The organism is Streptomyces humidus (assembly GCF_014649655.1).
In the GTDB taxonomy this organism is placed as follows: Bacteria; Actinomycetota; Actinomycetes; order Streptomycetales; family Streptomycetaceae; genus Streptomyces; species Streptomyces humidus.
Map to the genome: position 1 here is coordinate 1 of NZ_BMTL01000046.1, position 57,671 is coordinate 57,671.

Consider the following 57,671-nt stretch of genomic DNA (forward strand, 5'->3'; position numbering starts at 1 on the left):
GGAAACGCCCGGTTACATTCCGAACCCGGAAGCTAAGCCTTACAGCGCCGATGGTACTGCAGGGGGGACCCTGTGGGAGAGTAGGACACCGCCGAACTCCTTTTAGAGCTCTGGCTCTTGGGCACTCAGCCCGAGAGCCAGAGCTTTTTTGCGTTGGGGTAGGGTCAGGGGGCATCGTTGGCTCATTTCCTACTGGAGGCCCCCGGGTGGAGGTCCAGGAGACCCGCGTTCAGACAGACCGGGTGCTCACCATCCCGAACATCCTCAGCATGGCGCGTCTCGTCGGCGTGCCCCTCTTTCTGTGGCTGATCCTCCGGCCCGAGTTCGGAGGCCCGCAGAGCGACGGCTGGGCCCTCCTCGTGCTGGCTCTCAGCGGGGTCAGCGACTATCTGGACGGCAAGCTCGCGCGACGCTGGAACCAGGTCAGCAGTCTCGGCCGGCTCCTCGACCCGGCAGCCGACCGGCTGTACATTCTCTCGACCCTGGTCGGCCTCACCTGGCGCGGGATTCTTCCCTTGTGGTTGACGTCGGTACTTCTTGCGCGTGAGCTGGTTCTCCTGGTGATGGTGGGCATCCTCAGGCGGCACGGCTATCCGCCGCCGCAGGTGAACTTCCTGGGCAAGGCCGCGACCTTCAACCTGATGTACGCCTTCCCGCTGCTCCTGCTCAGTGACGGAAGTGGGTGGTTGGCGTCACTGGCTGCTATTTTCGGATGGGCGTTCGCAGGATGGGGTACAACCCTGTACTGGTGGGCAGGAGTCTTGTATGTGGTACAGGTCCGCCGCCTCGTTCGTGCGGACGCTGTGGCCGACTGACCTCGCCGATTGGCAGCAGCAGTGGCTCGATGGCCTGCGGCGTGAATCTGCGGGACAATCTGGACGGGTGAAGTCGGCTAGACCGTCGTCTCTTTAGGAGGACGCTTCCGACATGAAGGCCGTCGTGATGGCCGGAGGCGAAGGCACGCGCCTTCGCCCTATGACCTCGAGCATGCCCAAGCCGCTCCTGCCGGTGGCCAACCGGCCGATCATGGAGCACGTTCTGAGGCTGCTCAAAAGGCATGGGCTCAATGAGACCGTGGTAACCGTTCAGTTCCTGGCATCGCTCGTCAAGAACTATTTCGGTGACGGCGAAGAGCTCGGAATGGAGCTCAGCTATGCCAACGAGGAGAAGCCACTCGGTACCGCCGGAAGCGTCAAGAACGCAGAGGAGGCGCTGAAAGACGACGCCTTCCTCGTCATCTCCGGTGACGCCCTGACCGACTTCGACCTCACCGAGCTCATCAACTTCCACAAGGAAAAGGGGGCGCTCGTCACCGTCTGTCTGACGCGCGTCCCGAATCCGCTGGAATTCGGTATCACGATCGTCGACGAAGAGGGCAAGGTCGAGCGCTTCCTGGAGAAGCCGACCTGGGGGCAGGTCTTCTCGGACACGGTGAACACCGGCATCTACGTCATGGAGCCCGAGGTCTTCGACTATGTCGAGGCCGACGTTCCCGTCGACTGGTCCGGTGACGTCTTCCCGCAGCTGATGAAGGAGGGCAAGCCGGTCTACGGCTTCGTCGCCGAGGGCTACTGGGAGGACGTGGGCACGCACGAAAGCTACGTGAAGGCCCAGGCGGACGTCCTGGAAGGCAAGGTCGACGTCGAGATCGACGGCTTCGAGATCTCTCCGGGCGTGTGGGTCGCCGAAGGGGCCGAAGTACACCCCGACGCCGATCTCCGCGGCCCGCTCTACATCGGCGACTATGCGAAGGTCGAAGCGGGCGCGGAGATCCGCGAACACTCGGTCATCGGATCCAATGTCGTGGTGAAAAGCGGTGCCTTCCTGCACAAGGCTGTCGTGCACGACAACGTGTACGTCGGTCAGCACAGCAATCTGCGCGGCTGCGTCGTCGGCAAGAACACCGACATCATGCGGGCCGCCCGGATCGAGGACGGCGCCGTCATCGGCGACGAGTGCCTGATCGGTGAAGAATCGATCGTGCAAGGCAATGTGCGGGTCTATCCCTTCAAGACAATCGAAGCCGGTGCGTTCGTCAACACCTCGGTGATCTGGGAGTCCCGTGGGCAGGCCCACCTCTTCGGCGCGCGCGGGGTGTCCGGCATCCTGAACGTGGAGATCACGCCGGAACTGGCCGTGCGTCTCGCCGGCGCGTACGCCACGACGCTGAAGAAGGGGTCCACCGTCACCACGGCGCGCGACCACTCGCGCGGTGCCCGTGCGCTCAAGCGGGCTGTCATCTCGGCCCTCCAGGCCAGCGCCATCGACGTACGGGACCTGGAGAACGTCCCGCTGCCCGTCGCGCGGCAGCAGACCGCGCGCGGGAGTGCGGGCGGGATCATGATCCGGACCTCGCCCGGCGTGCCGGACTCCGTCGACATCATGTTCTTCGACGGCCAGGGCGCCGACCTGTCACAGGGCAGCCAGCGGAAGCTGGACCGGGTGTTCGCGCGGCAGGAGTACCGGCGGGCGTTTCCGGGAGAGATCGGGGATCTGTATTTCCCGGCCAGCGTCTTCGACTCGTACACGGGCTCGCTGCTGCGGAACGTGGACACGACCGGAATCGCGGAGTCCGGGTTGAAGGTCGTCGTGGACGCCTCGAACGGCAGTGCCGGACTGGTGCTCCCGAGCCTCCTCGGCAAGCTCGGCGTGGACTCGCTGACGATCAATCCCGGTCTGAACGAGGCACGGCCGACGGAGACCGGCGACCAGCGCCGCTCCGGGCTGGTGCGGCTCGGGGAGATCGTGGCCTCCTCGCGTGCCGCGTTCGGCGTGCGCTTCGACCCGGTGGGTGAGCGGCTCTCTCTCGTCGACGAGAAGGGGCGGATCATCGAGGACGACCGCGCGCTGCTCGTGCTGCTCGACCTGGTGGCCGCGGAGCGGCGCAGCGGTCGTGTCGCCCTGCCGGTGACGACGACGCGGATCGCCGAGCAGGTCGCGGCCTATCACGGAACCCAGGTCGAGTGGACGACGACCTCGCCCGACGATCTCACCCGGGTCGGACAGGACGAGACCACCATCTTCGGCGGTGACGGCAAGGGCGGGTTCATCGTCCCGGAGTTCAGCAGTGTCTTCGACGGCACGGCGGCCTTCGTGCGGCTGATCGGGCTCGTGGCCCGGACACAGCTCACCCTCAGCCAGATCGACGCGCGTATCCCGCGGGCACACGTCCTGAAGCGGGATCTGGCGACCCCGTGGGCCGTCAAGGGGCTCGTGATGCGCAGGGTCGTCGAAGCGGCCGGAGATCGCTTCGTGGACACCACGGACGGGGTACGGGTGGTGGAGACCGACGGGCGCTGGGTGATGGTACTGCCCGACCCGGCCGAGGCAGTCACCCATCTGTGGGCCGAAGGGCCGGACGACGCGTCCGCGCAGGCCCTGCTGGACGAGTGGGCGGCGGTGGTGGACAGCGCCGGTCGCTGATCTGCTGTACACGTGTGTGCCGGACAAGGGTCCCCGAGGGGCACTGCCCGGCACGCGCGTGGGGCCGTTCGGCGGCACTCGACGCGACGTGCGACGATGTGCGGCATGCCGCAGCCACCCCCCGTTCGGAGCACACCCGCGCGCGTGGCGCGCCCGGACGCGTCCATGTCGCTGCTCACGAACGTCATGGATCACAGCCTCGACGACGGTTATGCCGAGGCGGCCGCCCGTAAGAGGACCGAAGGCACCGGGGGCATGCCGCGGACGGCGCGGGCGAAGCTCCTTCTGGCCGCGGGCCTGGTGCTCGCGGCCCTGGTGGTCACCGTCGGTGCGGTGCAGGCGCGGGTCGCGGCTCCGGTCGTCGCCAAGGAGCGCGAGGAGCTGATCGACCGCATCGACCGCGAGACCGAGGCGGCCGACAGGCTGGAGAGCACGGTCGACAAGCTGCGCGACGACGTGAGCACCCGGCAGCAGGAGGCGCTCAGGCAGAGCGGCGGCGGCCGGCGGGCGGACCTGGTGGGGATCCTGGCCGGCGCGGTCGAGGTGCACGGGCCTGGCGTGAAACTGGTGGTGAACGACGCCAAGGAGGCCACCTCGGGCGACGGCGGCGGTCCGCGTGAGACCGCGGGTTTCTCCGACACCGGCCGGGTTCGGGACCGCGACATGCAGCGGGTGGTCAACGGCCTGTGGGCGTCGGGCGCGGAGGCCGTCTCGATCAACGGCCAGCGGCTGACGGCGCTGTCGGCGATCAGGGCCGCGGGTGAGGCGATACTGGTCGACAACAAGCCGCTGGTGCCGCCGTACACGGTCCTGGCGGTGGGGGAGGGGAAGAACCTGAGCACGAGGTTCCAGGACAGCGCTGACGGGCTGTATCTGAACGCGCTTCAGGAGAACTACGGCATCCGGACGGCCATCTCGGTGGTGGACGACGTCCGGCTGCCCGCGGCACCGAGTGTGATCGTACGCACAGCACAGCCGAGAACTGAGAAGGACGCATCGTGATCGCCGTACTGGGCCTCGTCGTGGGAGTCGTGGCCGGACTATTGGTCCAGCCCGAGGTGCCGGCAGCCGTCGTACCGTATCTGCCGATCGCCGTGGTGGCGGCGTTGGACGCCGTGTTCGGCGGCTTGCGGGCCATGCTCGACGGCATCTTCGACGACAAGGTGTTCGTCGTGTCGTTCCTGTCGAACGTGGTGGTGGCCGCATTGATCGTCTTCCTGGGCGACGAGTTGGGCGTGGGGTCGCAGCTGTCCACCGGTGTGGTGGTCGTCCTCGGAATCCGGATCTTCTCCAATGCCGCGGCCATCCGTCGGCACGTGTTCCGGGCGTGACGGCCATGAGCAACCAGGACGCGAACGACGAGACGCCCGGCTACCGTCTGCGCAGGGAGTTGCCCGACGAGGTCCCTGCGGCCGGGCCCGCGGACGACGCTGCCGCAAAGCCGGCCGAGCCCGCGTCGACCGGTCGGCAGCGGCTGGTCCAGGGACTCTGGCCGCCGCGGGTCACCCGGGCCCAACTCATCGTCGCCCTGCTGCTGTTCGGTCTCGGCTTCGGGCTGGCCGTACAGGTCGCGTCCAACAGCGACAGCGGGAACGCCCTGCGTGGCGCGCGTCAGGAAGATCTTGTTCGCATCCTCGATGAACTCGGCGACCGCAGTCAGCGTCTTGAAGACGAGAAGCAGGGTCTCGAGAAGCAGCAGCAGGAGTTGGAGAACAGCTCCGACCAGGCGGAAGAGGCTCGCAAGCAGACCGTCGAGAAGGAGAGGCAACTCGGCATTCTGGCGGGCACGGTCGCCGCGCAGGGACCGGGCATCACGATGACCATCGAGGACACGAAGGGGACGGTCGAGGCGGACATGTTGCTCGACGCGATCCAGGAGCTGCGCGCGGCCGGGGCCGAGGCGATCCAGGTGAACGGCGTGCGGGTCGTTGCCGGGACCTTTCTGACGGAATCCGGCAAGAGCGTGAGCGTCGACGGGAACAAGATCCACACGCCCTATCGTTTCCAGGTCATCGGCAATCCACAGGATCTCGAGCCGGCGCTGAACATCCCGGGAGGCGTGGTGCAGACTCTGGAGAAGGAGCAGGCCACCGTGACCGTCGAGCGGTCCGACAAGATCGTCGTGGACGCCTTGCGAGCAGCGAAGCGGCCTGACTACGCTCGGTCGTCGGAGCAGTGAACAGGGAGTGCTTGGGGGGCGTCCGGCAGGGGCATGAGGTTGCGGGGGGTCGACGCACCGATCGGGTGGTGCGTGGTGGAAACTGTCTGGTGGGCACGGACGTTGTGAAGGTGTCCGGGTCGACCGGTGTAATCAGTCAGGGTTCGTCCTGCCCCACGGGCGGGTCTGTTTCGGTCAAGGGGAATCGCCCGTGAAGTTGTTTGCGAAGTTGTTCGGCAAGAGCGCGCGAGAGGGCGGCGAGAACGCGACCGCTCGTCATCGCGCACAGCCCGACGCGGAAGGTCAGCGGCCGCTGTTCAGGGACCAGGTGGGTGGTCCGGGCGGTGATATTTCCGGTGGTCAGGGCGCGGCGTCTGTTGACCCTGCACAGTCTGGCGGCATAGGTTTCGGCCAACCGTCAACCTCAAGTGCGGGTGGAGGGTTTTCCCCTATGACAGCCCTGGTGTGTACGAGGTGCGGTAACCGCAACGCGGAGAACAGCCGCTTCTGCTCCAACTGCGGCGCGCCGCTGCGTCCCGGGCTGACGCCCGAGCGGGCGTCGGAGACGACGTCCACGATCTCCATCTCCGGTCTCGAGGCCTACGACGCTGAGGTCACCGGTCAGACGCAGTTGCCGGCCCTGTCTCCCGAGGCGCAGGCCGCGGTGGACGCGCTGCCGCTGGGTTCGGCGCTGCTGGTCGTGCGACGTGGCCCGAACTCGGGCAGCCGGTTCCTGCTGGACGGCGACCTGACCACGGCCGGCCGCCACCCGCAGAGCGACATCTTCCTGGACGACGTCACCGTCTCGCGTCGGCACGTGGAGTTCCGGCGCAACCCCGACGGCACGTTCAGGGTGGCGGACGTCGGCAGTCTGAACGGCACCTATGTCAACCGGGAGCGGATCGACGAGGTCGCTCTGTCGAACGGCGACGAGGTGCAGATCGGAAAGTACCGGCTGGTCTTCTACGCGAGCCAGCAGGGCTACTGACCCGCCCCCGGGCTCTGCCCGGGGGATTCCCCAGGGAAGGTCCATGCTGCGAACACCGAGGGGCGGTGCCGGACACGGCGCCGCCGCCGCGGACGGTGGTCCGATGAGCATCGGCGCGGTGCTGAACGCGTTGCGCGACGAGTTTCCCGAAGTCACCATCTCCAAGATCCGTTTTCTGGAGTCGGAAGGGCTCGTCGAGCCGCAGCGGACCCCGTCGGGGTATCGCAAGTTCAGCGCGCGGGACGTCGAACGACTCGGCCACGTGCTGAGGATGCAGCGGGACCACTATCTGCCGCTCAAGGTCATCCGGGAGCATCTGGACGCCATGGAGCGCGGCGAGGCCGCGCCGCTGCCCACTGTGGGCCGGCAGCGGGACGGCGAGGCCCTTGTGGAGCTCTCGGACGGACCCACCGTCGCCCGGATCGGTCGCGCTGAGCTGCTGGCGGCCGCCGGGATCGGCGAGCGGGAGCTGGAGGAGTGGGAGTCGTACGGTCTCGTCGTCCCGCTGGAGGGCGGGGTCTACGACGCCGAGGCCGCCACGGTGGCCGCCCTCGTCGCCGAGCTGGGCCGGTTCGGGATCGAGCCGAGGCATCTGCGGGCGATGAAGGCCGCCGCCGACCGCGAGGCCGGACTCGTGGACCAGGTGGTGGCCCCTCTCAAACTCCACCGCAATCCGCAGACCCGGGCCCACGCGGAGGCTCGCAGCAAGGAGATCGCGGGGCTCACGGTGCGGCTGCACGCCGCATTGGTGCAGACCGCGCTCGGGGTGCGGCTGCCCTGAGCGGGTGGCTTCGCCGACGGCGGATCGGTCACCCGTTCCCGGCCCGACTACCCAAACGTCCCGGGCACGGCCTAGGGTTGCTGTGTGAACGAGCTCGATGTCGTAGGTGTCCGGGTCGAGATGCCCTCCAACCAACCGATCGTGCTGCTGCGCGAAGTGGGAGGCGACCGTTACCTTCCCATCTGGATCGGACCGGGCGAGGCGACGGCGATCGCCTTCGCCCAGCAGGGCATGGCTCCGGCGCGGCCGCTGACCCATGATCTGTTCAAGGACGTGCTGGAGGCCGTCGGCCAGGAGCTCACCGAAGTGCGCATCACGGATCTGCGGGAGGGCGTCTTCTACGCGGAGCTGGTCTTCGCCAGCGGGGTCGAGGTGAGTGCGCGGCCGTCCGACGCCATAGCGCTGGCGCTGCGCACCGGAACGCCGATCTACGGCAGCGACACGGTGCTCGACGACGCGGGGATCGCCATCCCGGACGAGCAGGAGGACGAGGTCGAGAAGTTCCGCGAGTTCCTGGACCAGATCTCGCCCGAGGACTTCGGCACCAGCAACCAGTAGGCGCCGCGGGGCGCGACCGGGGGCGCGGGGTGACCGCTCCTGTTTCCGGCAAATGCCGGGGGCCACTGAGAGCGTCCTACGACTGGTCCTCAGCGCATTCGGCTAGCCTTTCCCCGCGGTGGGGTGCGGGAAACCACTCTTAGGGTGATTATCACTCGGCGTGCCGAGTGTGGCGATCGTTGACGCACCCCTGGTGACTGCCTACCGTCGAGAAGGCAGTTCAAGGACGGAGGTCGGCGTGAGAAGCAGCGGCGACGGTACGGCTGGGGGTGCCCCCGGACTCGGCGTCGGGGGAAGCGGTCCGTACCCTCCCCCGAGCTCTCGGTTGCGTCCGGGTGGGGGATACCCCCACCAGGGCGGCGCGGCCGATCACGCCCCGCATCGACCGGCAGCCGTGCCGAGCAGCGGAGGGGCGACGTCCATGGCGTCCGAGCAGATCGGCTATCGCGGTCCGACGGCCTGTGCGGCCGCGGGCATCACCTACCGGCAGCTGGACTACTGGGCTCGCACCGGGCTCGTCGAGCCGAGCGTGCGGCCCGCGCACGGCTCCGGCACCCAGCGGTTGTACAGCTTCCGGGACGTCGTCGTCCTGAAGATCGTCAAGCGGTTCCTCGACACCGGGGTGTCGCTGCAGAACATCCGGGGCGCCGTCCAGCATCTGCGTGAGCGCGGGTTCAGCGACCTGGAGCGCATGACGCTGATGAGCGACGGCGCCACGGTGTACGAGTGCACCTCGCCTGACGAGGTCCACGCCCTGCTCCAGGGCGGGCAGGGCGTCTTCGGAATCGCCGTGGGCGTGGTGTGGCGGGACGTGGAGAGCGCGCTGTCGCAGTTGCACGGGGAGCGCGTGGACACTGGGGAGACGCTGGTGGGTCACAACCCTGCGGACGAGCTGGCGCGTCGGCGCAACCGGGCGGTCTGAGGCCCTTCAGGGGCGCCGGCGGCGGGGAACGCCGTTGTCAGTGGTGTGGTGCACCATCGGACGTGTGAGAAACGCGCCCACGATCCTGCATCTCGACATGGATGCCTTCTTCGCCCAGGCGGAGCAGGCGTCCAAGCCGAGTCTGCGCGGGAAAGCCGTGGTCGTGGGCGGTCTGGGGCCGCGCGGGGTGGTGGCGACCGCCTCCTACGAGGCGCGTGTCTTCGGGGTGCACTCGGCGATGCCCATGGCCCAGGCGCGCCGTCTGGCCCCCCATGCCGCCTACCTCGTTCCGCGCTTCGCGTTCTACCGCTCGATCAGCGAGCAGGTGATGGGGCTGCTGCGTGCGCTTTCACCGTTGGTCGAGCCCCTGAGCCTGGACGAGGCATTCGTGGACCTGGAGGCCGGAGAGGCGGCCTGGGACAGCGAGTCGGCGCGTCTGGCCGGTATTCGGCTGCGCGGGGACATACGCAGGGTGACCGGTCTGACGGGCTCGGTGGGGCTGGCCTCCTGCAAGATGCTCGCAAAGATCGCATCGGAGCAGGCGAAGCCCGACGGTCTGGTGCTCATCGAACCGGGCACCGAGCGGGCGATGCTCGGGCCGATGTCGGTGCGCACGCTGCCGGGAGTCGGCCCGGCCACGGGGGACCATTTGCGGCGCGCCGGGGTCACCACGGTCGACGAGATCGCGGAGGCCGGTGAGGACGAGCTGGTGCGGCTGCTGGGCAAGGCCCACGGGCATGCCCTGTACGCGATGGCGCTCGCGAGGGACGACCGTCCGGTGGTGGCGGAGCGGGAGACGAAGTCCGTGTCGGTCGAGGACACCTATGACGTGGACATCCACGACCGGGTACGGGTCGAGCTGGAGGTGCAACGGCTCGCGGACCGGTGTGTGCGCAGGCTGCGGGAGGCCGGTCTGTCCGGGCGGACCATCGTGCTGAAGGTGCGGCGCTACGACTTCTCCACGCTCACCCGGTCCGAGACGCTGCGCGGGCCGACCGACGATCTCGCGGTGGTCCGGGAAGCGGCTGCCAGGCTGCTGGACGCCGTGGACACGACCGGTGGGGTGCGGCTCCTGGGCGTCGGCGTCAGCGGTCTGGCGGACTTCACCCAGGAGGACCTGTTCGCTCAGGCCGCGGAGAGGCGTTCGGACGAGCCTGCGGAGGAGCCGGCGGGCGAGGCCGTCGCCGAGGTCCCCGCGCCGGCCGAGCACCGGTGGCGGCCCGGACATGATGTGCGCCATGCCGAGCTGGGGCACGGGTGGGTGCAGGGAAGTGGCCTCGGCCGGGTGACGGTGCGCTTCGAGACGCCCGAGTCGGAGCCGGGGCGGGTGCGGACGTTCCGGACCGACGACCCCGGGCTGGAGCCGGCGGATCCGCTGCCGCTGGTGCGGCCAGGATCCGACGAGGGCGACGGGCCGGCGGCGGAGGTGACCGATCCGCACGTCGGGCGCACGGAGTGGGAAGCCGGGAACTCTCCACAAGGCCGATCAGTTACACAGGGTGAGGCGACTTGAGCGGTGCGTAGAGCATACGAGCCGCGGCGGAGTGGCGGCGACGCCGGGAAGGGCGCTGCCGACGGCGGAGGGGAGGGAGCTGGATGGACATGCGAGGGGACCGGTCCGTGGAGCGGGCCGGAGTGTCGCCCCGGCGGGCGGCCGAGATGAGTTCGGTGACGGACCGGGTGGCCCGTTGGTGCGCCGAACGGAGCGACGTGGCGGGGTTGCTGCTCGTCGGGTCCTGCGCCCGTGGAGCGGCGCGGGCCGATTCGGACGTCGACCTCCTGTTGTTGTCGACGGCTCCGGACCGGTATGCGGAGGGTGACGCATGGCTGCCGGAGTTGTCCCTGGGGGAGGTGGTGCGCGTCCGTGCCTGGGGACCGCTCACCGAATGGCGGCAGGTCACCGCGTCCGGTCTGGAGGTGGAGATGTGCGTCGGACCCACCGCTTGGGCCAGGACCGATCCGGTCGACGCCGGTACCCGAAGAGTCGTCACGGACGGAGCACGGCCGCTGTACGACCCGGCCGGGATCCTGGGGGCGCTGATACGAGCCTGCGCCTGAGGGCTCAGCCGTCGTCCGTGCCCGCCAGCCGGCCGAAGTCGTGGTCGGGGAGCGGGGGAGGGGAGCCCAGGTCGAGACCGTAGTGGTGATAGAGCTGGAGTTCCTGCTCCGGGGAGAGGTGGCGGCCCACGCCGAAGTCCGGGGCGTCCTTGATCAGCGCGCGGTCGAAGGGGACGCGCAGGGCGCCCTCGACCAGCTCGCTGGGCTCCAGCGGGACGAAGGCGTCGCGGGAGAACAGGCCTGTCCGTATGGCCGCCCACTCCGGAACGCCGGTCGCGTCGTCGAGGTAGACCTCGTCGACGGTGCCGATCTTGGCGCCGTTGCGGTCGAACGCCTTGCGGCCGATCAGGTTGCGCGGATCGATGTCGGTCTGCACGGGCCCTCCACTTGGTCGCAACTCATCCGTCAGCACCACAAAAGGGCACAATGGGATCGGCGGCCACTCGAGAGGGTGATGTTGACCTCGCTGGTAGTCTGACAATGGCTGTTGACCCCGTGCGGGAGAGTCCTCCGAACGACATTCGGAGGCGCCGAAGGAGCAAATCCTCCCCGGAATCTCTCAGGCTCACGTACCGCACGGACGAGGTCACTCTGGAAAGCAGGGCGGGTGCCGACGGCGTCGACGGTGTCCGCTCTCACCGACGGTGAAAGCCGGGCGTCCTTACGGGCGGCCGGTGAAGCTCTCAGGTTGAGATGACAGAGGGGGAGGCCGTCCGGGTACCCGCGCCGTGGTGACCCACGAAGGTCGTGTCAGACCAGGAGGCCTCCGTAATGACCGCCCATCGCATTCCACTCTCCGAGCTCGAGCAGGGAATCCCCTTCGAGCAGCGCCATGTCGGGCCCGATCACGAGGCGCAGGCCAAGATGCTCGCGCATGTCGGCTACGGCTCGCTCGACGAGCTCACCGCCGCCGCGGTCCCGGACGTGATCAAGAACGCCGACGCGCTGGACCTGCCGGGCGCGCGCACCGAAGCCGAGGTGCTGGCCGAGCTGCGGTCGCTGGCCGGGCGCAACCAGGTCCTCGACTCGATGATCGGGCTCGGCTACTACGGCACGTTCACGCCGCCCGTCGTCCTGCGCAACGTCATGGAGAACCCCGCCTGGTACACGGCCTACACGCCGTACCAGCCGGAGATCTCGCAGGGCCGGCTGGAGGCGCTGCTGAACTTCCAGACCATGGTCGCCGACCTGACGGGTCTGCCGACGTCCGGTGCGTCGCTGCTGGACGAGGGCACGGCCGCCGCCGAGGCGATGGCGCTCTCGCGGCGGATGGGGAAGAACAAGAAGGGGCTCTTCCTGATCGACGCGGACGCGCTGCCGCAGACCATCGCCGTGATCGAGACCCGCGCCGAGCCGACCGGCGTGGAGGTCGTCGTCGCCGACCTGAGCGACGGCATCCCGGCGGAGATCGCCGAGCGTGAGATCAACGGCGTGCTCGTGCAGTACCCCGGGGCCTCGGGCGCCGTGCGTGATCTCAAGGCGCTCGTCGAGCAGGCGCACGGGCTCGGCGCGCTCGTCACGGTAGCCGCCGACCTGCTCGCGCTGACGCTGCTGAAGTCGCCGGGCGAGCTGGGGGCCGACATCGCCGTCGGCACCACCCAGCGGTTCGGGGTGCCGATGGGCTTCGGCGGACCGCACGCCGGCTACATGGCCGTCCACGAGAAGTTCGCGCGCAGCCTGCCCGGGCGGCTCGTGGGCGTGTCCGTCGACGCGGACGGGCACAAGGCCTACCGGCTCGCGCTGCAGACGCGCGAGCAGCACATCCGGCGGGAGAAGGCCACCAGCAACATCTGCACGGCGCAGGTGCTGCTGGCGGTGATGGCCGGGATGTACGCCGTGTACCACGGGCCCGACGGGCTGCGGGCGATCGCCCGGCGCACGCACCGGTACGCCACCGTCCTGGCCGCCGGGCTCCGGGCCGGCGGGGCCGAGGTCGTGCACGGCTCCTACTTCGACACGCTGACCGTGCGGGTGCCGGCGAAGGCCGCGGAGATCGTCGCCGGCGCGCGAGAGCGCGGGGTGAACCTGCACCTCGTCGACGCCGACCATGTGTCGGTCTCCTGCGACGAGACGACCGGGCGGGCCCAGGTGGCCGCGGTGTGGGCCGCGTTCGGCGTGGACGGCGACGTCGAGGCGCTCGACGCGGCCACCGAGGACGCCCTGCCCGCCGGCCTGCTGCGGTCCGACGCGATCCTGACGCATCCCGTCTTCCACCAGTACCGCTCCGAGACCGCGATGCTGCGCTACCTGCGCCGTCTCGCCGACCGGGACTACGCCCTCGACCGGGGCATGATCCCGCTGGGCTCGTGCACCATGAAGCTCAACGCGACCACCGAGATGGAGCCGGTCACCTGGCCCGAGTTCGGGCAGATGCACCCGTTCGCGCCCGCCGAGCAGGCGCAGGGCTATCTGACGCTCATCCGTGAGCTTGAGGAGCAGCTCGCCGAGGTCACCGGGTACGACAAGGTCTCGCTGCAGCCGAACGCCGGGTCGCAGGGCGAGCTGGCCGGGCTGCTCGCCGTTCGCGGATACCACCGGGGCAACGGGGACGAGCAGCGGACCGTGTGCCTGATCCCGTCCTCCGCGCACGGGACCAACGCGGCCAGTGCCGTGATGGCGGGCATGAAGGTCGTCGTCGTGAAGACCGCAGAGGACGGCGAGATCGACGTCGAGGACCTTCGCGCGAAGATCGAGAAGCACCGGGACGAGCTGGCGGTCCTGATGATCACCTACCCGTCGACGCACGGGGTGTTCGAGGAGCACGTCGCCGACATCTGCGCCCAGGTGCACGAGGCGGGCGGGCAGGTCTACGTCGACGGCGCGAACCTCAACGCGCTGGTCGGCCTGGCCAAGCCGGGACACTTCGGCGGCGACGTGTCCCACCTGAACCTGCACAAGACGTTCTGCATCCCGCACGGCGGTGGCGGTCCGGGCGTCGGTCCGGTCGCCGTGCGGTCGCACCTCGCGCCGTATCTGCCGAACCACCCGGTGCAGCCCGCCGCCGGGCCGGAGACCGGTGTGGGACCGGTCTCGGCGGCTCCCTGGGGTTCCGCGGGGATCCTGCCGATCTCCTGGGCCTATGTGCGGCTCATGGGCGGCGAGGGTCTCAAGCGGGCCACCCAGGTGGCCGTGCTCAGCGCCAACTACATCGCCAAGCGGCTGGAGCCGCACTACCCCGTGCTCTACAACGGGCCGGGCGGGCTGGTCGCGCACGAGTGCATCATCGACCTGCGGCCGCTGACCAAGGCGACAGGCGTGAGCGTCGACGACGTCGCCAAGCGGCTGATCGACTACGGGTTCCACGCGCCGACGATGTCGTTCCCGGTGGCCGGGACGCTGATGATCGAGCCGACCGAGTCCGAGGACCTCGTCGAGCTCGACCGGTTCTGCGACGCGATGATCGCGATCCGCGCGGAGATCGAGAAGGTCGGCTCGGGCCAGTGGCCGGCCGAGGACAACCCGCTCCACCACGCGCCGCACACCGCGGCCGCCCTCGGCGGGGAGTGGGAGCACGCGTACACGCGTGAGGAGGCCGTCTTCCCGGCCGGGGTGTCGGCCGCCGACAAGTACTGGCCGCCGGTGCGCCGGATCGACCAGGCGTTCGGCGACCGGAACCTGGTCTGCTCGTGCCCGCCGCTGGACGCGTACGAGGACTGAGTGAGCGCGGCACCGCAGGGCCCGGCGCCGGCCCGGAACGGCTGGGTCCGGCCCTCTCCGGGCATGGCCCTGCGGTTGCCGCGGATCTGGAGGCTGACGGTGCAGGAGCCGCGGCCCGGCTCGGCGGCGTTCTGCCGAACGGACGCCTCTCCCCGTAGCCGGTCGGCGCGGTGGATGCGCTCTGTCTGCCTCGCCCGGCCGGGGAGAGGGCCCGGCCCCGGGAGGGGTTGACCCGGCAGTCGGCGGCACCACCGCATCGACCGGTGGCGCCGCCTTTTCCTGCCCGGGACGGCGGGTCCGTTCCGGGCATCGCGATCGCCTGGCCGTGCGGAGACCGGCTCGGACGATCCTGGCCGCAGCCCGGGTGGTGCAACCCTCGTTTGCCGAGCTGGACGTACGCGGCCCGCTCCCGGGCCGGTCTCCCGGCGCCTGGCGTGCGACGGCCAGGGAACGCAAGGTGGTGAAGGGGCCCTCGGCCGTCCGGGGGTCTGTGGCCGTGTCCGTGAGGGCCCGTCCGTCTCGCGAAGCCACGGCGGCCGGTGGATGCCCGTCCCGCTGACGGGGACGAGGCGGCCGCCCGCATACGGTACGAAGGCGCCCGTGCCCTGACCGGTGGGCGCGCTCCTGCTCGCCGGGCGGGCGGCGCTGTTCGCGGGACACGGTCCCGCGCCTTCTACGCCGTCGCCACGGACACCTCGGTGGCCTTGATCAGCGCCACGACGTCGGAGCCCACGAAGAGCCCCAGATCGGTCGCCGCTTCCTTGGTGATCACTGAGGTGAGTTCGGCGCCCTCCAGGATGATTTTCACCGAGGCCATGATGTCGCCGATCGTGAGGCCCGTGATCGTGCCGGGGAGCCGGTTGCGGATCGAGAGCCCGGCGACCTGACCGGCGGCCAGGGACACCTCTGTCGACTTCACCAGGGCCTGGACGGCGGTGCCCGCGGTGAGGCCGAGCTGGTGCGCGGCCTCCAGGGTGATGGCAGCCATGAGGTCCTGGCCCCCGTCGAGGCGGATCCTGACGGTGGCCATCACCTCGCCGGTCTGGACGGCGGTCACGGTTCCGGGAAGCTGATTGCGGATGCTCAGGAGGGTCATGAGCGTCACGGTAGAGCTCTTGATGTCATATGTCCGGTATGCGGCTTCATGTGCCGCCGTGACGGCGTCGTCGGTACATTCGTCGCTTTATCAACTTTTCTCCGGCGTCGGCCTGGTCGTCAGGGGCGGCGTCGGTAGCGGGTGCGGCCCAAGGTGTCGGGCGGGGCCCGTCAGTGAAGACCACAGCGTGCCGCGTCTCCCGCTCCGCGCCCCGCACCTGGTCCCCGGCGCATCGAGTCCCGCACCCGGTTCCCGGCGCATCGAGTCCAGGGCATCGCCCCCGGGTATCGCACTCGGTTCCCCGTGCCCCGCGTTCCGCTCACCGGCGGTGGACGCGCGTCGCCCGCCCGCGCGCGTCAGCCCGTGTGCACGCGGGGGCGGCGGGTGCGGTCGGGCTCCGCCTCGCGCAGGACCTCCCGGGTGACCGGGGCGACCTCTCCCTGGCCGAAGAGCAGGAAGCGCAGGAAGTTGGCGAAGGGGTTGCCCTCGGTCCACTCGAAGTAGATGTGCGGGATGCGGCCGGTGGTGTCGCGGGTGTGCAGCAGGAGTGCGGCCAGGGCGTTGGGGACGGAGGAGGACTCCAGGGTCAGGACGCGGTAGCGCTGGTGCAGGATCTCCCCGCGCACGGTCAGGCCGGCCTCGAACTCGGACGGGTCCATGACGGTGACCTCGACGAAGACGAAGTCCTCGCCGGGGATGTCGTTGTCCTGGCGGATCTGCTCGATCTTGTCGCGGTACTCGGCCTTGTCGCGCCGGTCGGGCTCGTTGGCGATGAACCGTATCCTGCGGCTGGCCATGTCCCGGATGAAACGTTCCGCCATGTCGTCCAGCGTCACGCCTGTCACACGGAGCTCGAAGGCGCGGGCCAGCCGGGAGAGGAACGAGACGAGGATGATCCCGGCGATGAAGCAGGCGCCGATCTTCACGCCGTCGGGACGCTCGATGACGTTCACGACGGTGACGTAGAGCAGGACCGCCGAGACGACGGCGAAGCCGGCCGTCCCGCCCCGCTGCCCGGCCCGGCGGGCGGCGATGGTCACGGCGATCGCGGCGGAGGACATCAGGACCAGGACGCCGGTGGCGTAGGCGCCGCCCTGGGCGTCGACGTCGGCGTCGAAGATCCAGGTGACCAGAAAGGCTATCAGGGTGAAGACGAGGACCATCGGGCGGACGGCGCGGGCCCAGTGCGGGGCCATGCCGTAGCGGGGGAGGTAGCGGGGCATCAGGTTGAGCAGTCCGGCCATCGCGGAGGCGCCGGCGAACCAGAGGATGGCGATCGTCGAGGCGTCGTACACCGTGCCGAAGGCGTTGCCGAGGTACTCGTGGGCGAGGTAGGCGAGGGCGCGTCCGTTGGCTTTGCCGCCGGGCTCGAACTCCTTGGCCGGGATCAGCCAGGTGGTGATGAAGCTGGTGGCGATCAGGAAGACGCTCATGATCAGTGCCGCGGCCGTGAGGAGTTTCCTGGTGTCCCGGATGCGGCCCCTGGGGTTCTCCTGTGTGTCGGCCGGGTCGCCCTGGACGTGGGGCATGACCGCGACGCCGGTCTCGAAGCCGGACAGGCCCAGCGCCAGCTTGGGGAAGACCAGCAGGGACACGCCGATCATGGCGAAGGCGTTGCCGTGTTCGGCGGTGAGGGCGGCGGCCCAGTCGGTGACCACATGGCCCGCGGTGAGCACGTGCCACAGGCCGACCAGTACGACCACGACGTTCAGGCCGAGGTAGACGGCCACCAGGGCGACGGCGACGCCGATGGCTTCCAGGAAGCCCTTGAGGAAGACCGCGCCGAGCAGGGCCACCAGCAGCAGGGTGATGATCATCTTCTGGCCCTGCAGCGTGCTCGTCAGATGCGGGTTCTCGACGAGGTGGGTCGAGGCGTCGGCCGCGGACAGGGTGATGGTGATCAGGAAGTCGGTGGCGGCGAAGCCCAGCAGGGTCAGCACGAACAGCTTGCCCTTCCAGAAGGACAGCAGCCGTTCCAGCATCGCGATCGAGCCCTCGCCGTGCGGGCTCTCCTCGGCCACCCGCCGGTAGACGGGCAGTGCGCCCGCCAGGGTGACGATCACCAGCACGACGGTGGCCACGGGCGAGAGCAGGCCGGCCGCGAGGGCGGCGATGCCCGGCTGGTATCCGAGGGTCGAGAAGTAGTCGACGCCCGTCAGGCACATGACCCGGTACCAGCGCTGTCCCTCGCGCTCGGGCCCGGGTCGCGCCTCGGACCCGGTGGCCGGCTCCTGGGGGCCGTGGCCCTTGCCCATGTCGGCGAGGCCCTCCAGCATCCAGGCGCGCAGACGGCCGGGCGGAGGGTGTTCGGTGGCGGTCATCGACATGCTCCAGGGGTGCGGCTCGGCGTGTGGTTTCGGCCATCACGCGGACGGCGGCATCAGCGTAAGCGGAGAGTCACTCCCGGGCCTGCGAACGGGGGTCCGGAGGGCATCAAGCTTCCGTTAAGACTGGTCGCGGGCCCATCGGAGGCCGTGACCGGAACACTCAGCGTCACGTCACGCGGGGGAGCCGATCCAGCCAGTGAGGCCGTCTCCGTCGTCCGACTCCGTAATGTTCGCCGATGAATACGAATGTTTCGACGAGGTCAAGGTCCGCGCCTGACGCTCTTCTCTCAAGTGACCCCCGGATTGCCTGTGTTCAAGGGGTTGCCACCCGTCGGACGGTGTCTCTAGGGTGCGGCAGCAGCGAACCTTTCTGGATCTGGTTCGAAACTTTCGATCTACCAAGGAGCGCATGATGGGCGACCCGGCACTCTCCCGCCGCGGATTCCTGGCGGCCTCCGCCGCGGCCGGTCTCAGCATGACGGCACTGAGCGCCTGCGGCGGCGACTCGGACGGAGGGTCGTCGGGGACGACCACCATCGAGTGGTGGAACATCTCCACCACTCAGCCGGCGAAGGACGTCTGGGCAGCGCTGGCCAAGCAGTTCGAGGCGCAGAACCCCAAGGTCAAGGTGAAGATCGTTCAGTTGGAGAACGACGCCTACAAATCGAAGATGACGGCGCTGACCGCCTCCGGCAAGCTCCCTGACATCTTCCACACCTGGGGCGGCGGTGTCCTGCGGCAGCAGGTCGACGCCGGACTCGTCGAGGACCTCACCGACCGGACGAAGGACTGGGGCGAGGACCTGCTGAAGGTGGCCCGGCAGCCTTACCTGATCGACGACAAGGCGTACGGCATCCCGTTCGACATCGGAATGATCGGCTTCTGGTACAACAAGGCGCTCTTCAAGCAGGCCGGCGTCGCCGGGCCCCCCACCACCTGGAGCGGCTTCCTCGACGCCGTGCGCAAGCTGAAGGCGGCCGGGATCACCCCGCTCGCCCTGGCCGGCAAGGAGAAGTGGCCGGGCATGTACTACTGGGCGTATCTCGCGATGCGCACCGCTGGCGTCGACGCGCTGCGCAAGGCGGGGGACGCCAAGGACTTCAGCGGGGACGGGTTCGTCCAGGCCGGACAGCACCTGCAGGACCTCGTCGACCTGCAGCCGTTCCAGAAGGGCTACCTCGGCGCCGCCTACTCCAGCCCCACCGGCCAGGCCGCCGCCGTCGGCAACGGCAAGGCGGCGATGGAACTCATGGGCCAGTGGGCCCCGGTCGTGGAGGCCGACGCGGGCAAGGGGCTCGGCGCGAACCTCGGCTTCTTCCCGTTCCCGGCGGTCGACGGCGGCAAGGGCGTGATCACCGAGGTGTTCGGCGGAGGAGGCGGCCACGCGCTGCGCAAGGGCGCCCCGCAGGCGGCCGTCGACTTCCTGAAGTTCTTCGCCTCCGCCGCCACGGACATCACCCTGGTCAAGAAGACCGGCGTGCTGCCCGTGGTCCCGGCCGCGGAGAGCGCCCTCACCGACCCCAACATCAAGGCCGTGCAGGCGCAGTTGAAGGGCTCCACCGGTTTCCAGCTCTACCTGGACCAGGCGTACGCGCCCGCCCTCGGCCAGGAGGTCAACGACAGCGTCGCCGCTCTGATAGCCGGCTCGAAGTCGCCCCAGCAGGTCGCCCAGTCGATCACCAAGGTCGCGAAGGAAGAGCAGTAGCCTGCGATGACCTCCACCTTCCTCCCGGACAAGCGCAGCGGTCCGGACATCACGCCTCCGCTTCCCGTCGCCGGCGCGGGCCGGGAACGGGCGCGGCGGCGGGCGCTGCACTGGCTCACCGCCGTCGCGTTCCAGACGCCCGCGCTGGTGCTGTTCGGCACGCTCGTGCTGCTGCCGATGCTGTTCGCGCTCTACGCCGCGTTCTTCCGCTGGGGCGGCTTCGGCATGCCCGAGGACTTCGTCGGCGGCGACAACTTCACCCGTCTCCTCCAGGACCCGGTGTTCCTGGGCGACCTGTGGCGCTGCCTGCTCCTGGTGGGCCTCTCGCTCGCCCTGCAACTGCCGTTCGCGCTCGCCCTGGCCGTCGCGCTCAACCAGCGCATCCGCGGCCGCGCCGTGTACCGGATGCTGTTCTTCGCGCCGTACATCCTCTCCGAGGCCATCACCGGCGTGCTGTTCAGCATGATCTTCGCCCCGGACGACGGGCTCGCCGATCATGTGCTGGGAGCGATCGGCCTGGACGGCGTGGGCGGGCAGTGGTTCGCCGACCCGTCCACCGTGATGGCGACCCTCTTCCTGGTCATGTCGTGGAAGTACTTCGGCTTCCATATGATGCTCTACCTGGCCGGACTCCAGTCCATCCCGGCCGAGTTGACCGAGGCGGCGCTGATCGACGGAGCGGGTCCCTGGCAGCGCTTCCGCAACGTCACCCTGCCGTTGCTCGCGCCGACCCTGCGCATCAGCGTGTTCCTGTCCGTCATCGGCGCGATCCAGCTCTTCGACCTGGTGTGGGTGATCACCGCGGGCGGACCCGACCACCACTCCGAGACCATGGCCGTGACCATGTTCCAGTACGGCTTCAAGCGCTACCAGGTCGGCTACGCCAGCGCGATCAGCGTGGTCATGTTCGGCATCTGTCTCGTCTTCGCCCTCGCCTACCAGCGGTTCGTGCTCCGTCGCGACCTCCAGGGCGCCACCACGACCATGCGAGGAGGCGGCTCGTGAGCGTCGTCAAGAGCGGCCCCGCCCTCCGCGGGACCGAGCGGGGCCCCCGCCGGAGCGACCGGGGCGCCCGTGGGAGGAGCCGGGCCGGGCGCACCCTTCCGCTGCACCTGCTGCTCGGGATCGCCGGCGCGGTCATGGCCGTGCCGCTCGTCTACGCCGTGCTGTCCGGCTTCAAGTCCACCGACCAGCTCTCCCGCAACCCGATCGGCCTGCCCGACCCCTGGGTGCCCTCCAACTACACCGACATCCTGGGCTCCGGCTCGTTCTGGCAGCTGGTCGGCAGCAGCACCCTGATCGCGGTGGGGACGACCGTGGTGGTCGTCGCGGTGTCCGCGCTCGCCGCGTTCTCCTTCGCCCGGTTCGCCTTCCGCGGCCGGGAGGTGCTGTTCACCCTGTTCACGATGGGGCTGATGTTCCCCTTCGCGGTGGCGGCGCTGCCCCTGTTCCTGCTGCTGCGCTCCATCGGGCTGCTGGACAACCCGCTCGGCGTGATCCTGCCGCAGGCGGCGTTCGGACTGCCGGTGACCATCGTCATCCTGCGTGGCTTCTTCCGCGAGATCCCCGCCGAGCTGGAGGAGGCGGCCACCCTGGACGGCTGCGGGCCCCTCGGCTTCTTCTGGCGCATCCTGCTGCCCATGGCGAGGCCGGCCCTGGGCACGGTGTCCGTGCTCGCCGTCGTCGGCAGCTGGAACAACTTCCTCCTGCCGCTGCTGGTCTTCAACGAGCCCACCTGGTGGACCGTCCCGATCGGCGTGCAGCAGTTCCAGGGCCAGTACTCCGCCGAGTACGCCCGCGTGTTCGCCTACCTCGTCCTCGCCATGGTCCCCGCCCTGGCGTTCTACTCCGTCGCCGAGCGCCAGCTCGTCGGCGGTCTCGCCGCCGGCGCCACCAAGGGGTGACGCGCGCCCGCGGACCGTACGGCGCACATCCACCCGACGTGAGGAGTCGCACCATGCCCAGCACCGCCGCCCGCACACGGCTCAGACTCGCCGGAGCCCTCGCCGCCGTCCTCGTCGCGGCCGGGATCGTCTCCGGGCCGGCCGCCCAGGCGCACGAGCGTCCGGGGCACGCAACACCGCGGACCACCCTCGCCGACCTCGCTCAGCGCCACGGCCGGTACTTCGGCAGCGCCACGGACAACCCCGAACTCACCGACGCCGCCTACACGAAGATCCTCGGCCGCGAGTTCGACATGATCACCCCCGGCAACGGGATGAAGTGGTACGCCACCGAGCCGCAGCAGGGCGTCTTCGACTGGACGGCGGGCGACGAGATCGTCGATCTCGCGCGCGGCCACCACCAGAGGGTCCGCGCCCACACCCTCGTCTGGCACAGTCAGCTGCCCGACTGGCTCACCGGCAGGGAGTGGACGGCCGACGAGCTGCGCGCCGTCCTGAAGAAGCACATCCAGACGGAGGTGCGCCACTATCGGGGCAAGGTCTACTCCTGGGACGTCGTCAACGAGGCCTTCAACGAGGACGGTACCTACCGGGACACCGTGTTCTACAGGACCCTCGGGCCCGGCTACATCGCCGACGCCCTGCGATGGGCCCACGAGGCCGACCCGAGGGCGAAGCTCTACCTCAACGACTACAACATCGAGGCCGTCGGCCCGAAGAGCGACGCCTACTACGCCCTGGCCAAGGAGCTGAAGGCCCGGCACGTCCCCCTCGACGGCATCGGTCTGCAGGCCCATCTGGCCCTGCAGTACGGCTATCCGACGACCCTGCAGGACAATCTCCGCCGTTTCGCCCGGCTCGGCCTGGACACCGCGCTCACCGAGGTCGACGTACGGATGCTGCTGCCCGCGACCGACGAGAAGCTGGCCCAGCAGGCCGACTGGTACCGGGATCTGACCGCGGCGTGCCTCGCGGTGCGGCGCTGCGTCGGCGTCACCATCTGGGATTTCACCGACAAATACTCCTGGATTCCGGCGGTGTTCCCCGGTGAGGGAGCCGCGCTGCCCTGGGACGAGCAGCTGGCGCCCAAGCCCGCCTACCGGGCGATCCGGGAGGCGCTCAGCTAGGACCGCGCGGCGGCGCGGTGCTCGACCGCACCACCAGCTCCGTGCCCAGTTCCACCCGCGGCGAGTCCGGGCGCTCGCCGCGGGCCAGGCCGAGGACCGTGCGGGCGGCGAGCTTGCCCATGTCGGCCAGAGGCTGGCGCACGGTGGTCAACGGCGGGGCCGACCAGCGCACTTCCGGCAGGTCGTCGAACCCGACCACGCTCATGTCCTCCGGCGTCCGCAGGCCGCGCCGGCGCAGCGCCTCGATCGCGCCGAGCGCCATCTGGTCGCTCGCCGCGAACACGGCGGTGGGCGGTTCGGGGAGGCCGAGCAGGGCGGAGCAGCCGGTGAAGCCCGACTCGGGGCGGAAGTCGCCGGGGACGACGAGGCTTTCGTCGACCGCGAGGCCGGCCGCCTCCAGGGCCGCGCGGTAACCGTCGAAGCGGGCCCGGGAGCACAGCAGTCTGGGCGGCCCCGCGATCATGCCGATCCGGCGATGACCCAGCGACAGCAGGTGTTCGGTGGCCGCGAGGCCACCGGACCAGTTGGCCGCGCCGATGGTCGGGGTGTCGTCGGCCGGGGATCCCGTCGGGTCGACGACGACCAGCGGGACGCCCAGGATGCGCAACTGCTCGTGCAGGGTGGGTTCCAGCGCCGAGGTGACGAGGACGGCGCCGTCGGAGGCGCGGGAGCGCAGATTGCGCATCCACTCGCGGGCGTCGCCCGAGCGGCCGTGGATCGCCGAGACCACCGTGCCCGCGCCGGCCGCGTGGGCGACCTCCTCGACGCCACGGATGATCTCCACCGCCCAGGGGCTGTCGAGATCGTTGAAGACCAGGTCGAGCAGCAGGGGGCGGGCCGGGGCGGCGGCGGGACGCTTGCGGTAGCCGTGCAGGCGCAGCAGGTCCTCGACTCTGGCCCGGGTCTGCGGGGAGACGTCGGAGCGGCCGTTGACCACCCGTGACACGGTCGGCACGGAGACGCCGGCCCGGCGGGCGATCTCCGTGATCGTGACTCTGCCCTCGGACGCGGGCGCCCTGTCCTGTGTCGTCACTTCCCCCACCTCCGTCGCCCCGTTCCGGGCGCCGCGCCGAAACTTCCAGGAGTCTTCCGGAAGGTGTGCCGCCGTGGGAAGACATCCGGGGGTGCGCGTCGTCCCGGAGTCGGGGGACTACGGGGAGTGAACGGTTCCGGACACGCGTCGGGGCCGGTGCGCGGAAGCGTCCGCGGCCGGCCCCACAGGTCTCCGGACGGCGGTCCCGCGCCGTCCGGGCAGGCTCTAGGCGGCGGTCACGACCCGGTGGGGGGCGATGACCCGGCCGTCCGGCAGGAGCTCACCGGTGTCCTCGAAGAGCAGGACGCCGTTGCACAGCAGGCTCCAGCCCTGTTCCGGGTGGTGCGCCACAAGACGGGCGGACTCCCGGTCGGCTGAGGTCGCTGTCGGGCACGGCGGCTGGTGCTGGCACATGGATGGGAACTTCCGCTCTGGCGTGATGGGTGAGGTGGTTGGCGTGTCGGTCGTGTCTGTCCCGCGGCTTGAAGCGTCGTTCATGGCCGCCCCCCGTTGTGATAAGTCGTCGGAACCCAGTGTTGCCCTACGGAGGTCGTTCCGCAGGGATTTCGCGGCACCGCTTCTCACAGGTTCATGACGCGTCACCCACGCGGGCGGTTCATCGCCACCGCACTGTCATTTCGGGTGGTTTCCGGTGGCCGGATGGGGCTAGTCCACCCGGTCCGTCGGACGGTCCCGCGCGGGTGGGCGTCCGCCCGCACCGCCGTACCCCGCCGCCGGGGCCGCGGCGACGGGGTACGGGATCCGGACCGGTCCCACTGACCGGACCGGCCGGACCGACCCGGCCGGCCGGATCGAGTGGACCGGTCCGGTCGGCGGATCGAACGGTTCAGGCGGGCGAGCCGAGGAGCGGCGGAGGCGCCGGGGTCACCCGGTGGGTCAGCACCGGGAGCAGTTCGGCGACCCGGTGCGGACGGTGGGCGGCGATCCCGGGCGGCGCCGGGGCGAGCGGTACCAGCAGATCCGCCGGATCGGGGTGTCCTGTGGTGCCGTCCGAGGCGCAGTCACCGTGCAGCCAGAGCGTCAGCATGTAGAGGCCGGGCACCGACAGCAGGCGCGCCTGGTACGGCTGGGCCGCCGACTCGGCCTGACGCAGGGCCCGTTCGGTGGAGGCGATGTAGGGGCCCTCGAAGAAGTGCGAGAACGTCCAGCCGTCGGGAGTGAGCCGGGTCTCGGCCGCGGCCACGGCGCGCTCGTCGCAGCGGATCAGGAAACGCCAGCCGGCCAGCCGGGTCTCGGCCACGCCTTCCGGGCTGACGGCGTCCAGGACGTGCAGGGGCAGCGGATGGTCAGCGACGGCTTCCTGCTGGGCGGTGCGCAGGGCGGGCGTATGGACCTCACGGACTGCGGTGGGGGAACCGAGTGCCGTGAGGACGGAGCGCAGGGCGGGCGCGGGAGCCGGGGGGACATGCAAAGGCATGGTGGGTCGCCTCTCATTCGACAGGCACGGTGGCGCGAGGGCGGGGGCGGACGGCGCTGTCAGCTAGCTCTCGGAGGTCGGAGAGGCGGGGGCCGGGTCTGCGTGCTCGGGTGCGCGAGCGGCCTGCCGTCACTTCGACGACAGGCTCCTTCGACCGTGGGTGCCAACCTTCTCTGCCTTGTTCGCAGAGTTTATACGACATGTGTTCAGGCTGTGTTTCGACTAGTCGATCCGCAGATACCCGGCAAGGGTTCATTCGGTCGGCGATACGTGTGAATCATCCCGATTCACAGGGGGTCGCGCCGTGATGACCTCGGGTTATGCGCGCGCAACGGTCGGCCCATTCTCGTCGGCGTTTTTCACGAGACCTTGATTCGTGAAAGGGCTCGTGCCGCATGCCCGGTGAATGTGCCAACGGAACGCCGCGGGCGGCTTTCGGTCAGCGTAGCGGGTGCCGTGGGCGGCCGGGGACGTTATCGATCCGCCGGGCTGGGCATCATCATTCCTGTCAGGGACGCCCGGCGGCCGGGGGAGACGGGCCGCCGCACGAGGAGGGACGCTTCGATGGGCGAGAAGGTCGTGGCAGGCGCATTCGACCTGTCCGATCGTCAGTACTACCGGGACAAGCTCCGACGGTGTCTGACGGGGCTCGAGCGGCTCCTGGCCCAGAAGCGCTTCGACCGCCCCAAGAACCTCATGGGTCTTGAGATCGAACTGAATCTCGCGGGTGCCGACGGTCAGCCGAAAATGTTGAATGGCGAGGTGCTGGAGAGGATCGCGAGTCGCGATTTCCAGACAGAACTCGCCATGTTCAACCTGGAAGTCAACATAGCCCCACACCGATTGGGCGGCCGAGTATTCGACAGACTCGCGGAGGAAATCAGCACGTCGCTGGCATATGCCCATCGAAAGGCGGGCGAGGTCGACGCCGGAATCGTGATGATCGGTATTCTGCCGACGCTCGACCGGGACGACCTGGTGTCCACCAACCTTTCCGACGTCGACCGCTACACCCTGCTCAACGACCAGATCGTGGCGGCGCGCGGCGAGGACTTCACCCTGGAGATCGACGGGGTCGAGCGCCTGTCGTGCACCTCGAAGTCGATCGTGCCCGAGGCGGCCTGCACCTCCGTCCAACTGCACCTCCAGGTCACGCCGGCCCGCTTTCCCGCGGTGTGGAACGCCGCGCAGGCGGTCACCGCCGCGCAGATCGCCGTCGGCGCCAACTCGCCCTTCCTGTTCGGCCACGAGCTGTGGCGGGAGTCGCGCCCCCCGCTGTTCCAGCAGGCCACCGACACCCGGCCGCCCGAGCTCCAGGCGCAGGGCGTGCGGCCGCGGACGTGGTTCGGGGAGCGGTGGATCAGCTCGGCCCACGAGCTGTTCGAGGAGAACCTGCGCTACTTCCCGCCGCTGCTGCCGATCTGCGACGAGGAGGACCCGCTGGAGGTCCTGGACGCGGGCGGGGTGCCCTCGCTCGCCGAACTCGTGCTGCACAACGGCACGGTCTACCGCTGGAACCGGCCCGTCTACGGCATCGCCGACGGCGTTCCGCACCTGCGGGTGGAGAACCGGGTCCTGCCCGCCGGGCCGACTGTGACCGATGTGATCGCCAACGCGGCCTTCTACTACGGACTCGTGCGGTCGCTGGCCGAGGAGTCGCGGCCGGTCTGGTCCAGGCTGCCGTTCGAGACGGCCGCCGCCAACTTCGAGGCGGCCTGCCGGGACGGGATCGACGCGCGGCTGCAGTGGCCCCGGCGGGGGCGCCTGGGCGGCCTGGTCGAGGTGGACGCGGTGAGTCTCGTCCGGGACGAGCTGCTGCCGCTGGCCGAGGCGGGACTGGACGCATGGGGCGTGGAGCCCGCCGACCGCGATCTGTATCTGGGGGTCATCGACGAGCGCTGCCGGCGGCGGGCCAACGGGGCGACCTGGCAGGTGGCGACGTTCCACCGGGCGCTGGAGGCGGGGCTGTCGCGCGACGCGGCGCTGGCGGCCACCACGCGACGGTACGCGGAGCTGATGCACCAGGGAGAGCCCGTGCACACCTGGCCGGTGGGCTCGCCCGAGCCGGCCGCCCTGGGGTGAGGCCGGTGCCACGGCGGGACGCCCGCGGGACGGCCCGCGGGCCCGTCCCGGCCTGACAGGACCAGTGCGGTCGGCCGCCTCCGGTGCACGCCCCGGGCTGAGACGGCCGCGACGGCCACGGCGTGGCGGCGGGAGCGAGGAAGGGGGGCCGCCGCCGACCGCCGCGTACGGATCGGGCAAGCTGTGACGTCTCATGACGGTGCTGCCCCCTGTCGGCGTCCGTGGGCGGATCCCCGCCGTACGGCACGCGAAGGGGAGACACGCCCCGTACGGTGCCCGTCCCCCGGCGGCCTGTCACGCATGGATGCCGCCGCTTCTTCCGAGACCCTGGCGAGGCAGGGACGGCGGGGATGCGGTGCGTTCACGCAACTGAAGGCAGGTGCGCAGGTGAAGGCGGAACAGGTGGCCGATTCCTCTTCGTGGGACGGGCTTTCGCGACGGATGCTCCGGGACGAGACGCTGCTCGTCCTGGCGCTTTCGCTCGGCGCGAGCGGTGTGTCCGCACTGATCAGTTTCGTCGGATCCGTCACCAAGCCGGGAGGACTGAAGGACCAGGCGGCGACCCTCAACGCCTCCGCCGCACCGGGCCGTCCCTGGCTCGATCTCGCATGGCAGCTCTTCGGCATCGCCACGGCGCTCGTGCCGGTCGCCCTCGTCGCGCACTTCCTGCTGCGCGAGCGCGACGGGCGCGGGCTGCGGACGCTGGGCTTCGACCGCACCCGGCCCTGGACGGACCTCGGCCGCGGCGCGGCGATCGCGGCGGTGATCGGCAGCACCGGCATCGCCTTCTACCTGGCGGCGCGCGGCCTCGGCTTCAATCTCACGGTGGTGCCGGAGGCCCTCCCGGACGTCTGGTGGAAGTACCCGGTCCTGATCATGTCCGCGCTGCAGAACGCGATCCTCGAAGAGGTCATCGTCGTCGGCTATCTGCTGCGCCGGCTCGGTGGGCTGGGCTGGACGCCGGGCACCGCGCTCATGGCCAGCGCCGTGCTGCGCGGTTCGTACCACCTCTATCAGGGCGTCGGCGGATTCATCGGCAACATGGTGATGGGCGTCGTCTTCGTCTGCCTCTACCGGCGCTGGGGACGGGTGGGCCCCCTCGTGGTGGCGCACTCCCTGCTCGACATCGGCGCGTTCGTCGGATACGCGCTGCTCGCGGGGAAGGTGGGGTGGCTCCCGACGGCGTGAGCCGCCCCCCTTCGCCCCGGCGGCGTCATCAGGCGAGCAGTTCCCCCTCGATGACCGTGATCGCGCGGCCGGTCAACAGCGTGCGGTCGCCGCGCAGTGCGGTGCGGACGCGGCCGGAGCGGGAGGAGGCCTGCAGGCCCGTGAGGTCGGTGCGGCCCAGCCGCTCGGACCAGAAGGGGGCGAGCGCGGTGTGGGCGCCGCCCGTCACCGGGTCCTCGTCGATGCCGATGTTGGGGAAGAAGCACCGGGAGACGAAGTCGTACCCCAGGTCCGGGTTCTCGGCACGGGCGGTGGCGATGACGCCGCGGCTGGAGGAGGCGGCCAGAGCCTTGTGATGGGGTCGCAGCGCGTGGACGGTCTTCTCGTCGGCGACCTCGATCAGCAGGTTGCCGACCTGCGGGCCGGTGTCGAAGCAGGCCAGCGGCTCCGCGCCCAGGGCCTCGGCGACGCCGGCCGGGATCTCGGCCGGCGTCAGCCGGGCGGTCGGGAAGTCCAGGGTGATCGAGCCGTCCTCGGCGGGCGTGGCGACCAGGACGCCGCTGCGGGTGGCGAAGCGCACCGGCCCCTCGTGCGCGCCGGTCGTGCGCAGGACATGGGCCGCGGCGAGCGTGGCGTGGCCGCACATCGCGACCTCGGCGACCGGTGTGAACCAGCGCAGCTCCCAGTCCGCCTCGCCGCCCTCGGGAAGCGGGCGGGCGAACGCCGTCTCGGCGTGGTTGACCTCCAGGGCCACGTTCTGCAGCCGGCCGTCGTCCGGGAAGGCGTCCAGGAGCAGGACTCCGGCCGGGTTGCCGGCGAACGGGCGGTCGGTGAAGGCGTCGACGACATGAATCCGCATGCCGCCGACGCTAGGGGCCGGCGCGACCGTCGGCCAAGGCCAATCCGCGAGTCCTGGCCCTGATTCCGCCGACGGCCCGAGCCGGCGGTCCACCCCGGGCTCCTCCCGCGCTGCGGCTCGCTCACAGCGCGGCGCCGACCGAAGGCTGGGATATTGGGGGAGGAGCGCAGCGCTACCCATGACCTCAGGACCAGGGGCGGTGAGCGCCATGAGCGAGCCCGAGGAGAGCGACGCCGAACAGACGGCGCCGGGCGCGGATCCCCAGGGGGATCCGTTTCTGCGCACGCGGTTCGTCGTGCCGGCCCGCCCGGTGGCCTTCCTGCGGCGCGAACGGCTGGTCAGCCACCTCGACCAGGCGCTGCGGACGCCGTTGACCATGGTCAACGGGCCCGCGGGGGCAGGCAAGACGCTGCTGGTGGCCGACTGGGCCGCCGCGCGCGAGACGTCCGTCGCCTGGCTCACCACCGACGCGGCGGGACAGAAGCCGGGCATGTTCTGGGCGTATCTCCTCCAGGCCCTGCACGCGTCCGGCACCCCCCTGCCCGCCGGGATCGGCTGCCCGGCCGACGCGGGCCGCACGCCCCCGACGCTGCTCGCCCGCCTGGCCGCCGGGCTGAGCGCCCTGGACCGCCCGGTCGTGGTCGTCCTGGACGAGTACGACCGGGTGACGGACCCGGAGATCGCCGAACAGCTGGAGTTCGTGCTCCACCACGCCGGCGACGGCCTGCGCCTGGTCCTCGTCACCCGCACCGAGCCGCTGCTGCCGCTGCACCGCTACCGGGCGGCCGGCGACCTGACGGAGATCCGGGGAGCGGAGCTCGCCTTCACCTGCGAGGAGGCGGCAGCACTCCTGGAGCTGCACGGACTGCGGCTTCCGGAGCCCGCCGCGCAAGGGCTCGTGGAACGCACCCGGGGCTGGGCCGCGGGCCTGCGGCTGTGCGCGCTCGCCGCGCGCGAGAGCCCCGATCCGCAGACCTATCTGAAGGAGTTCGAGGCCGACCGCACCTCGGTCGCCGACTTCCTGCTGGCCGAGGTGCTCAGACAGCAGCCCGCCGCGACCCAGGACCTGCTGCTGCGGGTCAGCGTCCTCGAGCGGTTCCGCCCCGAGCTGGCCAATGCGCTCACCGGCCGGACCGACGCCGAGCCCATCCTGGCCGGTCTGTGCCGCGCCAACGCCTTCGTCGAGCACCTGGAGCTGGACTGGTACCGACTGCACCCGCTGTTCGGCGAGATCCTCCGGGCCCATCTGCGGGTGCGCTCGCCGGGGCTGGAGACCGAACTGCACCGGCGGGCCGCGCGATGGCTGCGGGGCTCGGGCGCGCTCACGGAGACGCTGGGGCACGGCGCCGCCGCCGGGGACTGGCAGTTCACCGCGGGCGCGCTGGTCGACGACCTGGCCATCGGCTGGCTCTTCACCGGCCTGCGCGCGGACGAGCTCGGCGAGCTGTTCTCCCGGATGAGTCCGGAGGCCGCGGGCCCCGCCGCGGAACTGGTCCGTGCGGCGCGCGAGCTGTCCCGGCACGAGGTCGGCCGGGGCCTGGGCCACCTGCGTCGCGCAGAGCAGGCCCTGGCGGCTGAACTCGGCCGCACGACGACCGGCTCCGGCCCGGCGGCGGGGCTGCAGGAGCTTCTCCCGGACGCCTCGGCCCCGCCTGCCGAGTGGGGTCCGGCCGGCGCGCAGCCCGCGCTGGCGGAGGCCCGGTTGACCTGTGCGCTCCTGGAGGCGCTGGCGGCCCGGCTGACCGGTGCGCCGGGCCGGGCGGAGCTGGCCGCGGCGGCGGCCGAGACGCTGCGCGGCGAGGTCCCCGCGCACCTGCTGGACCGACACCCCGAACTCATCGCCCTTCTGCTCGCCCACCTGGGCTCTGCGCGGCTGTGGGCCGGACGGTTCGAGGACGCGCACACCGCCCTGACGGGGGCGGCCGGGGCCGTCCCCGGGGCCTCGACGGCGCTGGCCCGCGAGGACTCGCTGGGCCGGCTGGCGTTGATCGACTACCTGAACGGCCGGCTCGCCGGGGCGGAACGCACGGCGCGGGCCGCGCTGACCGAGACCGAGCGCTACGGCCTGCCCCAGCCGTCCGGTTCCGGCATGGGACGGCTGGTGCTGGCCGCCGTCGCCGTCGAACGCGACGACCTGGACCGGGCCCAGGCCCTCCTGGAGGAGGCGGCGCAGCCGCACCCCGCGCTGCGGGACCCCGTCATGGAGGCGGGCCGGGCCATCGCCACCGCCCGGCTGCACCTGGCCCGCGGCGACCTCGGGGCCGCGCTCGCGACGGCGGAGCGGACCGTGCCGGCCGCGGTCGCCTCGCCCTGGGCGGAGGGCCAGACGGCGCTCGTCGTCTCCGCCGCGCATCTCGCCGACGGACGACCCGAGACCGCCGTCAAGGTGCTGCAGGGGCTGCCCGACGCCGCCCCCGCGTGCACGGTGGCGTCCGCACGCGCCGAACTCGCCGCAGGCAGGCCCCTGGCCGCGATCGACCTGCTCGACCGGCTGAACCCCCAGGACCGCTGCGGGCCCGCGGTGACCGTCCGGGCCCTGTTGGTGCGGGCGCAGGCGGCAGACGCGTCCGGAGACCGGTCCGCCGCGCGCGCACTCGTCGCCCTGGCGCTGCGCGAGGCCCGGCGCGACGGCCTGCGGCGCCCCTTCGCCGAAGCCGGACCGTGGATCCGCCCCTTCCTGGGCGCCCCGACCACGCGCGGCCCCGGGACGGACGCTCACCCCCGCGGCGTCCGGCCGCCCGAGGGCCCCCCGCCGCCGGTCGTCGAGGAGCTGACCGTACGCGAGCGCGACGTGCTGCGCAGGCTTGCCCTGACCATGTCGACGCAGGAGATCGCCGCCGATCTGTATCTCTCCGTGAACACCGTCAAGACCCACCTCAAGAGCGCCTACCGGAAGCTCTCGGTCGGCCGCCGCAACGAGGCGGTGCGCCGCGCCCGCGACCTGGGACTGCTGTGAACGGCGGCCGCGGCGCGACGGGACGGGGGAGGCGGGGGAAGCCGGCGGGCTCGCCCGTAGCGGGTGAGGCGGCGACGCCGGTTCCCGGGTGCGATGGGCAGGTGAACACGGTGACCCGCCGGCTGGCCCTGACGGTGCTGGGCGCCGCCCGGTTCCTGATGGTCCTGGACACGTCCGTCATGAACGTCTCGATCAGTCAGCTGGTCGCGGACTTCGACACCGAGGTGACCGCCATCCAGGACGTCGTCACCCTGTACGCGCTGGTCATGGCGGCCTTTGGCCTCCTGTGCGTCGGCGCAGCTCGACGGTCTCAAAGCGGGGATCCTGGCCGCGGGCGAGATCGCTCTCACCGGCTTTCCGGTCACGGATGGCCCGCCGACCGCGAGGGGCGTGAGGCCGGGCCGGTCCGAAGCCGACGCGCCGACCGGTCCGTCCCCGTCCCCTGACCGTCCGTCGGGCCGACCGGTCCGAACCGTCCGACGCGTCGAGGGAGGCCGCGATGTCCAGGACCGACCGCAGCGCACGGCGCCCGCCACACGCCGTCGGCCTCCGGGCCACCGCCGACTACACCGGTGGCGTCTACGGGTCCATGCTCGCGGCCTCCGTGGTGGTCGGCGTGGCCACCCTGGGGTCGGTGACCCGGACGGAGCTCGTGCTGCTGCTGTTGCTCACCGGGGTCGTTTTCTGGGTCGCGCATGTGCACGCCCACCTGTTCGGGGCGCGGCTGGCCCAGCGGCGGCTGGACCGGCGGATCGTCGCCCAGGTGTGCCGCGACGAGTGGCCGATCGTCAAGGCCGCGGTCCCGCCCGCCCTCGCGGTGGCCGTCAGCCCGCTGTTCGGCCTCGACCTGTCGGGCACCCTCTGGTTCGCGCTCGCCGTCGCCGTCGCCGGCCAGGTGGGCTGGTCGGCGGCGGCGGCCCGGCGCGCCGACGCCTCATGGAGTCTGGTCGCCGTCACCGCCTCGGTGAACCTCGTGCTCGGTCTGCTGATCATCTTCTTCAAGCTCTTGGTGACGCACTGACCTGCGCCGCTCGCCGCTCCACCGGCCTGGGGCTCGCGCCCCGATCCGTCCCCGACGTGTTCCGGGCGGCCCCGCGGCCGTGGCCCGCCCGCCATCGATGTGCCCCTGCCCGCCCGCTGCCGCGCCCTGCCCGACGGCTGCCGCGCCCTGCCCGCCCGCTGCCGCGCCCTGCCCGACGGCTGCCGCGCCCTGCCCGACGGCTGCCGCGCCCTGCCCGACGGCGGGCTCCGCCCGCCGACGTGTGGCTATCACCTCCAGCGGGTGAGGCCGGGGGCCGGTGGGGGGACGGAGGATCGCAGCAAGGGCGCAGTCCGCCTGTCCCAGGCCGTCCCGGGAGCAGCTCATGCGCTACGAGATCCGCGTCGAAGGACAGCTTTCGGAGGCGCTGACCGAGGCCTTCCCGGAGCTGGACCATGTGGTCATGTCCGGCCATACCGTGCTGTTCGGGCAAGTCGTCGACGAGGCGCATCTGTACGGGCTGCTGGCCCGCTGCCAGTCCCTGGGACTGCGGGTCATGGAGATGCGCCAGCTGCCGGAGTGACGTTCCGGGGACCGACGTCCTCGCACCGACCCGCGAGGACACGAGGAGGAGCCATGAGCGTGTCACCTGGACCCGCGCCGCACCCCGGACCCGACCCCCGGCCGCCCGGCGAGCGGGGTTCCGGCCCCGGTCCCGCGGCGCCGCCCGGAGATCCGGCCGCCGCCCTGGCCGTGCTCGGGCGCTCCTGGACGTGGATCCTCGGTTCGGCGGTCGTCACGTTCGTGCCGGGCGTTCTGATCCTGGTCTGGCCGGACGAGACCCTGCACGTCCTCGCGGTCCTCATCGGCCTGTACCTGCTGGCGACCGGCCTGTTCCGGTTCGTGGCGTCCTTCGCCGGAGAGGACGGCGGCGCCCGGGTCGCGGGACTGCTGCTGGCCCTGCTGTACGTGGTGGCCGGGGTGCTGTCCCTGCGGCACCCGCTGCAGACCATCGCCGCGCTGTCGCTGATCGTCGGCGTCCTGTGGCTTGTGTCCGGCATCGTCACGCTCTTCACGGCTCTCGCCGCCGAGGACATGCCCCACCGGGGCGTCGTGATCGGCGCGGCGGTGCTGGCCGTCGTCGCGGGGATCGTGGTGCTCGCCCTGCCCACCGAGTCGGCCCGGGCGCTGACCCGGCTGCTCGGCGTGTGGCTGGTCCTGCTGGCCCTGGTCGAGGCGTCCGTCGCCTTCGCCTGGCGGGCCGCGCTCCGCAGGGCCGCCACGGTCGACCTGAGCCGGGAGCCGGGCCGGGACGGCGGTGGCCGCGCGGGGACCGTCTGAGGTGCGCCCGTGCCGACGGGCGGCCCGCGCTCACCCGTCCCGGGTGAGGCCCGCGGGTCCCGGGCGGCGCAGGCTGGGAACGGCATGCGACGCCATGCCGGGTCGTCGGGCGAGAGCCCGGAACGGAGGAACGAGATGAGTGGGGACACATACCTCGCATACGACTATCCGCTGCTGAGCGCCTTCTGGACCATGCTGGTGTTCTTCCTGTGGATCATGTGGTTCATCCTGCTGTTCCGGGTCGTCGTCGACGTCCTGCGCGACGATCACCTCGGCGGCTGGGCCAAGGCCGGGTGGCTCGTCTTCTGCATCGTCCTGCCCTTCCTCGGCGTGCTGGTCTACGTGATCGCGCGCGGCAGGGACATGGGGCGCAGGGAGATCTCGCAGGCGCGTGAGCAGCAGCAGGCCTTCGACGACTACATCCGTGAGACGGCCAAGGGCTCCGGCGGCCCCACCAGCAGCGTCGACGAACTCGCCCGGCTCTCCGAGATCCGCGCCCGCGGCGACATCACGGACGAGGAGTTCGCCAAGGCGAAGCAGATGGTCCTGGGCGGCTCCGGCCGCTGAGCCGTCACCCCGAGCGGCTCGGAGCGGCCCGGGCGTGGCCGGGCACGTCGCGGCCACGAGCGCGTTCGGCGGCCGGGTTCCGCGCTCCGCGCCGACCCCGCCGCCCGGACCCCGCCCGGACCCCGTCGGGACGCTTCCGCCGTGCCGACCCCGCCGGGCCGCCCTGTCCGATCCCGTTGTCCGGCATTGCCAGGAAGGCGGCAGAGATGTGCCGTTGGCTCGCCTACTCAGGCACCCCCGTCCTGCTCGAAGCGATTCTCTACCGGCCTGCTCACTCGCTGATCGACCAGAGCCTGCACTCCAAGATGGGCGTGGAGACGACGAACGGCGACGGCTTCGGCGTCGGCTGGTACGCGTCCGACGGGGCGGCCGGGACCCCGGCGGTCGTCCGGGAGATCGGCCCGGCCTGGAGCAACCGCAACCTGCGGGAGATCGCCGGGCACGTCCGCTCCTCGCTGTTCTTCGCCCACATCCGGGCCTCGACCGGCACGGCGGTGCAGCAGACCAACTCGCATCCGTTCCGGCACGGCCGCTGGATGTGGATGCACAACGGCGCGATCGCCGACTTCCACCGTATCCGCCGGGATCTCGCTCTCGCCGTCGACCCGCTGCTCTTCCCCGACATCGAGGGCTCCACCGACTCCGAGCTGATGTTCTTCCTGGCCCTCACCCTCGGTCTGGAGGAGGATCCGCCGGGCGCGGTCGCTCGCATGGTGGGTCTGGTGGAACGCGTCGGGCACGCCCACGGCGTGGAGTTCCCGGTCCAGATGACGGTCGCCGTGACCGAGGGGGAGCGGCTGTGGGCGTTCCGCTACTCCAGCCAGGGCTCCTCGCGCTCGCTCTTCTACAGCACCCGGGTGGAGGCGCTGCGGGAACTCCACCCCGACATGGCGTTCCTGCGCGAGGTCTCCGACGAGACCCGCCTCATCGTCTCCGAGCCCCTCGGTGATCTGCCCGGCGCCTGGAACGAGGTGCCCGAGAGCACGTACGGCGTCATCCAGCCGGGCGGGGACGAGATGCTGCGGTTCACTCCGCAGGCGCAGTAGCGCGCCGGCAGGCCGCCCGCCGCCCCGCACCGCTCAGTGGACGGAGAACCCTCCGTCGACGAAGATCGCCTGCCCGGTGACATAGCCGGACGCGCGGCTCGCCAGGAACACCGCAGCCCCGGCGAAGTCCTCGGCGAGGCCGTTGCGGCCGATCATCGTGCGCGCGGCCAGCGCCGCCACCTTCTCGGGGTCGGACGACAGCCGTGTGTTGAGCGGGGTCATGACGAACCCGGGCACCAGCGTGTTGCAGGTGACGCCGTGGGGCGACCAGGCCTCCGCCTGGGAGCGGGCCAGCGACTCCAGCGCGCCCTTGGAGACTCCGTAGGCGCCGCTGCGGACGAACGCCCGGTGCGCCTGCTGCGAGGTGATGTGGATGATCCGCCCGAAGCCCCGTTCGGCCATGCCGGGTCCGAAGCGCCGGCCCAGCAGATAGGGCGCCTCCAGGTTCACGCTCATGGTGGTGTCCCACACCGCCTCGTCCAACTCGTCCATGGGCGGCCGCAGGTTGATCCCGGCGCAGTTGACCAGGACGTCGGGTTCGCCGTAGACCTCGGCCGCCCGCTCCGCCACGGTGCGCACGCCGTCACGGGTGCTCAGGTCGCCGCTCACCCAGGCGGCCCGGCAGCCGTCCGCCGTCAGCTCGTCGACCGTCGCTGCCAGTTCCGGCTCCCGGCGCGCCACGATCACCACGCTCGCCCCCGCCCGGGCGAGTGCGCCCGCGATGCCTCGGCCGATGCCGGAACTGCCGCCGGTCACCAGGGCGGTCCGCCCGTCCAGCGAGAACAGCTCGGAGAGGTAGGCGGCCGAGAGGCCGGGCACCCGGCCGGACGAGGCGTTCAGGGATGTCATGTCCGCTCCTGACCTGTGACGGTGATCGCTGATCGAGTGCCGCTGAAGGATTGTCAACACTGATGTGTGCCACCGCAGGTTGATCGTTCGGTGTGGTTGATCGTTCGGTGTTCACGTACGTGGGGGACGCGGTGGGGGCCTTGACCCGGAATCGTGGGACCTGCCCGCGCCGGAGTCGCCGATGCGCACCGAGGGTCGTCCTCTCGACCGCCGGCCCTGCTCGAGCCCCGTCGAGCGGTCAGCTCAGCGAGTCGCCCCAGCCGCTCTGGATCATCGTCTGGAAGGCCCAGGTTCCCCCACGCCGTACAAGGATGTCCGCGTACCGCAGTCGCCGCTTCTCCCCGCCGGCGGTCATGGTCGAGTCGGTGAACACCACGGCCACGGACGGGCTCAGGAACACCGGGGTGCGGGTCGAGTCGAAGGAGATCGTCTCGTCGCCGCCTTCGCTCATGACCTGGCTCATGGTGGCGACGAACTGTTCGCGGGTCCACTGAGCGGTACGCCCGTCGCCCTGGGAGTCGTCGCTGACCAGGTTGAGCGGGAAGACCGCCATGTCGGCCATGCGCTCGATGTCACGCCGGGCACTGGCCGAGTCGTACGCGGTGAACCACGCATCCAGGCTCGCGCGGTCCTCGGCCGACGGAATGTACCCGGTGTCGGGCAGTACGGTCACAGGTCCCCCTCAGGAACGTTGCTGACTCGCACTGACCGTACGTCCCGACGAGTCAGTAGTCAAACTTGATTAGTTACGGAACCGGCAGGGAACGCCGACGACGAGCTGGGGGCGGTGATCAAGCCGCTGTCGGCCAAGGGGGAGCGTCGGACTCGACATCCGGGATGCAAGCGGACGCTCTGCCCTACTGGTGGGGCTGGGGCTGGGGGTGGGCCGGGTCCGGGGACGTCGGCTCCGCCCTGGTGGTCGCTCCCGGTCTGCGGCCCGTCCGGTCGATCAGTGCGGTCACGTCGTGCGGGGTCAGGAGCAGGGCCTGGGCGATCTGACGGTCACTGTGACCTGCGCGGAGCAGCTCGGCCAGCCGGTGTTCGGTCGGGGAGAGACTCGGGGCCGCCGGCGGCGCCGGTCCCGGCCGTACTCCTGCCGCGGTGAGCGCTTCGCGTACGTGGCCGGCCAGCAGGACGCTGCCGCAGGCGTCCGCGAGGCGGAGCGCCCGGGTGAGGGACCGGCGGGCCTCGTCGGCCTCGCCGCCGCGCAGGAGGGCGGTGCCCAGCTCGTAGTGGGCGCGGGCCAGTTCCAGACGGGCGGGGGACCGCTCCAGCAGGGCCACGGCCTCGCGCAGGAGGGCCAGTCCTCTGCGGCCGCCGTGGATGACGCCCAGGCAGCGTGTGGCCACCCCGATCGCTCGCTCGGTGCCCCACTGGTGGGCCAGCTCCATTTCCTCGGTGGCCAGGTGGAGCGCGTCCGTCCGCTGTCCGAGCGCGAGGTGCAGCGAGGCCGCCCGCGATCGCCAGGGCGCCCCGGCCAGGTTCGTGACCCGTGCCCGGTTCTCGTCCGCGCCGTACTCGTGCAGGACGGCGAGGGCGGCGGCAGGCCTGCCCCGCGCCGCGTGCAGGCGGCTGCGTGCGAGGAGCGCCGGGCCTTGCCATGTCCAGCCCACCCGGTCGAAGTCGGCGTCCGGGGTGAGCGCTGCCGTCGCCGAGGCCAGGTCGCACCGCTCGATGAGTGATTCGCCGACCTGGGTCGTCATCGCCAGTCTCACCCGAGGTTCCAGGCCCTGGTCGGCGGTGGCGGCGGGGTGTCCGAAGTCGGAGGTGAGCGGTAGCTGCCGGCCGCGGCGGCCCTCGACGAGCAGCTGCCAGGTCATCGCGGACGAGACGATCAGGAAGGAGCCCCACCGGCCACCCATGTCGGCGATGCGGTCGAATCGCGCGACCGCGTCCTCCAGACGGTCGGTGGCCACGAAGGCCAGCCCGGCCAGGGTCACGAGCATCTGGGACGTGTCCGCCGCGACCAGGCCGCCTCGAAGGGCCCGGTCGAGGAGATCGTTGGTGACCTGGGCGCTGGCCTCCCCGGTGGTGGCCGCAGCGGTCAGCGCGGCCAGGACCATACATTCACCAGGGGTGTCACCGGCCAGCTTGTGGTCCCACAGCCGTCGTGCGTGCTGCCGGACGGTGGAGAGGGTGGACAGCCGGTCATATCCGATCAGCAGCATCTGCGCCTGCAGGAACCATGAGACCTCACGAGCGAGGCCGGTGCCGTCGTCGGTCCGCCGCAGGTCCTCCACCGCGCGGGCGAGGGTGTCGACGGCGAGCTCGTGCTCATGGCTGAGGAACAGCGCGCTGCCGAGCAGCGAGGCCGCCTCGGCCAGGGCGTACGGGTCGGCCAGGGCCGCCGAGGCCTGCGTCAGGTGGTGCCTGGCCGCGCCGACGTCGATCTGCATCTCGTCCTTGCCCAGCTCCAGCAGCAACGGACCACGCTCTTCGACCGACACCGGCTCGCGCAGAGCCCGGCGCAGACAGGCGGCGGTGACCTCCGGAGCCCCTCGGCCACGAGTCGCCCGCGCCGCCTGCCTCAAGGCGTCCACCCACCAGTGCGCACCGCCCGGTTCGGCCAGCAGCAGGTGGGCCGCCACCAACTCGTCGGCAGCGCCGTCGCGCCGCAGCAGCTCGGCTGCCCGCGCGTGACCGGCGGCCAGCTCCACCGGCCCCAGGACGGCTTCGGCCACAGCGGCGCGGACCAGGGAATGACCGAACCGCGCCGGCTCACCGGACGCCAGCACACCGATCCGCCGCAGCCGGCCGCCGAGCTCCCGCGCCGACGACTCGCCCAACCCCGCCAGTTCGGCCGCGGTCCTCCAGGTGGCCTCGTCCCCCAGCACCACCAGGGCCCGCGCCAGACGGAGGACCGGCTCCGGCTCGTCGGCCAGCCGCTTGACGACGGTGCCGGCCAGGATCCGGCCACCGAACTCCTCCACCAGACGGGCCTGGTCGTCGGCGGGCCTGACCTGGTTCTCCGCCAGGGTCCGCAGCAGCTCGTGCAGCAGCAAGGGGTTGCCCTCGGCGGCCGTGGCGCAGGCGGCGACGAACCGCGGTTCGCCGGGCCCCAGGCTCGCCCGCACCAGGTGGGTCACACTGTCGACGTCCAGTCCGGGCAGGTCGATCAGCCGGCAGTAGGGCTGACCGGAGATCCGCTCCAGCAGCGGCTCGGACCCGGCCCCGCTGTCCGGCCGCACTGCCAGCACCAGCAGCAGGGGCAGCCCCCGCAGACGTCGCGCCAGGTACTCCAACCACCGCACCGACGGGGCATCCGCCCAGTGCGCGTCGTCGACCACCAAGGCGACGGGCCCCTCGTCGGCCATGTGCACCATCAGCCAGTAAAGACTGTGCAGGAGGCCGGGCGACGCCTCGGGCGACAACTCACCGGTCCCCTCGACACGCAGAGCGCGTGAAGCCGACTGCGCCGGACCGGACAACAGCCGCGCCCGGCCCGCGGCACCGGCTCGGGCCAGGAGGGGCTCGACCAACTGCCGCAGCACCGCGAACGCGAAGCCCTGCTCCAGCTCCGATCCGCTCGCGGTCGCCACCAGGATCTCCCGTGGGTCCAGGCCGGTCGTCCACGTGTCCAGCAGCGCGGTCTTCCCCATCCCAGCGCCCGCCCGGACCAGCACTATGCCGCCCCGGCCCGCCCGGACCTCACCGGCCGCACGCCCCAGCACCGTCAGCTGGTCCTGCCGGTCGACCAGGCCGGGCTCCACCCCGCCGTCGTCGACAGGCGGACTCACCTGCCGGCCGGAGCGGCCCGCCGCGAACAACGCGGCGGCGTCGGCGTCGCCCAGCCCCAGCGCCGACACCAGCATCTGCACCGTGCGGCGCTGCGGACGCGCCCGTCGGCCCCGCTCCAGATCCCGGATGGACCGGGCGGCCAGCCCGGTGGCCTCGGCAAGCTCCTCCTGCGTCAGATCCGCGGCCCGGCGCAGTTCCAACAACATCTCACCGAAGGTCGCCAACTCGCCCCGCCCCCTGCCCACCGCCCCTGCCGCAGAGGACGATCCGTTCGAGTCCTGCCCGAAGCATCCTGACGAGGAGTCCAACGCCCCACTGCCGCAGGGCTGTTGATCGGATGCTACCGGGGGGCCTTCGCGGTGCATCGGCTTTCGGGACGCGGGATGGTGGTGTGTCGAGTCCGCGGTCGTGGCGCGGAGCGGAGTGGCACAGCAACGGACGAGAAGGCCGGAAGCGTCGCCCTGCGGAGCGCGCTGGGGCCGCTGAGGGGGAAGCCGTCCGAGCCCGCCGGGCGGGGCCGGCTCCGGCGGGACACGTGGAGAGCCGGACGCGCGTGGTGACACGCACGTCCGGCTCGGGTCCGTGGCTCGGGTCCGTGGCTCGGGTCTGCCGGCCGGGTCGGCGATCCGGGGAGACGGAACGACGGGAACGTCGTCACCGCAGCCTGGGCCGGCCGCACGACCTCAGCCTTGCGACTTCCAGGTTTCGGGGAGTGCGGGAAGCTCGTCCGCGATCTTCCTGATGGCCTTCTCGCCCAGATCGGTGCGGTGGACCTCGCCGCTCCTGATGAACACGTACACCCAGTCGGGGCGGACGAAGGCGGTGCTGACGCCGCCCGCGAAGTGAGTGGGGAGGCCGGGGAACCGGTCGGCGAGCTTCTTGGTGGCGCCGGCGGCCCGGTCGGTGTGATGGACTTCCCCGCCCTTGATGAACCCGTGGACGCCGTTGGGCAGGACGTAGGCGGCGTCCACGCCTTGCGCGAAGCTCTTGGGGAGGGTGGGGAACCGGTCGGTGAGTCTGCGGGTGGCGCCGGCGGCCCGGTCGGTGTGATGGACCTCCCCGCCTCTGATGAACCCCTGCTCGCCGCCGGGCAGGGTGTAGGCGGCGGTGATTCCGAGGGCCTCGTCGCGGTCGTCTCCGGTGGCCGCTGACGCGCCGGGCGCGTAGGCCGCTCCGGTGCCCAACGCGATCGTGGCCGCGCCGCCGACCGCGGCAGCCCTGCTGAGCATCTGCCTACGACTCGGCGCGGACCGATCGTCCGACTTCTTCATGTCTCTCTCCTTTGGTGGCGTTCTCTGTCGTCGGCGCGCTTGCGGCAGCCCTGCGCGGACATCCGGCACGCCCGCCGACCGGCTGGAGGGTGGAGCGGATCACAGCCGTGGATCGGGGAAGCCGGTGGCGGCGGAGGCGGGCCGTCGCCCAGCCCCCGACGCTCATGGCGTCGCTGTGATGAAGACCTCGAGGAAGTCGTTGGTTCCCCCGATCGCGGCGACCGACTGCACTCCGGTCGGTGCTCCGTTGAAGTTCGCCTCCCACCCGTGCCAGGTCCGCTGTGGGTCCCTGTAGTTGCGGTACAGAGTTCCGCCGCCCGTCACGGCGAAGACCTCGAGGGTGTCGCCGGGGGCTACGGCGGTGACCGACTGCACTCCGGGGGGTGCTCCGTTGAAGTCGGCCTCCCACCCGTGCCAGCCGCCGTTGGTGTCCAGATAGTTGTGGTAGAGGGTTCCGCTGTTACCGACGGCGAAGACCTCGAGGGGGCCTGCGAGGCTGACGAGCGCGGTGACCGACTGCATCTCGGACGGTGCTCCGTCGAAGTTCGCCTCCCACCCGTGCCAGCCGCCGTTGGTGTCCAGGAGGTTGTGGTAGAGGGTGCCGCTGTTTCCGACGGCGAAGACCTCGAGGTTGCCGCTGGGGCCCATGGCCGTGGTGACCGACTGCACTCCGGGGGGTGCTCCGTTGAAGTTGGCCTCCCACCCGTGCCAGCCGCCGTTGGTGTCCAGATAGTCGTGGTGGAGGGTGCCGCTCCGCCCGACGGCGAAGACCTCGAGGTTGCCGCCGGAGCCCAGGGTCGCGGTGACCGACTGCACTCCGCGGGGTGCTCCGTCAAAGTTCGCCTCCCACCCGTGCCAGCCGTCTTTGATGCCCAGAGAGTTGTGGTAGAGGGTGCCGTCGCCCCCCACGGCGAAGACCTCGAGGTTGTTGCTGGAACCGTAGGTCATGGTGACCGACTGCATCTCGGACGGTGCTCCGTTGAAGTTCGCCTCCCACCCGTGCCAGCCGCCACCGTCGTCCTCCCAGTTGTGGTGGAGGGTGCCGCTCAGCCGTGCGTTGTTCACCAGCAGCTTGTTGGCGAAGCCGTGGACACCGGCGTACAGGTTCCAGCCGTCGGCGACGATCGTCGTGCCGTACTCCCTGTTCGTGGAGACGGGAAGAGTCAGGAGCAGACTGTTCAGGACCTTCCCCGAACCCGGATCGAATTCGTAGGTGTAGCCGTTGGAGCCCGCGAACACCCTTCCCGCGCCAACGGTCACATTCACCGGCTCAAAGGCTCCGATGCCACCTACGCCGGAGTTCCACAGCGGTTGCTTCCAGTCGCCGCCGATGCTGATCGCGTAGACGTAGCCGTGCACGCCGGCGTAGAGGTTGGCGCCGTCCGTGGCCAGCCTGGTGGTGTAGTCACCCACCCCGACCTGGCCGCTCACCAGCAGGCTGTGCAGGATCTTCCCGGAGGGCGCGTCGATATGGTCGACGTACCCGTTCGAACCGGCGAACAGTCTGCCGCCGGCGACCATGACCTCGACCGGCGCGTCCAGCACTCCGCCGACGGGTGTGTCCCACAGGGGTTTCTTCCAGTTGCCGCCGATGCTGATCGCGTAGACGTAGCCGTGCACGCCGGCGTAGAGGTTGGCGCCGTCCGTGGCCAGCCTGGTGGTGTAGTCACCCACTCCGAACCGGTCGCTCACCAGCAGGCTGTGCAGGATCTTCCCGGAGAGCGGGTCGAGTTGGTAGACGTAGCCGTCCGAACCGGCGAACAGCTTGCCGCCGGTGACCATGACGTCGACCGCGTCCGTGCCCAGCAGTCCGCCGACGGGGCAGTTCCACAGCGGTTTCTTCCAGTTGCCGCCGATGCTGATCGCGTAGACGTAGCCGTGCACGCCGGCGTAGAGGTTGGCGCCGTCCGTGGCCAGCCTGGTGGTGTAGTCACCCACTCCGAACCGGTCGCTCACCAGCAGGCTGTGCAGGATCTTCCCGGAGAGCGGGTCGATCTGGTAGACGTAGCCGTACGAACCGGCGAACACCTTTCCGCCGGCGACGGCGATCTGCACCGCGGCGAACGTCGTGCTGGCATTGGGCAGACGCTGGTTCCAGACGCTGGCGTACCCCTGGTCCCGCGAGACGACGCCGAGCCGGGGATTGGCACGTCCCACCAGCAGTTGCTTGAGGGTGGGAAAGATCCCGCTGAACATCTTCATGCACTCGGCCTTCTGGCCGGTGTTCCAGGACTTGAGATCTGTCACCTCGCCCGGACTCGCTCCCGCTCTGGTCGGGAACAGATCACGGATGTTCTTGACCGTGATGTCGGTCGCGCCCTGGGTGAGAATGTCGCGTACGGCCTTCTGGGACATCTGGGCCGCGGTGCTGGTGGCTCTGACACCGCGTTCCCCGTCCTTGCCGGTCAGCAGGGTGTTGTCGCCCCACACGGGGTAGGGGGACGGGTTCGCTTCGGAGCTCACGAAGACCGCTTCGGCGTTGTACTTGTCGTGCAGCATGCTCGAACTGAGCTGGGCGGCAGCGCTGGTGAGGAACGTCAGGTAGTTCTGGTACGTGGCGTCCAGACCGATCCTCTTGTCCGCGACGAGGCCGCTGCCCAGGACGCGGTCGACGAGACGGGCCGCCTCCTGCGAGGTCTGCGGATCGTTCGACGGGCCGGTGTACGCGAGCTCGTAGAGGTCGGGCCCCGACAGACCCGGCTGCTGGTCGTCGGTCAGGTGGCCGGCCGCGAAGGAATCCTGCAGGAAGTGGTCGGCGTAGCCGTTGTGCACCCATGCCTGCCGGGCCAGCTCGGCATCCTTGCCGTTGAGGAAGGACCGCTCGGCCAGGTCCCGTGCGACCAGGTGCGACGTCTGCCAGCGGTACCAGGAGTAGGGCGCGAAATGGCAGGCGTTGCGGGCCAGAAGCCCCTGGTAGTGGTCCTCGCCCAGGAATCCCAGACCGGAGGTCCACTGGTCGAGGGACCTCGTCTCGACGATGTCGTTGACCATGCCGAGGCTCCAGGGCGCCGCGGCGGAACGCGCGAACCGGTCGGTGGGAGGGGGGATGTCGTTCCTGATGCCGGTGAGGTGGTTGTACCCCTCCTGACGGATGACCTGGAGGATTCCGAGGAGGACGTCCTTGGGCACCGTGTTGAACGCGCCGGCGTCGGCGAGGTAGTCGGGGAGCGCGTTGAGTTCACCGTAGGTGACCAGCAGACCGTCGCCGGGGCCGATGCGGAGGGTCTGGATCCCCAGATCGAGATTCCTGATCTGCTGCTCCGTCACCTGCTCCGGATTGCTGCGCCACAGGTCGAGCAGCCTGATCTGGGCTCCGAGGACGGCGAGGCGGTCGGGGGCCCTGGTGACGATCGCGACGAGGTTCTTGGTCGGGGCGTCGCCGAGGATGCGGTGTTCGAAGGAGACGTGCCGCTGGATCGCCGTGGAGCGGCCCGGCGGCACGGCCACCCGCGCTCCCTCTCGCGTCCGCCCTCGCACCACCGCGTCAGCCCAGCGGTCGGCCTCCTGCTCCCAGGGGTCCCCGGGCAGGCTGACGGTCAGCCCCTCGCGCCTGGTTCCGCCGACCGTGCCGCGGGCCTGCTGGACGAGGTGTGCGGCTTCGTGGGCCAGCAGCCGGAACCCGGACGGGGAGTGCGGTCGATAGGCGCCTCGCCGGAAGAACACGTGTGAACCGCTGGCGAACGCCTCGGCGCCCAGGCTGCGGGCAAGGCGGTCGGCGGCCGGCCCGGTGTGGACACGCATGGCGGACAGATCGGCCCGCAGGCCGTGTTCCAGTCGGCGCAGGAGCTCCGGGGGCGGGCTCTGCCCGCTGTCCGTCGCGGGATGAAGCGTGTCCGTGGTTCGTCTGGTCATCGAACCTCCCCATAGATGAATGCTGGTGAACGTGCTGACGGAGCGGGGCACTCGGCCGCGGCCGGACGATGCGCTGACCGAGCGGTGGCTCCCGTGCGGTGGCTCCCGTGTCGGCAAGGGCCCGGTATCGGAATCCACGCGCGGCCCCCCCTGCGCTGCCCCGGATCCGTCCGTCGCTGTGGCTGTGATCACGTGCGGTAGCCGCTTGACGGTGTACAGCAGCACATCGGGCCGGACAGGCACACCAGGAAGAAGAACGGGCCGGACTACCGGAAGATCTGGGCGCGAACCTTCCGGGGGCAGCCCTGGTGCGCGAGGGGAACTTCAGTCGGCAGCGACGACATCCACGAAGCCTTCCTCGCCCCGGCCGCGCTCATCTGCCGGCGGCGCCTGGCCGCAGTCGTCGCCGCTCACAGGCGCCCGGTGATGTCCTGTCTCAACGAAGTCAGTCGCCCGTGCTCAGCTGACCTGCGCGGACTGGATTGGGTGAGACGCGTGGACTGGGTTCGTTGAGACAGACTCACGGTCTTGGGGCTGAAGCACGTGAGTCAAAGTTTCCCGTCTCGGAAGATCTGGTCTTTTGGCTCGGAACTCGCGTCGGATAAGTGCTGGCTGCGCCGACCGCAGACGCTCCGCCATACCCCTCAGCGAGGCCCGCCCTTCTTCGCCCGCCGTGCGCAGGCCCGTACCACCTCTGTGGGGCCGATTTTGCGGCTGGTCACGGGTGGGCACGGGCTTCCTCTCGCCGTCTGGTCCTGCGGCAGGCCAGCCCACGGGTCGTAGCATCGTTCAACGATTCCGCGGTGTGCATCTGAACCTGTCGTCGCCCGTGGGCCTATTTCGAGGTTGCGAGCGTGTGCACGACGGCGTCGGCCATGGCGCGTTCGCCGCGCCCGTTGGGGTGGACGGCTGCGGCGTCGTCGTCGAGGAGGGGTTCGATCCAGCGGGTGCCCGCGTCCGCGCAGGCGTCGTGGCCTTCGAAGGGCGTGTAGGTGTCGACGTAGTGGGTTCCGGCTGCCTCGGCGCGCTGCTTGAGCATCGCGTTGAGCTGCTCTTCCTTTTCGCGTAGGTAGGTCACGTCGCCGGGTGCGATGGGCAGTTCGCGGCCGCACTCGGTGCCGTCGGAGGGGAGGATCGCGGGGTAGCCGACGACGTAGATCTCGGCCTGGGGTGCGCGGCGCGCGACTTCCTTCAGCGTGGCGGAGAGCTTCTCGCCGGTCTGTTCGATCTTGCCCCGCACCTTGTCGGTGCCGTCGGTGATGCTGACGTACTGCCGCTCGCAGGGAGCGTCCTCAGAGATGTGCCTGCCGCTGCCCTGGGCCTGGTACGCCACTCCCATCGTGACGCACCGTTTGATCAGCGAGGCGAAGCCGATGTCGTTGCCGCCGATGCCGAGGGTGACCAGCCGGGTCTCGGCGGACAGCGCGGTGAGCTGGGCGGGGTTGGTGCCGTCGTCGGTGGACTGGGGGGAGGTGAGGTCGGGGATCTTGGCGCCGGTGCAGCTGAGGTCCTTGAAGTCCGCGCCTTTCAGGCCGAGTTCGGCGGCGACGAGGGACGGTAGTTGTGGTCGGAGCGGTCACAGCCGGGCGGGTTCCCGGTCTGGAGCGGTATGCCGGGGCCCGCGGTGTAGGAGTCGCCCAGGGCCACGTACGGTCCTTGCGCCGTGACCGGCGGGTTCGCGTCGTCGCCCTCGGCGTGCCGGGTCAGGCCGACCGCGGTGGCCAGTACGGCGCAGGAGAGGAGAACTCCGGCCAGTGCCATGCGCATGTGCGTCGTCATCGTGTGTCCGTTCGTCGAGGTGCCCTGCTCTTCGAGGGCGAGCAGGCCGGTTCGGTGATGAGCGGGTACGGGGACGAGCGGAGGGAGGGGGGAAAGCGGCTTGCCGGTGACGGGTCCGTCAGAGCTGGTCGGCAGCCGCCCGGGGTGGGCTCACGCGGGCCGGACGAGCCCCACGTCGTATGCGAAGATCACCGCCTGCACCCGGTCCCGCGCGCCGATCTTCGTGAGCACGTGGCTGACGTGGGATTTGACGGTGGACTCGGCGAGATGGAAGCGGCCGGCGATCTCGGCGTTGCTGTAGCCGGTGGCCATGGCTGTGAGGACGTCACGTTCGCGGTCGGTGAGGGCGGCGACGCGGGCATCCTGGTCGGGGTTGCGGCCGGGCAGCCGGTGGGCGAAGGCGTCGATGAGCTTGCGGGTCAGGCCGGGGGCGACCACGGCGTCCCCGGCGGCCACCGCGCGGATCCCGGCGGCGAGTTCGTCGGGCAGCGCGTCCTTGAGCAGGAAGCCGCTGGCTCCGGCGCGCAGGGCGGCGTAGGCGTACTCGTCGAGGTCGAAGGTGGTCAGGACCAGCACGCGGGAGCGGCCGCCGGACTGGACGATGCGGCGGGTGGCCTCGATGCCGTCCATGCCGGGCATCCGTACGTCCATCAGCACGACGTCGGGGCGGAGTTCGGCGGTCATGCGGACCGCTTCGGCGCCGTGGGTGGCCTCGCCGACCGCGGTCAGGTCGGCTTGCTGTTCCAGGAGCATGCTGAACGCGAAGCGTTGCAGGGCCTGGTCGTCGACGATGAGGACGGTGGTCATGCGGGGTGGCTCTCCATGGAGGCGGTGGGGGTGTCGGGGACGAGGCGGGCGTGGACCGTCCAGCCTCCGTCGGCGTTGGGCCCGGTGGTGACGGTGCCGCCGTAGAGGGCGGCGCGTTCCCGCATGCCGAGCAGACCCCGTCCGTCGTACGACTGCCCGCCGGTTCCGGGAGTCCGGGGCGGGCCGGTGTCCTTGACGGTGACGTGGATGGCGTCGTCGGCGGCGAGGGTGACGTGGACGGTGGTGTCGGCGGCGGAATGTTTCAGGGTGTTGGTCAGGGCCTCCTGGACGATGCGGTAGACGGCGAGCTGGAGTCCCCCAGCGAGATGGTCGAGCTCACCTTCGGCGTGCAGGGTGACGATGGGGCCGGCGGCCCGCACCCGGTCCAGGAGGGGTTCGAGGTCGGACAGTCCGGGCTGGGGGGCCAGAGGCTTGTCGGTTGTCGCCTCACCCTCGTCGCCGATGACCGAGAGCAGGCGGCGCAGCTCGGCCAGGGCGCCGCGTCCGCTGTCGGCGATGATCCTGAGGGTTTCGGCGCCGCGCTGGGGTTTCGCTTCGGCGAGCCCGGCGGCGCTGCCGGCCAGGCCGACGATCACGGCGAGGGTGTGGCCGAGGATGTCGTGCATCTCGCGGGCGACTCGGGCGCGCTCCTGGGCGGCGGCCAGCTTCGCACGCTGGTCGCGCTCCACCTGAAGATGGGCGGCGTACTCCTGCAGGGCGGCAATGTATGCCTGGACCAGCTTGCCGGTCAGGCCCAGCGCGGTGACCGCCGTCACCGCGACCACCGCCGGCCACAGTCCCCGATCGACCGCGAGCCCGTTGAACACGCCACTGCCCGGGGCGGCCCACACGGCCGTCACGATTGTCTGCGTGACGGTCACCCCTGCGACCACGGCCGCCTCGGTGAGTGTGCCGAAGCGGCCCACGTTGTACAGGACCGCCACCAGCCCGAAACTGGCCTCCGTCTGGATGTGCAGGAGATTGTCCAGGGTGAGGACGAGGGTCAGGAAGGCGAAGACCGGCAGCGGCCACCGCGCCCGCCACAGCAGGGGGATGGTCACCGCTAGGTTCACCACCAGCATCGCCGCCCAGTCCGGTCCGGAACCGTCGGGAGCGTTCACCACGGACTTGATGCCCAGCAGCGCGCACCCCAGCGGTACCGCCCACCGCCAGACCCACGGCCGGGCCTCGCCGGCTTGTGTCACCCGGCCCAGCCAGGTGAGCAGCCTGACGACCGAGCGATACTCGGCATCACCCAGCCGGCTACGGCCGATCAGCACCTCGGGCTCGAGACCGGACGTCCATGTGACGGGGGGCGGTGAGGTCATGGCGTACGGCTCCAAGTGCGGGGCGGGCCGCTCGCCGGTTTTCGGGGGAGTCGGGACCGGCGAGCGGCTGTTCGGGGGCGTGTCGGTCGGTATGGCCATCGACCAGAAACCGAGGGTCGGTGGGATCGTACGGTCCGGAGCCGTCCTTCCCGGTGGCCGAGGCCCGCACAGGCTCGGGTTTCCGGGAGGGGATGGTCAGTTATTGCGGGTCCTGTACGGCTTCCTTGGCGCCCGCTGCTTTCGGCTCGGACGGGTCGACGGTGTCGGTATCGGCATCCCGTGCCCGGCTTCGCCCGAGCTTGGGCAACCGCGGGAGCTTGGGGCGGCGCTGTCGGGACGGTGCCGGGGCGTCGGCCCGTGAATGCAGGTTCGCCTCACCGGAGGTGGCGGCATCGGTGTGGTGGGCGCGGGTGTAGCCGTCCAGGATCGCGTCGACAGTGGCACTGCTGCTGCCTACGCCGACGCCCACCAGCTCGGCCCCCGCCGGCACGGTGCTCGTCATCGGATCGTCGAGCAGGTGGCGCAGCCTCTCGCCCTCGACGTCCATGTTCGGCAGCATCCGGTCCAGCCAGGCGGGCAGCGACCAGGCGCGGCGGCCGAGCAGGGCCATCACCGCGGGGACGATGGTCATGCGGACCACGAAGGCGTCGAAGAGGACGGAGACGGCGAGACCGAAGCCGACCGACTTCATCAGGGCATCGGGAGCCAGCATGAAGCCGGCGAAGACGGAGATCATGATGACCGCGGCAGCGGTGACCACCCGGCCGCTGTGCCGGAAGCCGGCGATCACGGCCTCTCGGGGCTCGGCCCCGTGGATGTACTCCTCCCGCATCCGGGTGACCAGGAAGACCTGGTAGTCCATGGCCAGGCCGAAGACCACACCCACCATGATGATCGGCAGCACACTCACGATCGGCGAGGCCTGCTCGATACCGAGCATGTCGGCGAGCCAGCCCCACTGGAAGACCGCGACCACCGCGCCGAGGGTGGCCAGGACGCTCAGCAGGAATCCGAGCGTCGCCGTGAGCGGGACCAGGATCGAGCGGAAGACCAACAGCAGCAGCACCATGGCCAGGCTGATCACGATGCTGAGGTAGGGGAAGAGGGCGGCGTTCAGCTTGCTGGAGGTGTCGATGTTGATTGCGGTCGTGCCGGTGACCATCAGCTGGGCGCCGGTGTCCTCCTGCAGGTGGGGACCCTGGTCGCGGATGGCGGAGACCAGGTCGACAGTGTCCTGGCTGGTGGGCGAGGAGCCCGGAACGGCGCGGATGAGGGCCACGTCGCCGGAGGGGTTGAAGGCGGCGGGGCTGACCGAGACGATGTCGGGCAGCTTTTCCAGCATCCCGGCCGCCTCCTTGGCAGCGGCCGGTGCGTCGTCGCTGCCGCGGGCGTCGACCACCACGGCCAGCGGACCGTTGTAGCCGGGACCGAAGCCCTTTGCGATGGTCTCGTACGCGATGCGCTGGGTGCTGCCTGGGCTGGCCGTCGAGTCGTCGGGCAGGGCCAGTTGCAGCGACAGGAACGGGATACCCAGCACGAGCAGGCCGGCCACACAGACGCCGAGCGCCTTCAGCGGTTTGCGCAGCACCAGCCGCGACCAGCGCACCCCCATCGACTCGCCCTCGCCACGCTCCAGCGCCCGCATCCGGCGGGTCTTGAACCGGCCGCTGGCGATCTTCGTACCGGTGAAACCCAGGAGCGCGGGCAGCAGGGTCAGCGCGAGGAGCACGGCGACGACGATGGCGAAGGCCCCGCCGAGGCCCAGGTCGGTCAGCAGCTTGATGCCGATGACACTGAGTCCGGCCAGCGCGATGACCACGGTCAGGCCCGCGAACACCACCGCGGAGCCCGCGGTACCGAGAGCGCGCCCTGCGGCTTCCTCCGGGTCGCGGCCCTGCCCCAGCTCGTCTCGGTAGCGGGAGACGATGAACAGGGCGTAGTCGATGGCCACCGCGAGGCCGAGCATCAGCGCCAGCGTCGAGGTCTGGGTGCTCAGGTCGATGAAGGCGGAGGCGATGGTGATCGAGGAGATCGCCGTGATCACCCCGGCGACGGCGGTCAGCAGCGGCAGCCCGGCCGCGATCAGCGAGCCGAAGGTGATCGCCAGCACGACCGCCGCCACGAGGATGCCGATCACCTCGCCTACGCCCTGGTGGATGCCTTCCCTCATGGCGCTGCCGCCCATGCTCACCACGAGGCCCGCCTCTCGGCCCTCCTCGGCGACCTTCTTCACGTCCTCGCGGGCCCGGTCGGTCACATCACTGTCGGTGACCTTGTAGGTCACCTGAGCGAAGGCGATCGTCCCGTCCCTGCTGACGGTGCCGCCGGTGTAGGGGTCGACGACGTTCGCCACCTGGGAGGCCCGCTTCAACTCGCCGACCAGCGACTCGACCTCACTTCTGTGGGCGCCCGAGGTCAGTTTCTGCCCCTCGGGCGCCTCGAAGACGACGCGGGCCGTGGCGCCGCCCGCGGATGTCTGCGGGAACTGCTTCTTCAGCAGGTCCTGCGCCTTCTGCGACTGGGTGCCGGGGACGGCGAAGGAACTCGACGTGTGGGCCGACACGCTGAACATGCCGATACCGAGAGCGGCCAGGACGGCGATCCACAACGCCAGGACCAGCCGCCGTCGGCGGAACGAGAACCGGCCCAGCCGGTAGAGGAAGGTGGCCACGGAGAACTCCCGGAGGCGTGCCGAAAAGGGAACGCCTCGAATCTAGAAATGAAAACGCGGGATTCCGTGGGCCGAAGGATGCGAATACGAGGCCGGGGACCGGTACCGCGGTGCCGCTCGGATGTCGTACCTGCGTCGTACGGCGGGGGATGCCGTCCGTCGCTCACTGGCGGCTGGTGCGCCAGAGGCCGCCGAATCCTGATGTGACCGCCAGGTCGCTGCCGCCAAGGGCTCCAGGGCTTGTAGAAGAACTCCGTCGCTGGCAGGTCAGGGCGGGCGACGGGCGATGGCGAGCGCCTCGCGGACGTTGTTGAGCCTGCCGACGCTGATCTTGCTCCGCCCGGCCATCAAGGCCCTGACAGGACCGCCGGGGTGAACCCGATGCCCCTGTCGCTCGGAGTGTGAGCAGGCTGTATTCGGGCTCAGCAGCGGTGGTAGGGGTGGCCCGGGCTCCACCGTGTTTCCGCGTCGGCTTCATCGGGCTGGCGCGGCGGCGGGATCGTTTCGCGAGGGAAGAACGCGTCGTAGATCCTCGGGCTCCGGTGGAAGGCGATGAACTTGTGGGTGGAGAAATGCTGCTCAACCCACGCGGGCCACCAGGTTTCGGTGGTGTCTCTGGGCTCGTAGCGTGTCGGGGAGTCTGCTGATGTCGACTTGCTCGTCGGCGTTGGCGATGCCGTTGCCGATCCAGAGGCGGTGGCGGAGACAGACGTTGCGGTCATGAGTGGTCCAGCAGGTCACGGGCATGGTGATGCCTGCGGCGTGGGTGCAACGGCGGCAGGCGGGACGCTGGATGGCGGTGTGCAGGGCTGAGCGCGGACGGCCGATGGTGCCGGGCTTGTCGATAGCGTCGGAGTCGGTGTCGACGTCGAGGAATTCAGGCAGGGCCAGTTCCAGGGCGCGTTGGCGGACTCCCGCCGCGGCGGCGAGAGGCTCAAGGAGTGTGTTGGCCGGGGTCTTCTTGGTGCGGCGGATCTTCAAGAGGGGCAGCAACTGGTCGGCCGGAAGGTGGTTGGCGGCGGCGAGCCGGTGGAGGAAGGAGTCCAGGGTCTCGTTGTGAAAGAGGGAGACCGTTCGCGGAAGTGGCTGTCGCGGTGGCACTACTCGTCGTGTTCCCGCAGATGGGGAAGGTCGGGGAGGGCCCTGAGGCGTTCACGGTGGGCCGCGGCGCGGCAGATACGGGAACACCACACCGGCCGGCACCGACTTTCGCGTGAGGAGCTTGTCCTCTGCTGCCGAGCCTGCCCGCAGTGTCCGCACTGCCCCCTGGCCCATCGGGCTTCGTAGGCGGCTTGCCTGCAAGGTTCGGAGCACCAGCGAAAAGGGCGGTTGCGTTCGATGACGGTGCCGCAGTGGGCGCAGGGTGCTCTATGGACGGTGTGCCGGCGGGCGCCCTGAGGCGAGAGCGGGACGCGCTTCCGGCGGGCGATCAGGCGGCAGCGGCCGGAACACCATCGTGCGGGTCGGCCCTTGACCGTCCGGGAGCGCAGGGGCCGGAAACAGTTGCCGCATCGCGTGTCGATCAGTGCTCGTTGCAGGTCAGCAAGGGGGCGTCCCGTGACCGCGGCCAGTTTCTCGACGAGGGGCGGTCCGACGGAGCCCATGGCGCAGAGGTGGGAGCGCAGATCAGCGGGCGGGAGGTGGTTGGCGTGCGCCAGGCGCCGGATGTAGGAGTCGACGGTGTCGTCGTCGGCCGGGCGAACATAGATCGGCAGGTGAGGAGGAGGGATATCGATCATCGCTGCCTGGTCGGCTTTCGGGCGGGACGAACGGATTCCGCGGCGTGATCCAGGGGGATGGCGTCGAGTCCGTCCTTGGTGACGCGCTCGGTGCCGTTGAGGATCGCGTCGATCGCGGCGCCCCGGATGGCGTGGGACAGGGCTCCGATCATCCCGTCGGTGCGGTTGTGCAGGTAGCGGTCCAGTTTGACCAGGCTGCGCGGTGGATGATCGTGCAGGATGAGGGTCTCTTCCATGGTCGCGATCAGCCCTTTCCATTCGTCGCCGTAGGGGAACGGGCCGGTGGGGACGAGGGTGAAACGGCCCGCGATCTGAGCGCCTCGCGTGCGGACCAGCAGTTCACTGGTCTCCAAGTCGATCCCGGCGTAGACGAAGGTCGCGGGGATGCGCTCGGAGAAGTACTTCAAGGTGTCGGAGACCTCGGCGCCGGCCCGCGTCCTCTGCGAGATGTTGTGGATCTCGTCGACGACCACGAGACCGGTGCGGGTATCGGTGCAGACCCCACCACGGCCTCGATGATGTCGGTCATGTTCGACCGGGGATGGACCGGAAGTCCCAGGAACCGGGCGAACTCCGCCGCGACCATGCGGGCGGTCGCAGCAGGCGGAACCGTGATGCAGAGAACCGGAATCCGGTCGGAGATCTGCGGGTGGCGGGCCCGGTCGAGAAGTTCGTGAGCGCGGCCGAGTTGGGCGATGGCGCTGGTCTTGCCGGTGCCGGGAAGGCCCGAGACCATCAATCCGCGGCGGGCGCTGATCGCGTGCCGGTTCAGCAGGACCAGGCGACGGCCGCAGATCCGTGTCTTCTCCACGAACGACGTGGAGACCGTGAGCATCCGGGCGTGGTGGTCGAGGCGGTCCTCGTCGTGAAGGTCTTGCTCGGTCGGTGACAGTTGCTTCAACTGTCCTGGGGACAGTCGGCCCGGAGACGGGGGCGGCCCGTCGATGAATTTCCGCCACCCGGCCAGAGTGGTCAGCTGCCGGTTCGCCTCGGCGTCGGACTCCTGCACTGTCGTGGGCCCGGCCTCTGGGCAGGAAAGGGTCATGGTCGCCTCCAGGGGTTGGCGAGCGGGTCGAACAGACCCAGCGGGATGACGTCGGCGAGTTCGGTGTCCGACTCGTCGTTGCATTCGGGGTTGTTGGCGGGCGGATCGGGGACCGAGCGGTCGGTCGATGTGGCCCGAGTACGAGCGGCGACGCGACGGTCGCGCCGTGAACGCTTGGCCGGAGGGTCTTTCTCGCCAGCGGGCCCGTCGTGGGCCCGCCGCAGCAGAGCCGCGGCCGCATCCGCGATCTGTTCCTCGGTGCCTCCGGGGACCTGGGCGCGAGCGTGGTCCCAGGCCAGCTCACCGAAAGGGACGCCGACGCGGTGCAGATGCTTCCAGAACACGGTGATCCACCGATCAGCGCGCGAGTCGCGTACCCAGATCCGGGACACGTCGTAGGGGTCGTAGTGGACCTCCCACAGACCCTTCCTCGCCGTCACCCCCGAGCTCTGGCGGCGCAACGGGTTTAACTCCGGGCTGTCGTAGGTGCGGTGCTTGATGCGGATCCCGTAGGCGTTGATCGCCTGCCAGCGCTCGGGCAGCAACTCGACGTAGTCCTCTCCGCCGAGCGGCACTGGCACGTATCCGCAGGATTCAAGCAGCGTCGCGTACTTCTCGTTCGGCGAGAACGCCCGCCCCGGTGCGTCCGGGTCGCGCAGCGAGTCGTGGGGCCTCGTTTGCCAGACGGCAATGATCCACTCGTCGAGAAGGTTCTGAAGTTCGGGCAGCGACCACAGCGGTCTGTCTTCCAGGCCGCGGCCCCGGCGGTCCGTCGTCGAGCCGGTGTATCCCGCGACGAACTGAGCGAACAACGAGGCCACGGAGCCCAGGGTCTTCTCGATCGTGCCCTTGTCGGTCGGGGTCGCCCTGTGCGCCTGCTGCAGGTTGATGCCCAGATAACGGCAGGACGACCTGAACGCGTGCGAAATGAACACGCTTCCGTGGTCGCAGACGATCGTCTCCGGCACGATCACCGGGCGGGCAGCCGCGTGCTCCAGGCGCTCGTCGATGCTCAGTAGCCGCCGGTGCGGCAACGCTGACCGGGACATCCGCAAGGCTTCCGCCCAGCCCGGACGCATCGCCTCAGGGGTCACACTGCGAGCCAGCAACGCGGAGGCGTCCGCGGTCTACGTGGAGGGCCGCAGCACCGCCGCGGTGATCGACCTGGTGGCAATGTCGACCATGGCCGTCAGCTCGGCCTTCTCGGCGACGCCGTCATCCAGCCGCACCAGCACGTCCATCGGCGTGGAATCAATCTGCATCAGCTCACCGGGCGCACTGGCCGGTACTTCGCCGAACGGCCCGGACGGACGTGCCCCGACCGAGCGGCGGGTGCGGGCCGACCCGGTGGCGTGGGTGCCGACGGCGAGCTTGTCGAACAGCCGGTAGAGCGTGGCCCGCGAAGGCAGTTCAACTTCGGCGGTCTCCTCCCTACCGGACAGAATCTGTTGCGTCCGCCAGAGAGTGAAGCCGATGGTCCTCGACGACGCGTCGGCGGTCTCGGCGATCGCCTGTCGCATCGCCTCCACCACAACCGGGTCGACCTGGCCGAAGGCCTGCATCTGCTTGGCCGACCGGCCGTCCGCCAGCCCGACCAGCCCATCCCGCTGGTAACGCTGGTGCCGTTGCTTGATGCCGCTGGCCGACACCTGATGCCCCGCCGCCGTCAGCTCGGCAGCCTTGGCCCGCTCGCGTTGGGCCAGCGAGTGCCGTTTCGGGTCGAACCCCGGCCGCGGCTTGGTGCCTTCCGGAGCATCCGGCGGCAGACCGTGCTGGACCTCCAAAATGTGCCTCTCCCACCAGCGGGCCTGATCAGCCGCAGCCTTGGGGAACTCCGCGATCCGGGAGGTCGGCGGCACCCGCCGCTTGCCGGTCACCGGGCAACTCCCCTGGCCAGGTGCACGATTGTGCCAGGTCCCAGCAACTCGACCGTTGTGTCCTCGGTGATCAGCACCTGAAGCCAGAGGAGGTGGAACAACACCGGCAGTGTCGACAGCCGGTCCCCTGCCGCATCCGCCCCTACCATCAGCGGCCCTGGGATGGAGAAGACCTCCCGGAGCCGGGCCGCGGCCGGGTCGTGCAGACAGCGTGGGTGCCGGTAGCGCGACAGCCACCGGACATTCGCCAGCAGCACCGCGTCCGGTATCCCCAACCGCTCGAACCTCCAACCGGCCTGGGCACAGACCAGGCGCGTCACCTCGAATGCCTCGGCGTCCTTCGGCTCGATCCGCTCGTCCGCACGGACATCGACGACCACCGCAGAGCCGTCCGCGCGGCGCACGAAGTAGTCCGGGGCGTGCCGACGCTCCCGCCCACCGTCATGCCAGTGCAGCCAGAACGGCTGCGAGCCGATCCCCACGACGTCCGGATCGAAGTCCATCAGCAGCAGCCGGTCCCGCTCCAGCCACGATTCAAAGCCC

The 57,671-nt window shown here is 70.6% G+C and carries 45 protein-coding genes, 1 rRNA gene, 2 pseudogenes and 1 riboswitch (1 of these 49 running past the window's edge); of the genes and pseudogenes, 26 read left to right on the plus strand and 22 right to left on the minus strand.

Annotated features, from left to right (window positions below; all coding sequences use genetic code 11):
* From rrf to IE239_RS36550, 12 genes are all read left to right on the plus strand, one after another.
* Positions 1-97, plus strand: a 5S ribosomal RNA gene (rrf, locus tag IE239_RS36495); the annotation flags it as partial.
* Between the two features lie 109 nt (positions 98-206).
* Complete coding sequence (gene clsA / locus IE239_RS36500) at positions 207-815, plus strand: cardiolipin synthase ClsA (RefSeq protein ID WP_190153753.1); 609 nt, start codon at positions 207-209, stop codon at positions 813-815.
* A gap of 112 nt (positions 816-927) precedes the next feature.
* The gene (locus tag IE239_RS36505; protein ID WP_190153754.1) at positions 928-3,423 is read left to right on the plus strand and encodes a mannose-1-phosphate guanyltransferase; all 2,496 of its coding nucleotides are present in this window, start codon (positions 928-930) and stop codon (positions 3,421-3,423) included.
* A gap of 165 nt (positions 3,424-3,588) precedes the next feature.
* Positions 3,589-4,425, plus strand: coding sequence for a DUF881 domain-containing protein (locus IE239_RS36510; protein WP_229878604.1), 837 nt, complete (start codon positions 3,589-3,591; stop codon positions 4,423-4,425).
* Positions 4,422-4,754, plus strand: coding sequence for a small basic family protein (locus IE239_RS36515; protein ID WP_020133151.1), 333 nt, complete (start codon positions 4,422-4,424; stop codon positions 4,752-4,754). Before IE239_RS36510 ends, IE239_RS36515 begins: the two co-directional genes overlap by 4 nt.
* Positions 4,755-4,759: 5 nt before the next feature.
* Complete coding sequence (locus tag IE239_RS36520; RefSeq protein WP_190153756.1) at positions 4,760-5,602, plus strand: DUF881 domain-containing protein; 843 nt, start codon at positions 4,760-4,762, stop codon at positions 5,600-5,602.
* Between the two features lie 82 nt (positions 5,603-5,684).
* Complete coding sequence (locus tag IE239_RS36525; RefSeq protein ID WP_190153788.1) at positions 5,685-6,569, plus strand: zinc-ribbon and FHA domain-containing protein; 885 nt, start codon at positions 5,685-5,687, stop codon at positions 6,567-6,569.
* A 43-nt stretch (positions 6,570-6,612) separates the two neighbouring features.
* A complete protein-coding gene (gene ftsR / locus IE239_RS36530; protein WP_190153757.1) occupies positions 6,613-7,350 on the plus strand; it encodes a transcriptional regulator FtsR in 738 nt (245 codons plus the stop codon).
* Between the two features lie 84 nt (positions 7,351-7,434).
* Entirely contained in the window at positions 7,435-7,908 is a 474-nt protein-coding gene (locus IE239_RS36535) for a bifunctional nuclease family protein (protein WP_004934251.1), read from the plus strand.
* A 238-nt stretch (positions 7,909-8,146) separates the two neighbouring features.
* On the plus strand, positions 8,147-8,830 hold the full coding sequence (locus IE239_RS36540) for a MerR family transcriptional regulator (protein ID WP_190153758.1): 684 nt from the start codon (positions 8,147-8,149) through the stop codon (positions 8,828-8,830).
* Between the two features lie 64 nt (positions 8,831-8,894).
* The gene (locus tag IE239_RS36545; protein ID WP_190153759.1) at positions 8,895-10,343 is read left to right on the plus strand and encodes a DNA polymerase IV; all 1,449 of its coding nucleotides are present in this window, start codon (positions 8,895-8,897) and stop codon (positions 10,341-10,343) included.
* An 83-nt stretch (positions 10,344-10,426) separates the two neighbouring features.
* The gene (locus IE239_RS36550; protein WP_190153760.1) at positions 10,427-10,888 is read left to right on the plus strand and encodes a nucleotidyltransferase domain-containing protein; all 462 of its coding nucleotides are present in this window, start codon (positions 10,427-10,429) and stop codon (positions 10,886-10,888) included.
* Between the two features lie 4 nt (positions 10,889-10,892).
* Here IE239_RS36550 and IE239_RS36555 read toward each other — a convergent pair whose 3' ends face one another.
* Positions 10,893-11,264 (minus strand): PRC-barrel domain-containing protein, encoded by a 372-nt coding sequence (locus IE239_RS36555; protein WP_190153761.1) that lies wholly within the window; start codon positions 11,262-11,264, stop codon positions 10,893-10,895.
* A gap of 112 nt (positions 11,265-11,376) precedes the next feature.
* Positions 11,377-11,473, plus strand: a riboswitch (glycine riboswitch).
* A gap of 186 nt (positions 11,474-11,659) precedes the next feature.
* Between IE239_RS36555 and gcvP the strand changes: the two genes are divergently transcribed.
* Positions 11,660-14,545 carry an aminomethyl-transferring glycine dehydrogenase gene (gcvP, locus tag IE239_RS36560; RefSeq protein WP_190153762.1) on the plus strand — a complete coding sequence of 962 codons (2,886 nt, stop codon included), beginning with the start codon at positions 11,660-11,662 and terminating at the stop codon, positions 14,543-14,545.
* A 673-nt stretch (positions 14,546-15,218) separates the two neighbouring features.
* Here gcvP and IE239_RS36565 read toward each other — a convergent pair.
* Together IE239_RS36565 and IE239_RS36570 are read right to left on the minus strand one after the other, a co-directional pair.
* Entirely contained in the window at positions 15,219-15,641 is a 423-nt protein-coding gene (locus IE239_RS36565) for a TOBE domain-containing protein (protein ID WP_190153763.1), read from the minus strand.
* Positions 15,642-15,997: 356 nt separating this feature from the next.
* Positions 15,998-17,962, minus strand: coding sequence for an APC family permease (locus tag IE239_RS36570; protein WP_190153764.1), 1,965 nt, complete (start codon positions 17,960-17,962; stop codon positions 15,998-16,000).
* A gap of 418 nt (positions 17,963-18,380) precedes the next feature.
* Here IE239_RS36570 and IE239_RS36575 point away from each other — a divergent pair, with 418 nt between their 5' ends.
* From IE239_RS36575 to IE239_RS36590, 4 genes are all read left to right on the plus strand, one after another.
* Positions 18,381-19,673 carry an extracellular solute-binding protein gene (locus IE239_RS36575; RefSeq protein WP_190153765.1) on the plus strand — a complete coding sequence of 431 codons (1,293 nt, stop codon included), beginning with the start codon at positions 18,381-18,383 and terminating at the stop codon, positions 19,671-19,673.
* A 6-nt stretch (positions 19,674-19,679) separates the two neighbouring features.
* A complete protein-coding gene (locus IE239_RS36580; protein ID WP_190153766.1) occupies positions 19,680-20,678 on the plus strand; it encodes a carbohydrate ABC transporter permease in 999 nt (332 codons plus the stop codon).
* Positions 20,679-20,812: 134 nt separating this feature from the next.
* Entirely contained in the window at positions 20,813-21,577 is a 765-nt protein-coding gene (locus IE239_RS36585; RefSeq protein WP_229878609.1) for a carbohydrate ABC transporter permease, read from the plus strand.
* Positions 21,578-21,630: 53 nt separating this feature from the next.
* Positions 21,631-22,704 carry an endo-1,4-beta-xylanase gene (locus IE239_RS36590; protein WP_190153767.1) on the plus strand — a complete coding sequence of 358 codons (1,074 nt, stop codon included), beginning with the start codon at positions 21,631-21,633 and terminating at the stop codon, positions 22,702-22,704.
* Here IE239_RS36590 and IE239_RS36595 read toward each other — a convergent pair.
* From IE239_RS36595 to IE239_RS36605, 3 genes are all read right to left on the minus strand, one after another.
* The gene (locus IE239_RS36595) at positions 22,697-23,737 is read right to left on the minus strand and encodes a LacI family DNA-binding transcriptional regulator (RefSeq protein ID WP_190153768.1); all 1,041 of its coding nucleotides are present in this window, start codon (positions 23,735-23,737) and stop codon (positions 22,697-22,699) included. The genes IE239_RS36590 and IE239_RS36595 overlap by 8 nt on opposite strands.
* 225 nt (positions 23,738-23,962) lie before the next feature.
* Complete coding sequence (locus IE239_RS36600) at positions 23,963-24,151, minus strand: DUF5999 family protein (protein ID WP_057580598.1); 189 nt, start codon at positions 24,149-24,151, stop codon at positions 23,963-23,965.
* Between the two features lie 433 nt (positions 24,152-24,584).
* A complete protein-coding gene (locus tag IE239_RS36605) occupies positions 24,585-25,175 on the minus strand; it encodes a hypothetical protein (RefSeq protein ID WP_190153769.1) in 591 nt (196 codons plus the stop codon).
* 564 nt (positions 25,176-25,739) lie between these two features.
* On the opposite strand from IE239_RS36605, the gene IE239_RS36610 reads away from it, so the two are divergent.
* Together IE239_RS36610 and IE239_RS36615 are read left to right on the plus strand one after the other, a co-directional pair.
* Positions 25,740-27,257: a glutamate-cysteine ligase family protein gene (locus IE239_RS36610; protein WP_190153770.1), complete on the plus strand. Its 1,518-nt coding sequence runs from the start codon at positions 25,740-25,742 to the stop codon at positions 27,255-27,257.
* Positions 27,258-27,698: 441 nt separating this feature from the next.
* Positions 27,699-28,445 carry a CPBP family intramembrane glutamic endopeptidase gene (locus IE239_RS36615; protein ID WP_190153790.1) on the plus strand — a complete coding sequence of 249 codons (747 nt, stop codon included), beginning with the start codon at positions 27,699-27,701 and terminating at the stop codon, positions 28,443-28,445.
* A gap of 28 nt (positions 28,446-28,473) precedes the next feature.
* On the opposite strand, the gene IE239_RS36620 is transcribed toward IE239_RS36615, so the two are convergent.
* Entirely contained in the window at positions 28,474-29,283 is an 810-nt protein-coding gene (locus tag IE239_RS36620) for a PhzF family phenazine biosynthesis protein (RefSeq protein ID WP_190153771.1), read from the minus strand.
* Positions 29,284-29,491: 208 nt separating this feature from the next.
* Between IE239_RS36620 and IE239_RS36625 the strand changes: the two genes are divergently transcribed.
* The 7 genes and pseudogenes from IE239_RS36625 (at position 29,492) to IE239_RS36655 (ending at position 36,172) form a co-directional block, all read left to right on the plus strand.
* Complete coding sequence (locus IE239_RS36625; protein WP_229878611.1) at positions 29,492-32,239, plus strand: winged helix-turn-helix domain-containing protein; 2,748 nt, start codon at positions 29,492-29,494, stop codon at positions 32,237-32,239.
* Positions 32,236-32,526 (plus strand): annotated as a pseudogene (locus IE239_RS43405) (MFS transporter); the annotation flags it as partial. The gene IE239_RS36625 and the pseudogene IE239_RS43405, both read left to right, overlap by 4 nt.
* A 212-nt stretch (positions 32,527-32,738) precedes the next feature.
* The gene (locus IE239_RS36635; protein WP_190153773.1) at positions 32,739-33,260 is read left to right on the plus strand and encodes a hypothetical protein; all 522 of its coding nucleotides are present in this window, start codon (positions 32,739-32,741) and stop codon (positions 33,258-33,260) included.
* 343 nt (positions 33,261-33,603) lie between these two features.
* On the plus strand, positions 33,604-33,801 hold the full coding sequence (locus IE239_RS36640; protein WP_190153774.1) for a DUF8691 family protein: 198 nt from the start codon (positions 33,604-33,606) through the stop codon (positions 33,799-33,801).
* Between the two features lie 53 nt (positions 33,802-33,854).
* Complete coding sequence (locus IE239_RS36645) at positions 33,855-34,559, plus strand: HdeD family acid-resistance protein (RefSeq protein WP_190153775.1); 705 nt, start codon at positions 33,855-33,857, stop codon at positions 34,557-34,559.
* Between the two features lie 135 nt (positions 34,560-34,694).
* A complete protein-coding gene (locus tag IE239_RS36650; protein WP_190153776.1) occupies positions 34,695-35,126 on the plus strand; it encodes an SHOCT domain-containing protein in 432 nt (143 codons plus the stop codon).
* A gap of 206 nt (positions 35,127-35,332) precedes the next feature.
* Positions 35,333-36,172 (plus strand): class II glutamine amidotransferase, encoded by an 840-nt coding sequence (locus tag IE239_RS36655; protein WP_190153777.1) that lies wholly within the window; start codon positions 35,333-35,335, stop codon positions 36,170-36,172.
* 33 nt (positions 36,173-36,205) lie between these two features.
* On the opposite strand, the gene IE239_RS36660 is transcribed toward IE239_RS36655, so the two are convergent.
* The 15 genes and pseudogenes from IE239_RS36660 to IE239_RS36720 all read right to left on the minus strand — a co-directional run.
* Positions 36,206-37,021, minus strand: coding sequence for an SDR family NAD(P)-dependent oxidoreductase (locus IE239_RS36660; protein ID WP_190153778.1), 816 nt, complete (start codon positions 37,019-37,021; stop codon positions 36,206-36,208).
* A 238-nt stretch (positions 37,022-37,259) separates the two neighbouring features.
* Positions 37,260-37,694 carry a DUF4440 domain-containing protein gene (locus IE239_RS36665; RefSeq protein ID WP_190153779.1) on the minus strand — a complete coding sequence of 145 codons (435 nt, stop codon included), beginning with the start codon at positions 37,692-37,694 and terminating at the stop codon, positions 37,260-37,262.
* 184 nt (positions 37,695-37,878) lie between these two features.
* A complete protein-coding gene (locus tag IE239_RS36670; RefSeq protein ID WP_190153780.1) occupies positions 37,879-40,965 on the minus strand; it encodes an ATP-binding protein in 3,087 nt (1,028 codons plus the stop codon).
* Positions 40,966-41,442: 477 nt separating this feature from the next.
* The gene (locus IE239_RS36675) at positions 41,443-42,030 is read right to left on the minus strand and encodes a hypothetical protein (protein ID WP_190153781.1); all 588 of its coding nucleotides are present in this window, start codon (positions 42,028-42,030) and stop codon (positions 41,443-41,445) included.
* A gap of 162 nt (positions 42,031-42,192) precedes the next feature.
* Positions 42,193-45,882, minus strand: coding sequence for an eCIS core domain-containing protein (locus IE239_RS36680; RefSeq protein WP_190153782.1), 3,690 nt, complete (start codon positions 45,880-45,882; stop codon positions 42,193-42,195).
* An 835-nt stretch (positions 45,883-46,717) separates the two neighbouring features.
* The gene (locus IE239_RS36685) at positions 46,718-47,413 is read right to left on the minus strand and encodes an SGNH/GDSL hydrolase family protein (protein ID WP_229878613.1); all 696 of its coding nucleotides are present in this window, start codon (positions 47,411-47,413) and stop codon (positions 46,718-46,720) included.
* Positions 47,410-47,661, minus strand: a complete 252-nt coding sequence (locus tag IE239_RS42645) for a hypothetical protein (protein WP_229878607.1) — start codon at positions 47,659-47,661, stop codon at positions 47,410-47,412. Before IE239_RS42645 ends, IE239_RS36685 begins: the two co-directional genes overlap by 4 nt.
* Before the next feature lie 150 nt (positions 47,662-47,811).
* Complete coding sequence (locus IE239_RS36690; RefSeq protein WP_190153783.1) at positions 47,812-48,468, minus strand: response regulator; 657 nt, start codon at positions 48,466-48,468, stop codon at positions 47,812-47,814.
* On the minus strand, positions 48,465-49,796 hold the full coding sequence (locus IE239_RS36695; protein WP_190153784.1) for a sensor histidine kinase: 1,332 nt from the start codon (positions 49,794-49,796) through the stop codon (positions 48,465-48,467). Before IE239_RS36695 ends, IE239_RS36690 begins: the two co-directional genes overlap by 4 nt.
* Positions 49,797-49,995: 199 nt before the next feature.
* Positions 49,996-52,467: an MMPL family transporter gene (locus IE239_RS36700; protein WP_190153785.1), complete on the minus strand. Its 2,472-nt coding sequence runs from the start codon at positions 52,465-52,467 to the stop codon at positions 49,996-49,998.
* A 579-nt stretch (positions 52,468-53,046) separates the two neighbouring features.
* Entirely contained in the window at positions 53,047-53,568 is a 522-nt protein-coding gene (locus IE239_RS36705; protein ID WP_190153786.1) for a TniQ family protein, read from the minus strand.
* A 634-nt stretch (positions 53,569-54,202) separates the two neighbouring features.
* Positions 54,203-55,251, minus strand: a pseudogene (locus IE239_RS36710) (ATP-binding protein).
* A complete protein-coding gene (locus IE239_RS36715; protein ID WP_308435451.1) occupies positions 55,248-56,300 on the minus strand; it encodes a TnsB C-terminal domain-containing protein in 1,053 nt (350 codons plus the stop codon). The pseudogene IE239_RS36710 and the gene IE239_RS36715 overlap by 4 nt, the downstream one beginning before the upstream one ends.
* Positions 56,301-56,378: 78 nt before the next feature.
* On the minus strand, positions 56,379-57,128 hold the full coding sequence (locus IE239_RS43175) for a hypothetical protein (protein ID WP_308435452.1): 750 nt from the start codon (positions 57,126-57,128) through the stop codon (positions 56,379-56,381).
* Positions 57,125-57,671, minus strand: the 3' portion of a protein-coding gene (locus tag IE239_RS36720) for a TnsA-like heteromeric transposase endonuclease subunit (RefSeq protein WP_190153787.1). Its footprint extends 206 nt past the window's final position; only the last 547 of its 753 coding nucleotides appear in the window; its start codon lies beyond the right edge, outside the window; it ends in the stop codon at positions 57,125-57,127. Before IE239_RS36720 ends, IE239_RS43175 begins: the two co-directional genes overlap by 4 nt.

What these genes read in the sequence shown, in the direction of transcription:
- IE239_RS36505 (WP_190153754.1), top strand. Translation starts at nt 928, where the DNA reads ATGAAGGCCGTCGTGATGGCCGGAGGCGAAGGCACGCGCCTTCGCCCT.
- IE239_RS36510 (WP_229878604.1), top strand. Translation starts at nt 3,589, where the DNA reads ATGTCGCTGCTCACGAACGTCATGGATCACAGCCTCGACGACGGTTAT.
- IE239_RS36520 (WP_190153756.1), top strand. Translation starts at nt 4,760, where the DNA reads ATGAGCAACCAGGACGCGAACGACGAGACGCCCGGCTACCGTCTGCGC.
- ftsR (WP_190153757.1), top strand. Translation starts at nt 6,613, where the DNA reads ATGCTGCGAACACCGAGGGGCGGTGCCGGACACGGCGCCGCCGCCGCG.
- IE239_RS36550 (WP_190153760.1), top strand. Translation starts at nt 10,427, where the DNA reads ATGGACATGCGAGGGGACCGGTCCGTGGAGCGGGCCGGAGTGTCGCCC.
- gcvP (WP_190153762.1), top strand. Translation starts at nt 11,660, where the DNA reads ATGACCGCCCATCGCATTCCACTCTCCGAGCTCGAGCAGGGAATCCCC.
- IE239_RS36565 (WP_190153763.1), bottom strand. Translation starts at nt 15,641, where the DNA reads ATGACCCTCCTGAGCATCCGCAATCAGCTTCCCGGAACCGTGACCGCC.
- IE239_RS36570 (WP_190153764.1), bottom strand. Translation starts at nt 17,962, where the DNA reads ATGACCGCCACCGAACACCCTCCGCCCGGCCGTCTGCGCGCCTGGATG.
- IE239_RS36575 (WP_190153765.1), top strand. Translation starts at nt 18,381, where the DNA reads ATGGGCGACCCGGCACTCTCCCGCCGCGGATTCCTGGCGGCCTCCGCC.
- IE239_RS36580 (WP_190153766.1), top strand. Translation starts at nt 19,680, where the DNA reads ATGACCTCCACCTTCCTCCCGGACAAGCGCAGCGGTCCGGACATCACG.
- IE239_RS36585 (WP_229878609.1), top strand. Translation starts at nt 20,813, where the DNA reads ATGGCCGTGCCGCTCGTCTACGCCGTGCTGTCCGGCTTCAAGTCCACC.
- IE239_RS36590 (WP_190153767.1), top strand. Translation starts at nt 21,631, where the DNA reads ATGCCCAGCACCGCCGCCCGCACACGGCTCAGACTCGCCGGAGCCCTC.
- IE239_RS36600 (WP_057580598.1), bottom strand. Translation starts at nt 24,151, where the DNA reads ATGTGCCAGCACCAGCCGCCGTGCCCGACAGCGACCTCAGCCGACCGG.
- IE239_RS36605 (WP_190153769.1), bottom strand. Translation starts at nt 25,175, where the DNA reads ATGCCTTTGCATGTCCCCCCGGCTCCCGCGCCCGCCCTGCGCTCCGTC.
- IE239_RS36610 (WP_190153770.1), top strand. Translation starts at nt 25,740, where the DNA reads ATGGGCGAGAAGGTCGTGGCAGGCGCATTCGACCTGTCCGATCGTCAG.
- IE239_RS36615 (WP_190153790.1), top strand. Translation starts at nt 27,699, where the DNA reads ATGCTCCGGGACGAGACGCTGCTCGTCCTGGCGCTTTCGCTCGGCGCG.
- IE239_RS36620 (WP_190153771.1), bottom strand. Translation starts at nt 29,283, where the DNA reads ATGCGGATTCATGTCGTCGACGCCTTCACCGACCGCCCGTTCGCCGGC.
- IE239_RS36625 (WP_229878611.1), top strand. Translation starts at nt 29,492, where the DNA reads ATGAGCGAGCCCGAGGAGAGCGACGCCGAACAGACGGCGCCGGGCGCG.
- IE239_RS36635 (WP_190153773.1), top strand. Translation starts at nt 32,739, where the DNA reads ATGTCCAGGACCGACCGCAGCGCACGGCGCCCGCCACACGCCGTCGGC.
- IE239_RS36640 (WP_190153774.1), top strand. Translation starts at nt 33,604, where the DNA reads ATGCGCTACGAGATCCGCGTCGAAGGACAGCTTTCGGAGGCGCTGACC.
- IE239_RS36645 (WP_190153775.1), top strand. Translation starts at nt 33,855, where the DNA reads ATGAGCGTGTCACCTGGACCCGCGCCGCACCCCGGACCCGACCCCCGG.
- IE239_RS36650 (WP_190153776.1), top strand. Translation starts at nt 34,695, where the DNA reads ATGAGTGGGGACACATACCTCGCATACGACTATCCGCTGCTGAGCGCC.
- IE239_RS36655 (WP_190153777.1), top strand. Translation starts at nt 35,333, where the DNA reads ATGTGCCGTTGGCTCGCCTACTCAGGCACCCCCGTCCTGCTCGAAGCG.
- IE239_RS36660 (WP_190153778.1), bottom strand. Translation starts at nt 37,021, where the DNA reads ATGACATCCCTGAACGCCTCGTCCGGCCGGGTGCCCGGCCTCTCGGCC.
- IE239_RS36670 (WP_190153780.1), bottom strand. Translation starts at nt 40,965, where the DNA reads ATGTTGTTGGAACTGCGCCGGGCCGCGGATCTGACGCAGGAGGAGCTT.
- IE239_RS36675 (WP_190153781.1), bottom strand. Translation starts at nt 42,030, where the DNA reads ATGAAGAAGTCGGACGATCGGTCCGCGCCGAGTCGTAGGCAGATGCTC.
- IE239_RS36680 (WP_190153782.1), bottom strand. Translation starts at nt 45,882, where the DNA reads ATGACCAGACGAACCACGGACACGCTTCATCCCGCGACGGACAGCGGG.
- IE239_RS42645 (WP_229878607.1), bottom strand. Translation starts at nt 47,661, where the DNA reads ATGACGACGCACATGCGCATGGCACTGGCCGGAGTTCTCCTCTCCTGC.
- IE239_RS36690 (WP_190153783.1), bottom strand. Translation starts at nt 48,468, where the DNA reads ATGACCACCGTCCTCATCGTCGACGACCAGGCCCTGCAACGCTTCGCG.
- IE239_RS36695 (WP_190153784.1), bottom strand. Translation starts at nt 49,796, where the DNA reads ATGACCTCACCGCCCCCCGTCACATGGACGTCCGGTCTCGAGCCCGAG.
- IE239_RS36715 (WP_308435451.1), bottom strand. Translation starts at nt 56,300, where the DNA reads ATGTCCCGGTCAGCGTTGCCGCACCGGCGGCTACTGAGCATCGACGAG.